This window comes from Streptomyces sp. NPDC104761 (assembly GCF_055583445.1).
In genome coordinates this window covers 197,898-253,329 of the sequence record NZ_JBVJNZ010000007.1, presented here as the reverse complement: position 1 = coordinate 253,329, position 55,432 = coordinate 197,898, and the positions used below count along the sequence as shown (strand labels likewise).

48 protein-coding genes and 1 pseudogene (2 of these 49 only partly in view) are annotated in these 55,432 nt (G+C 72.9%); 24 read left to right on the top strand and 25 right to left on the bottom strand.

Annotation, left to right across the window (positions count from 1 at the left end; all coding sequences use genetic code 11):
• Positions 1-1,279, top strand: the 3' portion of a protein-coding gene (locus ACZ63F_RS21015) for a carboxylesterase/lipase family protein (protein WP_469712831.1). The gene continues 281 nt to the left of window position 1, outside the view; 1,279 of the gene's 1,560 nt are visible here — the last part of the coding sequence; the start codon falls outside the window, past its left edge; it ends in the stop codon at positions 1,277-1,279.
• On the opposite strand, the gene ACZ63F_RS21010 is transcribed toward ACZ63F_RS21015, so the two are convergent.
• Both ACZ63F_RS21010 and mmuM read right to left on the bottom strand, forming a co-directional pair.
• The gene (locus ACZ63F_RS21010; protein ID WP_469712830.1) at positions 1,253-1,573 is read right to left on the bottom strand and encodes a substrate-binding domain-containing protein; all 321 of its coding nucleotides are present in this window, start codon (positions 1,571-1,573) and stop codon (positions 1,253-1,255) included. The two genes, ACZ63F_RS21015 and ACZ63F_RS21010, sit on opposite strands and share 27 nt — an antisense overlap.
• A 151-nt stretch (positions 1,574-1,724) precedes the next feature.
• Positions 1,725-2,642, bottom strand: coding sequence for a homocysteine S-methyltransferase (mmuM, locus tag ACZ63F_RS21005; RefSeq protein WP_469712829.1), 918 nt, complete (start codon positions 2,640-2,642; stop codon positions 1,725-1,727).
• 89 nt (positions 2,643-2,731) lie between these two features.
• Here mmuM and ACZ63F_RS21000 point away from each other — a divergent pair, with 89 nt between their 5' ends.
• Both ACZ63F_RS21000 and ACZ63F_RS20995 read left to right on the top strand, forming a co-directional pair.
• On the top strand, positions 2,732-3,571 hold the full coding sequence (locus ACZ63F_RS21000; protein ID WP_469712828.1) for a PhzF family phenazine biosynthesis protein: 840 nt from the start codon (positions 2,732-2,734) through the stop codon (positions 3,569-3,571).
• Positions 3,572-3,863: 292 nt separating this feature from the next.
• Entirely contained in the window at positions 3,864-5,273 is a 1,410-nt protein-coding gene (locus tag ACZ63F_RS20995; RefSeq protein WP_469712826.1) for an RICIN domain-containing protein, read from the top strand.
• A gap of 12 nt (positions 5,274-5,285) precedes the next feature.
• Here the strand turns inward: ACZ63F_RS20995 and ACZ63F_RS20990 are convergent, their stop codons facing one another.
• Positions 5,286-6,965, bottom strand: coding sequence for a rhamnogalacturonan lyase B N-terminal domain-containing protein (locus tag ACZ63F_RS20990; protein ID WP_469712825.1), 1,680 nt, complete (start codon positions 6,963-6,965; stop codon positions 5,286-5,288).
• A gap of 189 nt (positions 6,966-7,154) precedes the next feature.
• Here ACZ63F_RS20990 and ACZ63F_RS20985 point away from each other — a divergent pair, with 189 nt between their 5' ends.
• Both ACZ63F_RS20985 and ACZ63F_RS20980 read left to right on the top strand, forming a co-directional pair.
• A complete protein-coding gene (locus ACZ63F_RS20985; RefSeq protein WP_469712823.1) occupies positions 7,155-8,213 on the top strand; it encodes a rhamnogalacturonan acetylesterase in 1,059 nt (352 codons plus the stop codon).
• Between the two features lie 96 nt (positions 8,214-8,309).
• A complete protein-coding gene (locus ACZ63F_RS20980) occupies positions 8,310-10,007 on the top strand; it encodes a DUF2264 domain-containing protein (protein ID WP_469712821.1) in 1,698 nt (565 codons plus the stop codon).
• Between the two features lie 150 nt (positions 10,008-10,157).
• Here the strand turns inward: ACZ63F_RS20980 and ACZ63F_RS20975 are convergent.
• The 3 genes and pseudogenes from ACZ63F_RS20975 to ACZ63F_RS20965 form a co-directional block, all read right to left on the bottom strand.
• A pseudogene (locus ACZ63F_RS20975) lies at positions 10,158-10,436 on the bottom strand (alpha/beta hydrolase fold domain-containing protein); the annotation flags it as partial.
• 65 nt (positions 10,437-10,501) lie between these two features.
• Entirely contained in the window at positions 10,502-11,182 is a 681-nt protein-coding gene (locus ACZ63F_RS20970; RefSeq protein ID WP_469712820.1) for an alpha/beta fold hydrolase, read from the bottom strand.
• Entirely contained in the window at positions 11,175-11,765 is a 591-nt protein-coding gene (locus ACZ63F_RS20965; protein ID WP_352366215.1) for a TetR/AcrR family transcriptional regulator, read from the bottom strand. The genes ACZ63F_RS20970 and ACZ63F_RS20965 overlap by 8 nt, the downstream gene beginning before the upstream one ends.
• Before the next feature lie 118 nt (positions 11,766-11,883).
• Between ACZ63F_RS20965 and ACZ63F_RS20960 the strand changes: the two genes are divergently transcribed.
• Complete coding sequence (locus tag ACZ63F_RS20960; RefSeq protein WP_469712818.1) at positions 11,884-13,146, top strand: MFS transporter; 1,263 nt, start codon at positions 11,884-11,886, stop codon at positions 13,144-13,146.
• A gap of 14 nt (positions 13,147-13,160) precedes the next feature.
• On the opposite strand, the gene ACZ63F_RS20955 is transcribed toward ACZ63F_RS20960, so the two are convergent.
• From ACZ63F_RS20955 to ACZ63F_RS20935, 5 genes are all read right to left on the bottom strand, one after another.
• Positions 13,161-13,961, bottom strand: a complete 801-nt coding sequence (locus tag ACZ63F_RS20955; protein ID WP_469712817.1) for an ABC transporter permease — start codon at positions 13,959-13,961, stop codon at positions 13,161-13,163.
• Between the two features lie 5 nt (positions 13,962-13,966).
• On the bottom strand, positions 13,967-14,770 hold the full coding sequence (locus ACZ63F_RS20950; RefSeq protein WP_469712815.1) for an ABC transporter permease: 804 nt from the start codon (positions 14,768-14,770) through the stop codon (positions 13,967-13,969).
• 1 nt (position 14,771) lies between these two features.
• Complete coding sequence (locus ACZ63F_RS20945; protein ID WP_469712813.1) at positions 14,772-15,773, bottom strand: ABC transporter ATP-binding protein; 1,002 nt, start codon at positions 15,771-15,773, stop codon at positions 14,772-14,774.
• Positions 15,774-15,956: 183 nt separating this feature from the next.
• Positions 15,957-17,192 (bottom strand): ROK family transcriptional regulator, encoded by a 1,236-nt coding sequence (locus ACZ63F_RS20940; protein ID WP_469712811.1) that lies wholly within the window; start codon positions 17,190-17,192, stop codon positions 15,957-15,959.
• Between the two features lie 130 nt (positions 17,193-17,322).
• Positions 17,323-18,576 (bottom strand): FAD-binding protein, encoded by a 1,254-nt coding sequence (locus ACZ63F_RS20935; protein WP_469712810.1) that lies wholly within the window; start codon positions 18,574-18,576, stop codon positions 17,323-17,325.
• Positions 18,577-18,739: 163 nt separating this feature from the next.
• Between ACZ63F_RS20935 and ACZ63F_RS20930 the strand changes: the two genes are divergently transcribed.
• The 5 genes from ACZ63F_RS20930 to ACZ63F_RS20910 all read left to right on the top strand — a co-directional run bounded on the left by ACZ63F_RS20930 (position 18,740) and on the right by ACZ63F_RS20910 (position 24,872).
• Entirely contained in the window at positions 18,740-19,747 is a 1,008-nt protein-coding gene (locus tag ACZ63F_RS20930; protein WP_469712809.1) for a hydroxyacid dehydrogenase, read from the top strand.
• Between the two features lie 50 nt (positions 19,748-19,797).
• Positions 19,798-20,886 carry a LacI family DNA-binding transcriptional regulator gene (locus ACZ63F_RS20925; protein ID WP_469712808.1) on the top strand — a complete coding sequence of 363 codons (1,089 nt, stop codon included), beginning with the start codon at positions 19,798-19,800 and terminating at the stop codon, positions 20,884-20,886.
• Between the two features lie 101 nt (positions 20,887-20,987).
• Positions 20,988-21,662 (top strand): pyridoxamine 5'-phosphate oxidase family protein, encoded by a 675-nt coding sequence (locus tag ACZ63F_RS20920; protein ID WP_469712806.1) that lies wholly within the window; start codon positions 20,988-20,990, stop codon positions 21,660-21,662.
• Between the two features lie 58 nt (positions 21,663-21,720).
• Positions 21,721-23,049, top strand: a complete 1,329-nt coding sequence (locus ACZ63F_RS20915; protein WP_469712805.1) for a radical SAM protein — start codon at positions 21,721-21,723, stop codon at positions 23,047-23,049.
• A 314-nt stretch (positions 23,050-23,363) separates the two neighbouring features.
• Positions 23,364-24,872, top strand: coding sequence for a cellulose binding domain-containing protein (locus ACZ63F_RS20910; protein ID WP_469712803.1), 1,509 nt, complete (start codon positions 23,364-23,366; stop codon positions 24,870-24,872).
• 97 nt (positions 24,873-24,969) lie between these two features.
• Here ACZ63F_RS20910 and ACZ63F_RS20905 read toward each other — a convergent pair whose 3' ends face one another.
• The 3 genes from ACZ63F_RS20905 to ACZ63F_RS20895 are packed head-to-tail and all read right to left on the bottom strand — an operon-like array spanning position 24,970 to position 27,847.
• Positions 24,970-26,010, bottom strand: a complete 1,041-nt coding sequence (locus ACZ63F_RS20905) for an ABC transporter substrate-binding protein (RefSeq protein ID WP_469712801.1) — start codon at positions 26,008-26,010, stop codon at positions 24,970-24,972.
• Complete coding sequence (locus ACZ63F_RS20900) at positions 26,007-27,041, bottom strand: ABC transporter permease (RefSeq protein WP_469712800.1); 1,035 nt, start codon at positions 27,039-27,041, stop codon at positions 26,007-26,009. Before ACZ63F_RS20900 ends, ACZ63F_RS20905 begins: the two co-directional genes overlap by 4 nt.
• On the bottom strand, positions 27,038-27,847 hold the full coding sequence (locus tag ACZ63F_RS20895; RefSeq protein WP_469712799.1) for an ATP-binding cassette domain-containing protein: 810 nt from the start codon (positions 27,845-27,847) through the stop codon (positions 27,038-27,040). Before ACZ63F_RS20895 ends, ACZ63F_RS20900 begins: the two co-directional genes overlap by 4 nt.
• Positions 27,848-28,047: 200 nt before the next feature.
• Between ACZ63F_RS20895 and ACZ63F_RS20890 the strand changes: the two genes are divergently transcribed.
• Positions 28,048-29,064: a LacI family DNA-binding transcriptional regulator gene (locus ACZ63F_RS20890; protein WP_469712797.1), complete on the top strand. Its 1,017-nt coding sequence runs from the start codon at positions 28,048-28,050 to the stop codon at positions 29,062-29,064.
• A gap of 377 nt (positions 29,065-29,441) precedes the next feature.
• Here ACZ63F_RS20890 and ACZ63F_RS20885 read toward each other — a convergent pair whose 3' ends face one another.
• The 3 genes from ACZ63F_RS20885 to ACZ63F_RS20875 form a co-directional block, all read right to left on the bottom strand.
• On the bottom strand, positions 29,442-31,085 hold the full coding sequence (locus ACZ63F_RS20885; protein ID WP_469712796.1) for a DEAD/DEAH box helicase: 1,644 nt from the start codon (positions 31,083-31,085) through the stop codon (positions 29,442-29,444).
• Between the two features lie 86 nt (positions 31,086-31,171).
• Positions 31,172-31,375, bottom strand: coding sequence for a cold-shock protein (locus ACZ63F_RS20880; RefSeq protein ID WP_016578941.1), 204 nt, complete (start codon positions 31,373-31,375; stop codon positions 31,172-31,174).
• Between the two features lie 141 nt (positions 31,376-31,516).
• A complete protein-coding gene (locus ACZ63F_RS20875; RefSeq protein WP_469712795.1) occupies positions 31,517-32,836 on the bottom strand; it encodes an acyltransferase family protein in 1,320 nt (439 codons plus the stop codon).
• Positions 32,837-33,219: 383 nt separating this feature from the next.
• Between ACZ63F_RS20875 and rsgA the strand changes: the two genes are divergently transcribed.
• The 3 genes from rsgA to ACZ63F_RS20860 all read left to right on the top strand — a co-directional run bounded on the left by rsgA (position 33,220) and on the right by ACZ63F_RS20860 (position 37,435).
• Positions 33,220-34,314: a ribosome small subunit-dependent GTPase A gene (rsgA, locus tag ACZ63F_RS20870; protein ID WP_352367647.1), complete on the top strand. Its 1,095-nt coding sequence runs from the start codon at positions 33,220-33,222 to the stop codon at positions 34,312-34,314.
• Positions 34,315-34,479: 165 nt separating this feature from the next.
• Entirely contained in the window at positions 34,480-35,871 is a 1,392-nt protein-coding gene (locus ACZ63F_RS20865) for a bifunctional transcriptional activator/DNA repair enzyme AdaA (RefSeq protein ID WP_469713081.1), read from the top strand.
• Positions 35,872-36,253: 382 nt separating this feature from the next.
• Positions 36,254-37,435, top strand: a complete 1,182-nt coding sequence (locus ACZ63F_RS20860) for an SGNH/GDSL hydrolase family protein (protein WP_469712794.1) — start codon at positions 36,254-36,256, stop codon at positions 37,433-37,435.
• Positions 37,436-37,439: 4 nt separating this feature from the next.
• On the opposite strand, the gene ACZ63F_RS20855 is transcribed toward ACZ63F_RS20860, so the two are convergent.
• Positions 37,440-37,925, bottom strand: coding sequence for a DUF456 domain-containing protein (locus tag ACZ63F_RS20855; RefSeq protein WP_469712792.1), 486 nt, complete (start codon positions 37,923-37,925; stop codon positions 37,440-37,442).
• 36 nt (positions 37,926-37,961) lie between these two features.
• Positions 37,962-38,942, bottom strand: coding sequence for a helix-turn-helix domain-containing protein (locus ACZ63F_RS20850; RefSeq protein WP_469712791.1), 981 nt, complete (start codon positions 38,940-38,942; stop codon positions 37,962-37,964).
• Positions 38,943-39,483: 541 nt separating this feature from the next.
• Here ACZ63F_RS20850 and ACZ63F_RS20845 point away from each other — a divergent pair.
• Together ACZ63F_RS20845 and ACZ63F_RS20840 are read left to right on the top strand one after the other, a co-directional pair.
• On the top strand, positions 39,484-40,995 hold the full coding sequence (locus tag ACZ63F_RS20845) for a protein phosphatase 2C domain-containing protein (protein ID WP_469712789.1): 1,512 nt from the start codon (positions 39,484-39,486) through the stop codon (positions 40,993-40,995).
• A 77-nt stretch (positions 40,996-41,072) separates the two neighbouring features.
• The gene (locus ACZ63F_RS20840) at positions 41,073-42,815 is read left to right on the top strand and encodes a pyruvate dehydrogenase (RefSeq protein WP_469712788.1); all 1,743 of its coding nucleotides are present in this window, start codon (positions 41,073-41,075) and stop codon (positions 42,813-42,815) included.
• 1 nt (position 42,816) lies between these two features.
• Here ACZ63F_RS20840 and ACZ63F_RS20835 read toward each other — a convergent pair whose 3' ends face one another.
• On the bottom strand, positions 42,817-44,238 hold the full coding sequence (locus tag ACZ63F_RS20835; RefSeq protein ID WP_469712787.1) for a helix-turn-helix domain-containing protein: 1,422 nt from the start codon (positions 44,236-44,238) through the stop codon (positions 42,817-42,819).
• A gap of 177 nt (positions 44,239-44,415) precedes the next feature.
• Here ACZ63F_RS20835 and ACZ63F_RS20830 point away from each other — a divergent pair, with 177 nt between their 5' ends.
• The 3 genes from ACZ63F_RS20830 to ACZ63F_RS20820 all read left to right on the top strand — a co-directional run bounded on the left by ACZ63F_RS20830 (position 44,416) and on the right by ACZ63F_RS20820 (position 46,410).
• Positions 44,416-45,036, top strand: a complete 621-nt coding sequence (locus tag ACZ63F_RS20830; protein ID WP_469712786.1) for a hypothetical protein — start codon at positions 44,416-44,418, stop codon at positions 45,034-45,036.
• A gap of 148 nt (positions 45,037-45,184) precedes the next feature.
• On the top strand, positions 45,185-45,646 hold the full coding sequence (locus ACZ63F_RS20825) for a hypothetical protein (RefSeq protein WP_469712785.1): 462 nt from the start codon (positions 45,185-45,187) through the stop codon (positions 45,644-45,646).
• A 308-nt stretch (positions 45,647-45,954) separates the two neighbouring features.
• The gene (locus tag ACZ63F_RS20820) at positions 45,955-46,410 is read left to right on the top strand and encodes an ATP-binding protein (RefSeq protein ID WP_469712783.1); all 456 of its coding nucleotides are present in this window, start codon (positions 45,955-45,957) and stop codon (positions 46,408-46,410) included.
• Positions 46,411-46,494: 84 nt separating this feature from the next.
• Here the strand turns inward: ACZ63F_RS20820 and ACZ63F_RS20815 are convergent, their stop codons facing one another.
• Together ACZ63F_RS20815 and ACZ63F_RS20810 are read right to left on the bottom strand one after the other, a co-directional pair.
• The gene (locus ACZ63F_RS20815) at positions 46,495-47,529 is read right to left on the bottom strand and encodes a DUF2637 domain-containing protein (protein WP_352358841.1); all 1,035 of its coding nucleotides are present in this window, start codon (positions 47,527-47,529) and stop codon (positions 46,495-46,497) included.
• A 328-nt stretch (positions 47,530-47,857) separates the two neighbouring features.
• Positions 47,858-48,682: a (2Fe-2S)-binding protein gene (locus ACZ63F_RS20810; protein WP_469712782.1), complete on the bottom strand. Its 825-nt coding sequence runs from the start codon at positions 48,680-48,682 to the stop codon at positions 47,858-47,860.
• A gap of 163 nt (positions 48,683-48,845) precedes the next feature.
• On the opposite strand from ACZ63F_RS20810, the gene ACZ63F_RS20805 reads away from it, so the two are divergent.
• A complete protein-coding gene (locus tag ACZ63F_RS20805; RefSeq protein WP_469712780.1) occupies positions 48,846-49,613 on the top strand; it encodes a GntR family transcriptional regulator in 768 nt (255 codons plus the stop codon).
• Positions 49,614-49,817: 204 nt separating this feature from the next.
• On the opposite strand, the gene ACZ63F_RS20800 is transcribed toward ACZ63F_RS20805, so the two are convergent.
• From ACZ63F_RS20800 to ACZ63F_RS20790, 3 genes are all read right to left on the bottom strand, one after another.
• Positions 49,818-50,318, bottom strand: a complete 501-nt coding sequence (locus ACZ63F_RS20800) for a DUF2231 domain-containing protein (RefSeq protein WP_352358847.1) — start codon at positions 50,316-50,318, stop codon at positions 49,818-49,820.
• 79 nt (positions 50,319-50,397) lie between these two features.
• Complete coding sequence (locus tag ACZ63F_RS20795) at positions 50,398-51,165, bottom strand: hypothetical protein (RefSeq protein WP_352358849.1); 768 nt, start codon at positions 51,163-51,165, stop codon at positions 50,398-50,400.
• A 168-nt stretch (positions 51,166-51,333) separates the two neighbouring features.
• The gene (locus tag ACZ63F_RS20790) at positions 51,334-53,007 is read right to left on the bottom strand and encodes a PucR family transcriptional regulator (RefSeq protein ID WP_469712778.1); all 1,674 of its coding nucleotides are present in this window, start codon (positions 53,005-53,007) and stop codon (positions 51,334-51,336) included.
• 373 nt (positions 53,008-53,380) lie between these two features.
• On the opposite strand from ACZ63F_RS20790, the gene ACZ63F_RS20785 reads away from it, so the two are divergent.
• The 3 genes in view from ACZ63F_RS20785 to ACZ63F_RS20775 are tightly spaced (at most 5 nt apart) and all read left to right on the top strand, a layout consistent with a single transcriptional unit that may run on beyond the window.
• Positions 53,381-54,283, top strand: coding sequence for an FAD binding domain-containing protein (locus ACZ63F_RS20785; protein WP_469712777.1), 903 nt, complete (start codon positions 53,381-53,383; stop codon positions 54,281-54,283).
• On the top strand, positions 54,283-54,873 hold the full coding sequence (locus ACZ63F_RS20780; RefSeq protein ID WP_352358855.1) for a (2Fe-2S)-binding protein: 591 nt from the start codon (positions 54,283-54,285) through the stop codon (positions 54,871-54,873). Before ACZ63F_RS20785 ends, ACZ63F_RS20780 begins: the two co-directional genes overlap by 1 nt.
• Before the next feature lie 5 nt (positions 54,874-54,878).
• Positions 54,879-55,432: the start of a xanthine dehydrogenase family protein molybdopterin-binding subunit gene (locus ACZ63F_RS20775; protein WP_469712776.1), read on the top strand. It continues 1,843 nt past the right edge of the window; the window shows 554 of its 2,397 coding nt (coding positions 1-554); its start codon is at positions 54,879-54,881; its stop codon lies beyond the right edge, outside the window.

The following is a 55,432-nucleotide window of genomic DNA, read 5'->3' as shown; positions in this document are numbered from 1 at the left end:
CAACGTGTGGACCCCGGAGCCGGGCCCCGGCGCCCGGCTCCCGGTCCTCGTCTGGCTGCACGGCGGCGCCCTGACCAGGGGCTCCTCGGCCGTGCCGGTGTACGACGGGCACGCGTTCGCCCGGGACGGGGTCGTCCTCGTCTCGGTGAACTACCGGCTGGGCGTGGAGGGCTACGGCCTGTTCCCCGACACCCCGCCCAACCCCGGGCTGCGCGACCAGCTCGCCGCCCTGCGCTGGGTCCACGACACCATCGCGGCCTTCGGCGGCGACCCGGACCGGATCACCCTCTGCGGCCAGTCCGCCGGCGCCATCAGCACCGGCGCCCTGCTCGCCGCCCCCCAGGCCCAGGGCCTGATCCGCCGGGCCGTCCTGCAGAGCGGGCCACCCGAGGCCTCGCAACGGGACAAGGTACGGCGCATGGTCCGCCGGATGGCCAACCGGCTCAGGATCCCCGCCACCGCCCAGGCCTTCGCCGAGGTGGACCGCGGGCTGCTGCTGCGCACCCAGGCCGAGGTGGGCCGGCTCAGCAGCCCCGTCCTCGGCGGCCCCGCCTTCGGGATCGTCGTCGACGGCGACCTCGTCCCGCGCGACCCGCTCCAGGCGCTCCTCGACGGCGAGGCGGCGCCCGGCGTCGACCTCCTGATGGGCTGGACCCGCGACGAGTACCGGCTCTGGCTGGTACCCGGCGGCCTCGTCGACCACGTCGAGCGGCTCGGCCCGGTCGCCTTCGCCGGCGCCATGGCCCGCTGCCGCGCCGGCCACGAGGTGCCGCGCGGCTACCGCATCCTGCATCCCGAGGCGGGCCCCGCCGAGACCGTCGGCCAGATGGTCACCGACCACCTGCTCCGCCTCCCCCTGCACCGGCTGGCCGAGGCCCGCCCCGGCTCCTCCTACCTCTACGAGTTCGCCTGGCCCTCCAACCGGCCCGGCCTCGGCGCCTGCCACGCCCTGGAACTGGGCTTCGTCTTCGACACCGGGGAGGACCCCGACTCGGTCCGGCTGGCCGGCGAGGGCGCCCCGCAGGAGCTCGCCGACGCGATGCACGGCGCCTGGGTCCGGTTCGCCACCACCGGCGACCCCGGCTGGCAGCCCTGGGACGACACCCACCCGGTCTGCGTCCTCGGCGACGGCGAGCCGCGCACCGTGTCCGGCCCCCGGGACGCGGAGTTCGCCCTCTGGAACTCCGGCGCACCAGCGCCGCACCCCGAGCGAACCGCCGAACTCGCCCTGGCGGTACGCCGGCTGCGCCGTTCAGTCGCCGCCGTACGCCGCCACTGAGTCGCGTACCACCACGTGCGTGCCGAGCAGCAGGTGGTCGCCGGCCGGCTCCCGGCCGGCTTCGAGCGCGGTGCGCACGGCGAGCCGCCCCAGCTCCTCGTAGGGCACGTGCACCGTGGTCAGGGCCGGGTGCAGATCACGGGCGAACGGTATGTCGTCGTACCCGGCCGGCGACACGTCGCCCGGCACCGCCAGACCCGCCTCGTGCAGCGCGGTCAGCGCGCCCGCGGCCACCATGTCGGTGGCGGCGGCCACCGCGCTGAACTCCAGCTCCCGAGCCGGCGCCTGCCGCATCAGGCGGTGCCCGGAGTCCCGGGTGAAGTCGCCGTGCAGCAGGAGCGCGGGATCGGGTTCACCCCCCCCGGGCCCGGTGCGCGGCCAGGTAGCCGTGCTCCCGTCCCATCGTCGTCGTGTGGTCCGGCTTCCCGCCGAGGAACAGCACCCTTCACACCACCCGAGCGATCCCGGCGATCGCCTCCGGCCCCACCCGACAGCACCCCCCGATCAGCCGGGCCCCCGCCTCTCGCCACCCCACCACCTGCTCGGTGTCGAACAACGACCGCCCGGTCCACGCCCGCGCCTGCGCGTCCCACACCTCACCGCTGTTGGGATAGACGACCACAGGCTTCCCCGTCACCCGCGCCGCCACCTCCACCGCACGGTCGGCATCCTGGGGCGCACAGCAGTTCACGCCCACGGCGATCACCTCGTCCACGTCGGCGGCCAGGGCGAACGCCTCCTCCAGCGGCTGCCCCGCCCGCGTGAGCCCACCGGCCACGCTGTACGACAGCCAGGCCGGCACCCCCAGCCCGCGCACCGCCCGCAGCAACGCCGCCGCCTCGTCCGCGTCCGGCACGGTCTCCAGCGCCAGCACGTCCGGCCCCGCCCCGGCCAGCACCTCGAGGCGCGGCCGGTGGAACCGCTCCAGTTCCCCGACGCTCAGCCCGTACCGCCCCCGGTACTCGGAGCCGTCGGCCAGCATCGCCCCGTACGGCCCGAGCGACGCGGCCACCCACAACGGCCTTGCGATCCCCTCCGCCCGCGCCCGCCGTGCCGCGTCGCGACCCAGCTCCACACTCAGCGCGAGCAGCCGGGCGGCCTCCTCGTGCGGGATCCCGCGCTTGCCGAAACCCTCGAACGTGGCCTGGTAGCTGGCGGTGATCGCGACGTCGGCGCCCGCCGCGAAGTACGCGAGGTGGGCGTCGCGGACCGCGTCGGGCCGGTCGGCCAGCAGCCGCGCCGACCACAGCTCGTCGCTCAGGTCGTGCCCGGCGGACGCCAGCTGGTTGGACATGCCACCGTCGAGCACGACCGTCCCGGCGGCGAGTGCGTCGGCGAGGCTGGGGGAGTTGTCGCTGGTCATGCTCCCGACGCTAGTCGACCCGGCACCGGAACCGCCATCACGGCCGTCGCCCCGACCGCGTCCCGGAGCCCTCCGCTACGCTCGCCTCCGTGACCGTCACCCTCGTGCGCGCCTGCCTGCGCGACGGCCGCGGGGGCAGCCCCACCGCGGTCCTGGACGACACACCGCTCACCGACGACGAGCGCCGCGAGGTACCCGTCCGTGCCGGAACGTCCCACGCCGTGTTCCTCTCGGCCGACCGGGACGGCGGCGGGGTCGCGCTGCGCTTCTTCACCGCCGAGGGCGAACTCCCCGGCTGCGGCCACGGCACGATCGCGGCGCTGGCCGTCCTCGCCGAACGCGCCGGCGGCCACGAGGTCACCCTGCGGACCCGGGGCGGCACCCTCGAAGGCCGGGCGATCCGGCACGACGGCAGCGGCGGCCTCGAGGCCTGGTTCGCACCGGGACCGGTCCGCCTGCGCGCCCCCGCGGCCGGCGAACACGACGAAGTCCTGGCCGCCCTGGGCGTCGCCGGGCACCCACCCGGCTGTGTCGTCGCCACCCTGGGACGGCCCCGGCTCCTCGTCCCGCTGCCCACCCGGTCCGCCGTCTCCGCCCTGACCCCGGACCTCGACCGCCTCCGCACCGCCTGCGACCGGCTGGCCCTGCTCGGCTGCTACCTCTACTCGGCCCCGACCACCGAAGGCCGGGTTGCGGCCCGCATGTTCGCCCCGTCGATCGGCGTCCCGGAGGACATCGCCAACGCCAACAGCACGGCCTGCCTGGCCGCCCACCTCGCCCGTGCGGGTCTGCGCAGCGTCACCGCCGACATGGGCGACGCACTCGGCACCCCGGCGGCCGTCCGGGCGGCCGCACGCCAGGGCCCGGACGGCCCGGAGATCCTCGTGGGCGGCACGGCTGAGATCGTCCGCGACCCGGCCCCGAGGTAGGCCGTCAGGCCGCGTGCCGCCTGCCCCTGCGGCGGCTCCCGCACCGGGTGCGCCGGGTCGCCGGGACCATCAGACCGCCGAGGAGGCCGGGGGAGCGGAGGCCGGCAGGGCGGCGAGGGCGCCGACGGCCGCCGCGGATAACAGAAAATCAACCCGGCGGCCCGATCGCGCAGAAATCGCTTTCCCCCGTGTCTTGTCAGATCCGTTGACCTTCTCGTGACGCACCCTTACCTTTTCGCCGATCTCAGAATCCCCCAGAACCCACCAGGAACAATCAAGGAGCGTGTGTGAGATGAGACGTGCGTACGCGATCCTGCTGTCCCTCTGTCTGGCGGTGATCGGCGCCCTGGCCGCCGCGGGGCCGGCCGCGGCCACCGCCCAGACCGTCACCAACGGCACGCAGTTCACCGACACCTCGGGGAACGCCGTCCACGCCCACGGCGGTGGGGTCCTCAAGGTCGGCAGTTACTACTACTGGTTCGGCGAGGACCGCAACTCCGACAACACGTTCAAGTCCGTGGACGCCTACCGCTCCACCGACCTGACGACCTGGGAGTTCCGGGGCCACGTCCTCACCCAGTCCTCCGCCGCCGAGCTCGGCACCGCCTACATCGAGCGCCCGAAGGTCATCTACAACGCGTCCACCGGCAGGTTCGTGATGTGGATGCACAAGGAGAACGGCGTCGACTACAGCCAGGCCCGCGCCGCCGTCGCCGTCTCCGGCACCGTCGACGGCACCTACAGCTACCAGGGCAGCTTCCAGCCGCTCGGCCAGTACATGTCCCGCGACCTCACCACCTTCGTCGACACCGACGGCACCGCCTACATGGTCTCGGCGTCCAACGAGAACGCCGACCTGCACATCTACAAGCTCACCGCCGACTACACCGGCATCGACAGCCTGGTCGCCAACCCCTGGGCCGGCGCCGGCCGCGAGGCCCCGGCCCTCTTCAAGCGGGGCGGCGTCTACTTCATGCTGACCTCGGCCGCCACCGGCTGGAGCCCCAACCAGCAGAAGTACGCCACCGCCACCTCGCTCGCCGGACCCTGGACGTCCTGGACCAACGTCGGCGACTCCACGGCGTACGGCTCCCAGACCGCGTACGTCCTGCCGGTCAGCGGCACTTCGGGCACCTCGTACCTCTACATGGGCGACCGCTGGGGCAACTCCTTCGGCGGCACGGTCAACGACTCCCGTTACGTCTGGCTGCCGTTGACCTTCCCGACCGGCACCTCGATGTCGATGTCCTGGTCCCCGGAGGTCTCCGTCGACACGGCCGCCGGCACGGTCACCGGCACCGGCGCCACCTACAACACGCTGATCGCCCGGCACAGCGGCAAGTGCGCCGACGTGCCGAACCAGTCCCTCTGGGAAGGCATCGCGATCAGCCAGTACACCTGCAACAGCGGTACGAACCAGAAGTGGTGGTTCAAGGACCTGGGCGCCGGCTACTACGAACTGATGGGCCGCGGCAGCTCGCTCTGCCTCCAGGAGAACGCGACCGACGTCACCCAGGAGGACTGCACCGGCGCCACCGCCCAGCAGTGGTCGGTCGTCACCTCCGGGTCGTACGTGAACATCAAGGCCCGTACGTCGGGTGAATGCCTGGACGTGAGCGGCGCGTCCACCGCCAACTCGGCCGCCGTCATCACGTACACGTGCAACGGCGGCACGAACCAGCAGTGGACGCGCGGAACATGACGGGCTCCCGGTTCAGGTCAGCAGGTCGATCGCGTCGATCGACGTGCCGGCGCTGAGGTAGGACGTGGTCCCCGAGCCGCTCGCCACGTAGATCTTCAGCGTGTTGTAGGCGCTGGTGTCCGTCAGCCAGGCGGACGCCGGCACGCTGTAGGTGAACGTGTGGTTGTTGCCCCGGTACGAGCCCACGGTCAGCGACCGGGTGCTCGGCTGGGTGGGCGGCGAGGGGACGGCAGAGGTCCAGGTGTCGTTGACGACGACCTGCGGCCGGCCGTTCGCGTAGGCCGTCGTCACGCCGATCCTGAGGGTGTGGGCGGCGGAGGCCTGGGCGGCCGTGAGCTTGAAGTAGACGATGATCCCGCTGTTGACGTCCTTCCACAGGTAGCAGGGGAAGGACGAGGTCTCGGTGCCGCTGCCGATGACCACGTTGCCGGTCCAGGAGGCCGCCCGCACGTCCGACGGGTGCGCGTACGTCATCAGGTCGGCGTTCTTGAACCCGCCCGGGGTGCCGTCCCAGTTGTTGATACGCCAGATCGCGGAGGCGTTGCTCGGGTCGTTGGAGGATGGGATCGCGATGGTGTTCAGGGTGGTGGTCGAACCCGCCGAGACGTTCACCGAACCGGTGTAGACGGCCAGTTCACCCTTGAAGACGGTGAGGGTGTACGTCCCCGGCAGCACCCCCGCGATCGAGAACCAGCCGTCCGACGAGCGCGCCGAACCCCAGTACTGCGCTGCCGGGTTGGCGAGACCCACGGTGTACGGGTACGCCGTGTCCCGTCCCGTGATGCCGACGCCCGCGACCCGGCCGCGGCCGGCCGCCGCCACGTACCCGGAGATGCCGAGCGAGTCCGCCCACGAGGTGGTCAGGGTGCCCGGGTAGAGCGACGAGGAGGGTGCGCCGCCGTCCGTGAGGGCGATGACGTACGGGCCCTGGAGGCCGTAGCGCTCCGGCTCGGTCTGGTTCTCGCCGTAGTACAGGATCTCGTACAGCCCGCCGCCGTCGGCGCTCTGGTGGCGCAGCAGCGAGCGGTAGAACGGGCCGCCGGAGGCCTTCTCGTGGTTGCTGCGCACGATCCACAGGCCGACGCCGCCGGTCGTCCAGCCGATGCAGTCGTAGTCCGTCACCCGCAGTTTCGAGTAGTGCTTGGCGCGGGTCTGGCCGTCGGACTTCGCGAAGACGTCCGCGGACTCGATGACCGTGGGCGCGTAGGTGTAGGAGTCCGGCTCGTCGTTGAGGAACAGGCCGGCCTTCACGCGCACGATGTACCGGGTGGCCGTGACGGACGAGTCGGCCTTGTTGGTCCAGAGGTAGACGTTGTTCTCGCCGCTGCGGGCGGCGTAGTAGTGCCTGAGCGTGCCGTACGTGACGGAGACGAGGATCGTCGAACCGGACTGGGCGATGGTCACCGTGGACGTACCGAGGCCCGACTCGACGTGCGAGTTCTTGCCGCCGTAGCCCTGGTACTCGGTGCCTTTGTAGACCAGCGAGGTCAGGTCGCCGTTGGTCTTGCTGACCTTGAAGACCAGGCTCGCGCCGGTGTCCACGACGTAGTGGGAGCCGTCGTCCGACCAGCCGAAGCCCGCCGCCGCGGCGGAGCCGGCGAGGGGCCCGGTGAGGGCGGCGGCGCCGGCGGCGGCCGCGCTGCCGACGACGAAGGTGCGGCGTCCGAGCGGTCTCCCGGTGGATCCGGACATGGGGGTGCCTCCTTCGGTGGGGCGGGGGTGCGGGTGAGTGTGAGAGTGACAGTTGAATCGATTTCGCGAAAGGGCTTTCACTGTTATGGAGTTGGCAGTCTGCGGAAATCGGTCCAAGGTCTGGAAAGCGCTTGCCAGCCTGGGGTACGGTCCGCGCCAGGTCATGTCGCCACGACGGAGGAGTTACGGGTGAGACGTTTCAACGGAGTCCGTGCCACCGCGCTCGCCGCGGCCGTCCTCGCCGCCTGCCTGACGGCCGCTCCCGCCGCCCGGGCCCACGACCGGCAGCCGCCCCCCGGCATCGGGAACTGCACCGCGACCGCCTGCCATTTCGACGTCCCGCCGGGCGACTACGACGTGACGGTCCGGCTCGGTGGCGCGGCCGCGTCCGCCACGAGCATCGGCGGCGAGACCCGCCGCTCGCTCCTTCCCGAGACGTCCGTGGCCGCCGGGCGGCAGGTGACCCGCGGCTTCACCGTCAATGTCCGCACCCCCGAAGGCGAGCCGACGGGCCCGGACGGAACGCCCGGACTGGACCTCACCATCGGCGGCCCGGCCCCCGCACTCGTCGGCATCAGCGTCACCCCTTCTTCCCGGCACACCCGGCAGCTCTTCCTCGTCGGCGACTCCACCGTCTGCGACCAGCCCGCCGACCCCTACTCCGGCTGGGGCCAGCAGCTCCCGCAGTACCTGCGCAGGGGCGTCGCCGTCGCCAACTACGCGGACTCCGGCGAAAGTACGGTGACCTACCTCCAGAATCCGCAACTCTGGGGTACCGTCCAGCCGTTGATCCGTCCGGGTGACCTGGTCCTCATCCAGCTGGCGCACAACGACAAGACGACGGACGAGGCGACCTACCGGGCGAATCTGGAGACACTGGTGGCGGGCGTACGGGAGCAGGGCGGGCGGCCGGTGCTGGTCACACCCGTCGTGCGCCGCTGGTTCAATGCCGACGGCACGCTGGACAACGACATCGCGCTTCTGGTCAACGGGCTCGGCGTCAATCATCCTGAGGTGATCCGCTCGGTCGCCGCCGCCGAGGACGTTCCGCTGATCGACCTCACGGCGAGGACCAAGGCGCTGGTGGAGTCCCTCGGCGTGGAGGGCTCCAAGGCGCTGTACCTGTACGACCAGAAGAAGGACAACACGCACACCTCCGCGTACGGAGCCACCGTCTACGCGGGTCTGGTGTGCGACGGACTGCTCGCCCAGCACCTGGTGCCCCGGGGCACCGTGCGGGCGGGATGAGCGCCTGGGGCGTCCCGACCGGAACCGGGGCGCCCCAGGTCTGCACGACGTAGGTCCGGTAGGAACGAGAGCCGGTTCGAACGAGAGAGAGCCCCGATGAAGCTGCCTCCCGAGGACCACGGCCCGAGCCCGCGCACCGGCTTCACCCGCGCCCACTGGGAGGCCGCGGCCGACGCACTGCTCGCCGCCGTCGAGCCGTACGCCACTGCGGACCGTGCCCTCTACCACCTCCCCGGCGACCACCAGAGCTGGTCGGGCCGACTCTCCGACGGCCTGGAGGGCTACGCCCGCACCCTGCTGCTCGCCGCCTTCCGCCGCGACGAGACCGTGCTCCAGCGGTACGCCGACGGCCTCGCGGCCGGCGTGTCGGGCGCCTGGCCGCGCATCGAGGACCGCAGCCAGCCGCTGGTCGAGGCCGCCTCGATCGCCCTCGCCCTGCGCCTGACCCGCCCCCTGCTCTGGGACCGGCTCGACGACGCCGTGCGACAGCGCGCCGCGGCCTGGCTCTCCGACGCGCTGACCGCCGAACCCTGGCCCTGCAACTGGGAGTTGTTCCCGGTGACCGTCGGCGGCTTCCTGGCCGAGGTCGGCCACGGGCCGGAGGCCGCGCACCGGGCGGTCGACCGCGGCCTGGCCCGCATCGAGGACTGGTACGTAGGCGACGGCTGGTACACCGACGGCGACGGCCGCAAGTACGACTACTACAACGGCTGGGCGATGCACCTCTACCCGGTGCTGCACGCCTGGCTCGCCGACGACGAGAAGCTGCTCGACCTGTACGGCGGTCGCCTGGAACGCCATCTCGCCGACTACGCCCGCCTGTTCGGCGGCGACGGCGCCCCCCTGCACCAGGGCCGCTCACTGACGTACCGCTTCGCCACCACCGCCCCGCTGTGGCTGGGCGCGCTCACCGGCCGCACGCCCCTGTCCCCCGGGGAGACCCGGCGGCTGGCCTCCGGAGCGCTGAAGTACTTCCTGGACCGGGGCGCGGTGGACGCCCACGGGCTGCTGACCCTCGGCTGGCACGGCCCCGACACCGCCGTCCTGCAAGGCTATTCGGGCCCGGCCTCCCCGTACTGGGCGAGCAAGGGCTTCCTCGGCCTGCTGCTCCCGCCGGAGCACGAGGTGTGGACGGCGACGGAGGAACCCGGCCCGGCGGAACGCGCCGACGCGGTCACCCCGATCACGCCCGCCAACTGGCTGCTCCAGTCCACGCGTGCGGACGGCGTGGTCCGCCTCCACAACCACGGCAGCGAGGACGTCCGCTACGACCCGTACTACACACGGCTCGGCTACTCGACCGTGACCACGCCCTCGGCGTCGTACGACAACAGCGTGCTCGTCGGCGGCGACCCGAGCCGCACGCGGATCGAGCCGCTGGGCGTGGGGGAGGGCTGGGCGGCCTCCCGGCATGCGGCCGGTGCGGGCGCCCGGGTGACCGCGGTCGTCCTCGTGCGCGGGGCCGTGGAGGTGCGGGCCTTCCTGGTGTCGGGAGCGGAACCCGGGACGTCCGTGCGGGCGACCGGGTGGGCGGCCCCCGAGGGGTTCCGGGCCGAACTGCTGCCGGCCGTGGGCCTCGACGACGCGCTGACCGGGGTCACGGGGGAGGGTCCGGCCCTGTTCGTCGCGCTGAGCCGGCTCACCGGGGCGGTGGACGCCGAGCCGCTGGGAGAGGCGGTGACCGTCCGTGCCGGAGGGGAGCGGGAGCTGACGGTGCGGTGGCGCGGGGGCCCTGCCCTCCGGGTCCGGTGGCACGACTCCGGCGTGGACGTGGAGCACACCGCGCAGGACTGAGCCGCGACGGCCACGACCCCGGTCCGCGGGCGGCGGACGTCTTTGGTCCCGGTCGGTGCCCAGAGCTTTGCGCAGGAACGTGGTGGCCCGGTCGATGGCACCGCGGGCGGCCTCGGACTCGCTGAGCGAGTTGAGCATCATGAAGTCGTGGACCGTGCCGTCGTAGCGCACCGTGGTCACCGGCACGTCGGCCGCCCGGAGCTCGGCGGCGTACGCCTCGCCCTCGTCGCGCAGCACGTCGGCCTCGTCGACGATCAGCAGGGCCGACGGCAGGTCAATCCGAGAACGGCATGGTCGGGAAGTCCGGAAGGGCGTGGCGCCGAGCGCGGAAGGCTGACGAGCATCGCGACCCCCCCCGGGCGCCGGGTGCGGTGGCCGGCGGAGCCGGCGCCCGGGGCAGCCCCTCGGTGAAGGCCTACCGTCCACCATGATCACGGCTGCTCCGCCGCTGCATTCCAGGTGTGCGGCCGGTTGCTCAGCGCGTCCCTGCTGCCTCACCCGCTCTTGAGCAGTGTCTGTGCGATCCGGTCGGCGAACCCGGCCGGGTCTTCCAGGGCGCCGAGGTGGCCGCCGGGGAACTCCGTGAAGGCCGCGCCGGTGTGCGCGGCGACGAACTGTGCCGTGCGGTGCAGGAGTTGGCCCGTCGAGTCGCTTCCGGCCGCGATCGTGAGGCGGGGCAGGACGGCCGGGGGGCGGTAGGCGGTGAAGGGGCGCAGGACGTGGGCGAGGAAGACGGCCATCGGGGTCCCGGGAGCCGGGCGGGAGCCGTCGAGCTCCTCGATGAGCCCGGTGCGCAGCCGCTCGCCGTCCGGCAGCAGGGTGACGCACGGCGGCTCGTGCGCGACGACGTGCCGGAGCCGGTCCGGGTGGCGGGCCAGCAGGTCGAGGGCGGCGATTCCGCCGGCACTGGTGCCGAAGACGTACGCCGGCTCGCCGTCCGCCAGTACCTCGGCCAGCACCCGGTGCGCGCCTTCGCTCCAGTCCCCTACGGTCTGGTCGGCGACCGGGTCCCCGAGGTGGCCGTGGGCGAGGCCCAGCGGGTCGTACGTCGCGACGGTGAAGTGCGGGGCGAGTCGCTCCGTGAGCGGACCCAGGCCCATGGGGTGCCCGGCTCCGCCGGGGAGCACGAGCAGCACGGGGCCGCTGCCGGTGACGTCGTAGTGCAGGTCAGACATGGTGGTCGGGCTCCTCGCGAGGCCAGTTCTCCAGGGCGATGTGCAGGGCGTCGACGGCCCGGTCCCAGGATGCGCGCACGTCGCGCGGCGCGTTGAAGCCGCCCGAGGCCTCCAGGGCGCAGTAGCCGTGGAAGGTGGCGCGCAACAGGCGTACGGCGTCGGTGAGATCGGGCTCGGCCAGGCCGTAGCCGCGCAGCATGCCGTAGGTGATCTCCACGGTGCGGCGCATGGCGGGGTTACCGGGGTCGACGAGCGTGGGGTCGATACGGATCTGGGTCGCCGCGTAGCGCCCGGGGTGGGCGAGCGCGTACGCGCGGTACGCGTCGGCGTAGGCGGCCAGCGCGTCCCGCCCGGACCGGCCGGCCACGGCGACGGCGATCCCGTCGATCATCTCGCCGCCCGCGCGGAGGGCGAGCCGGTGGCGCAGGTCCTGGAGGTTGCGGACGTGCGAGTAGAGGCTCGCGTCCCGTACGCCGAAGCGGCGGGCCAGCGCCGACAGCGAGACCTGCTCGAAGCCGCACTCGTCGGCCAGCTCGGCCGCCGCCGCGACCAGCCGGTCGGCGGTGATCCCGGCACGTGCCATGTGACGCCCTCCGTCCAGGTGAACCAGGCACGAGCCTAGAGGCCCTAGGTTTTGGGGAGCAAGCGATTATGGCGCCTGGCCGGCGGCATAAGGTGGTGCGCGGGCGGAAGGGGGATCCGTGACATACGGTGCGCGGCGGGCGGCGCGGTCGGCGGCGCGGAGGGGTGCGGCGGACGGCCGCCCCCTGTGGAGACAGCGGGACTTCGGGTTCTTCTGGCTCGCCCAGACCCTCTCCGTGCTCGGGGACTCGTTCAGTCTGATCGCACTGCCCCTGCTGGTGCTCCAGGCGACCGGCTCGGTGGCCCGGATGGGTCTGCTCACCGGTGTCGGCGGTGCGGCGATGGTGCTGGCGGCCGTCTTCGCCGGGGTGGTCGTGGACCGGGTCGACCGGCGCAGGCTCCTCATCGCCTGCGACCTGGTCCGGATGGTCCTCTACGGCCTGGTCCCGCTCGTCTGGCTCACCGGGCCGCGGCTGTGGCTCCTGTACGTGGTCCTGCCCCTGTGCGAGGCCGTCGGAATGCTCTTCGCCGTCGGGTACGTCACCGTCGTCCGCGGGCTGGTCGGCACCGGACTGCTCACCGAGGCCAACGGGCGGTTGAACGCCACGGCGGCCGCGGCCGGTGTGCTGGGCCCGCTGGGCGCCGGCCTGGTCGCCGCCTGGACGGGACCGGCCGATGCGGTGGCCGTGGACGCGGCCAGCTACGCGGTGTCGGCGGGCTGCCTGTTCTTCGTACGGCTGCGGGAGCGCGCCGGAGACGACCGCGTGCCCAAGGACACGAGCGTGGGGCGCGACCTGCGCACCGGCGTCGCGTACCTCGTCCGCCATCCCGTGCTGCGCTCGCTCACCGGCCTCCTCTGCCTCTTCAGCTTCCTCACCCTCGGCATCAACGACCTGATGATCTACCACCTGAAGCACGACCTCGGCCACGACGACGGGACGGTCGGCACCGTGCTCGCGGTCGGTGCGGTCGGCACGATCACCGGGGCCCTGCTGGTCGCCCGGCTCCGCCGGCGGCTCGGCTTCGGGCCGACCTGGATCGGCACGACCGCGCTGTGTGGACTGGCCTTCGCCTGCCTCGGCCGACTGCACGCGGTGCCCGCCGTGGCCGTCGTGACCGCGGTCTACCTGGCCTGTGTCGGCATGGCGGGCACCTGCTCCATGTCCCTGCGCCAGGAGATCACCCCTGAACCTCTCCTCGGCCGCGTCACCTCCGCGCACTGGACGCTCCAGTTCTCGACGGCCCCGGTCGGCGCGGCCGTCCTCACCTGGGCCGCCGAGCGCTACGGCACCGCCCCCGTGGCCGCCGTGGCCGGAGTGGGCTGCACCCTGATCGCCCTCGCGGGCCTGGGCACCCCAATCCGTGGCGCGGGCCGCACCTGACACACGCGGGCAGGTCAGCCGTTGACCCCCGTGTAGTGCCCCAGCGACCACCGCCACAGCAACCGGGCGGCCAGGTAGGCGAGCACACCCAGGAGAGGGGAGGCGGCCGCCAGCCAGTAGGGGGCGCCGGTGGAGTGGCCGTGGCCGGTGAGCACGGCCGCCGGGAAGTAGGCGACGAAGGCGAGCGGAAGGCCGTAGGTGAGCAGCCCGCCGACCGCCCGGGGCAGCACGTTCAGCGGGTAGCTGCCGAAGGTGCCGAGGAGTTCCTCCAGCCAGCGGCTCCAGTAGTCGGCGGCCGGGTAGCGCAGGGAGGCGCAGGCGACCACCGTGAACAGGGCCGCCTCCAGCAGCATCCCGCCCAGGACCGCCGCGACCAGGTACGAGACCCGGCCCGCCGTCCAGTCGAGGTGGCTGCGGCCGAGCGCACCCGCCATCAGACCCGCGGCCACGGTCAGATCACCGAGGGCGTTGGTGGGGAAGTACTCCAGCTGCACCTGCCGGTACACGGGCATCGGGCGCAGCAGATAGGCGTCGATCCTGCCTTCCTGGATGTACCGGCCCACCCCGTGCACCCGGCCCAGGACCAGGACGAACAGACCGTGCGCCAGCATCCGTGTCGCCGGGATGAGCAGGACGTCCGAGCTGTCCCAGCCGCCCATCCCGGAGAACCGGGTGAGCAGCACGGTCGCGAACACGATCACCGACACCTGCCAGACGGCGCCGATCGCGATCATCATCAGGAACTCGGTGCGGTACTCCAGCTGCGCACGGAAGTTGAGGCGCGTGATGCGCCAGGCGATCCGGACGGCGTTCAACGGCCTCAGCCTCCCTGGGAGATGACTCGGCGGGCGGCGCGCCGCCACACGAAACGGGTGAAGAGGTACAGCGCCACGGCCCAGCCGGCCTGGACCCCGAGCTGCCGGCCGGCGTCCGACAGCGGGATCCGGCCCACGTACAGCGACAGCGGCACACTCAGCGTCGCCTGGAAGGGCAGGAAGGAGCTGAGCGTGACGAACCAGTGCGGGAAGAACCAGAGCGGCGCGTACACCCCGGACAGCAGGTTCTGCGCGAAGACCAGGATCAGCATCGCCGCGCTGTTGCGCAGCGTCCAGAAGCAGAACTGGTCGATGAGGAGCATGACGTAGTAGAGGACCAGCTGGCCGAGCAGCAGGCTGAGCGCGAACACCGCCGCCGCCGCGGCCGACCGCGGCGGATCCACCACCCCGGCCGCCAGACAGACCGCGTATCCCGCCAACACCCAGGTCAGCCCGTACAGTTGCTCGCCGACCGCGCGCAGCGCGTGATAGCGCTGGGGCGGCAGCGGGCGCAGGTACCAGTAGACGATGGTGCCGAAGTGCATGTGCTGCATCACGGAGTCCCGGCCCGCGTACTGGTCCAGCTCCCGCAGCCGGGAGGCGAGCACGGCCAGCACCGCGTAGGTGACGGCCTGGCCGCGGTCCAGACCCGCGGTCGTACCCGACTGGGCGTACAGGCCCCGCCACAGCGAGGCGACCAGCACCACCTGCACGGTCAGCCGCAGCAGGACCCCGGTCATCCGGGGCGGGGTGTACAGCTCGCCGAGCGGGGTGACCCGGGCGGCGCGCCAGGCGTACAGGAGGGCCATGTCAGACCGCCTCGGCCTTCGCCTGCGCGTAGGCCGCCCGCATCACGTCCTCCAGGTCCGCCTCGTCCACCGCCACACCGGTCACCTCGTGCCGCTCGATGACCAGCTTCAGCGCCTCGTGGACCGTGGGCGCGGCCGGACCGTCCGGGCCGAACACCACCTGCGGGCCCTCCCGGCGCACCAGGGTGATGCCGGGCAGCGGGACGACCGGCGTGTGCGCGTCGGCGAGCGTGGCCCGCACCTGCCAGGTCGAGCCGAACCGGCGCCGCATCTCGTCCAGCGAGCCGTCGAGCACCAGCCGCCCGTGGTTGACCAGCACCACCCGCTCGGCGAGCCGCTCGACCTCGGTCATGTCGTGCGTGGTCAGCAGCACCGTACGGCCGCGCTCGGCCACCTGGTACCGCAGGAACTCGCGGACCTGCTCCTTCACCACCACGTCCATGCCGATGGTCGGCTCGTCCAGGAAGACGACCGGGGGGTCGTGCAGCAGGGCGGCGGCCAGGTCGCAGCGCACCCGCTGGCCGAGCGAGAGGTGCCTGACCCGGGTGTCCCAGAAGGCGGAGAGTTCCAGCAGGTCGTCGAACTCCGCGAGGCGCGCGGCGTGTTCGGCCTTCGGCACCTCGTAGATGTCGCGCAGGATAGCGAACGACTCCCGCACCGGCAGGTCCCACCACAGCTGGGTCCGCTGCCCGAACACCGCGCCGATGTTGCGGGCGTTGCGCTCCCGTTCCCGGTACGGCACCACGCCCGCGACCCGGGCCTCGCCGGCGGTCGGGGTGAGGATCCCGGTGAGCATCTTGATGGTGGTCGACTTGCCCGCGCCGTTCGGGCCGAGCAGGGCGAGGAGTTCGCCCGGGGCGACGTCGAAGGTGATGTCGGAGACCGCCTGCTTCTCCACGCGTTCGGGGTTGACCAGGGATCGCAGGGCGCCCGCGAACCCCGGGCGCCGGACGGTGGTGTGGAAGGTGCGGGACAGACCGCGGACCTCGATGGTTCCGGCCACGCTGGGTACTCCCTCGTTCCGTGCACGACGTACGGCCGGTCGGCTGGGAAGGCCGACCGGCCGCGGATACGCCACGACGGTCGCAGAGCGCCGAGGGGCCCGGCAATGGACTAATCGTGCCGCGATTTGGACTGTTCGATCACGGGCGGGACGGCGGTCCCACGGCCGGGACGTCCGCGTCGGTCAGCGGGAGGCCGGCACGGTGCGGCCCGGCCGTCCCCCGTTGCGCAGGCCCACCGACCGCAGCGCGCCCTCCAGGGCGAACGTGGCCGCGCCCAGGCAGACCGGGTCGGTGGGGATGGGGGACAGGACGATCTCGGTGGCGGTGAACGGCCGCCCGAGCGCGTGCCGCCGGACCGCCTCGCGCACCTCCGCCAGCAGCGGCTCGCCGAGCTTGCGGGCCACCCAGCTGCTGAGCACGACCAGTTCGGGGTTGAGCAGGTTCACCAGGTTGGCGATGCCGGCGCCAATGTAACGGGCCGTGTCCCGTACGACCGCGACCGCCACCGGGTCGCCGTCCGCCAGGCCCCGGGCCAGCGCGCCCACGGTGGCCGTCTGGTCCTCCGGGTGCAGCAGCGGGCTCTGCGGGCTCAGCTCCCGCAGGTTCAGCATGATCCCGGGGGCGCCCACGTACGTCTCGACGCAGCCGCGGTTGCCGCAGTGGCACGGCCGCCCGTCCAGGACGAGCGTCGTGTGGCCCCACTCGCCGGCGCTGTTGCTGACCCCCCGGTGCAGCCCGCCGCCGAGCGCGAGCCCGGCGCCGACCCCGGTCCCGAGGTTCACCACCACGGTGTCCCCGCGGCCCCGCGCCGCCCCGAACCACTGCTCGGCCACCGCACACGCCCGCAGCGGGTTGTCCAGGTGGAGCGGATAGGCGATGTGCTCGGCGAGCAGGCCGAGCAACGGCACGTCGTGCCAGTCCCAGTTGGGCGCGTACTCGGCGATGCCGGTGGCCCGGTCCACCTGCCCCGGCACGCTCACCCCGACGCCCAGCACCCGCGCGCCCTCGATGCCGGCCTGCGCCACCACCGCTCCGACCGCCGCGGCCACCTGACCCACCACCTGCTCCGGCCGGTTCTCACCGGGGCGCATGTCCTCCTCGGCGCGGGCCAGCACGTTCAGGGCGAGGTCGAACAGCTCGACGTGGACGTACGTCTCGGCTATGTCGACGCCGATCAGCGCACCCCCCGAGGCGTTGACGGCGACGAGTCCCCGGGGGCGGCCGCCCGCCGAGTCCTCGAAGCCGACCTCCGTGATCATCCGCAGCTCCAGCAGCTCCCCGACGAGGGTGGCGACCGTGGCCAGGCTGAGCCCGGTGACGGCCGCCAGCTCCTGCCGGGAGGTGGGAGACTCGGCGATGATGTGCCGCAGTACCTCGTAGCGGTTCGCGGTGCGGATGTCACGTGATGTGTGCTTCACGCGGCGCAACGCTATGGCCTGGGAAGCGCTTTCGACAAGGCATTACGCTAAGGGTTTGATTAAGTCTGACCTGCCGTCCTGCCGGGTCCTGCCGGGTCCTGCCGGGTCCTGCCGGGTCCTGTCCGGTCCGTCAGCCGTCCAGGAGATCCGCCACGAAGGGGTTCGTGAACTTCCCGTCGGGGTCCAGCTCCCGGGCCAGCGCGCGGAACTCGCCGAGGCGCGGATACCGTTCGCGCACGTCCGCGGCCGGCACGGCGAAGACCTTGCCCCAGTGCGGCCGCGGACCGAAGGGCTCCAGCGCCTCCTCCAGCCGCCGCACCACGGGCAGTACGGCCGCCAGGTCGTCCACCCACGTGAAGTGCAGGGCGACCGAGTCACGGCCGTGGGCGGGGCTGAGCCACTGCGGATCGGCGGCGATCGTCCGCACCTCGCAGGTCTGCAGGACCGGGGAGACCGTCTGCCGGACGGCGTCCACGGCGTGCAGTGCGTCGAGGGCCGTCGTCCTCGGCAGCAGGTACTCGGACTGGAGCTCGTCCCCGCTGCTCGGCGTGAACTCCGCCCGGAAGTGCGGCAGCCGCTCGTGCCAGGGTCCCGGCACCCCGAACTGCTGGGTGCAGTTGCCGGCCGGCATGCCCGGCACCGGGTGCATCGCCTCGGTCGCGGGCGCGGCCCACTCGAACTCCGTGGCGGGCTGGTCGGTGCGCCGCTTCACCCACACCTGCCGGAAGCCCGGCTCCCGCCAGTCGGTGAACAGGCTGACGCTGTAGCCGGCGCCGGAGACGGCCGGGAAGTCCAGGCCGGCCAGGGGGAGTTCGGTGTATACAGTCTGCGCCATGTCATATGCCGCCTCCAGGTCCAGGGTGAGCGCGGTGACGGCCCCCAGCGCCCCCAGCGAGGTCACCGCCCCCTCGAACCCCGCCTCGCCGCGCGCGATCCTCGCCGTCGAGCCGTCGGCGAGGACCAGCTCCACCTCCCGCACCGGCGCCGCGAGCGACCCGTTGGCCACCCCCGAGCCGTGGGTGCCGGTGGCGACCGAGCCGGCCACCGAGATGTGCGGCAGCGAGGCCATGTTCGGCAGCGCGAGGCCGTGCGCATGGACCGCGCGGGCCAGCTCGGCGTACCGCACCCCGCCCGCGACCCGGACCGTGCGGGCCGCCGTGTCCACCTCGGTCACCGGCGGCAGCCCGGCGAGCGAGACCAGGACGCCCTCCGGGCCCGGGTCGGCGATGCGGTTGAAGGAGTGCCCGCTGCCCAGCACCCGTACCCGCGCACTGCCCGCCACCAGCGACCGCAGCGCGTCGAGCGAGTGCGGGCGGTGGAACTCCTTCGCGGTGTACGTGACGTTGCGCGCCCAGTTGGTGACCGTCTGCGCCGGATCTGTCATCTCTGCCGTCCCATCCCTGTCGTTCGCCGGAGAGTGCCGGCCGTTCCTGTGAGCAGTGTCCGTCCCCGCCGGGCGGTGCCTGTCCATTGACCCTCTCATTCGCCGAGACCTACCGTAGAGACCGGTTGCTACCCGTGCGTCACCGAGCCGGAAGGTCACTTCCTTGCCCGAGCGTCCCCAGGCATTGTTCGCCATGACAGCCCAGAACGTGCCGCACGTCTTCCCGCCGGAGGTGCTCGCGCGCCTGCGCGAGTACGTAGAAATCGATACCACTCTGGTGGCGCACGACTTCACCGACCCCCGGGTACGGGAGACGCTCGCCCGCACCGAGGTCCTGGTCACCGGCTGGGGCTGCCCGGTCCTGGACGCGACCGCCCTGGACGCGGCGCCGAGACTGCGTGCGGTGCTGCACGCGGCCGGGTCCGTCAAGGGCTTCACCACGCCCGAGGTGTGGCGGCGCGGCATCGTCGTCTCCTCGGCCGCCGCCGCCAACGCGCTGCCGGTCGCCGAGTACACCCTGGCGATGATCCTGCTCGCCGGGAAGAACGTCTTCGCCTTCCGTGACCTGCTGCGCACCCGCCGAGCCTTCCCCTACGGCGGCATCGTCCCCGGCATCGGCAACTTCCGCCGCCGGGTCGGCATCGTCGGCGCCTCCCGCATCGGCCGCCGCCTCATCGAACTCCTGCGCCCCCACGACCTGTCGGCCGCCCTCGCCGACCCCTATGTGGACGAGGCGGAGGCCGCCCGGCTCGGCGTTCCCCTGCTGCCCCTCGACGACCTGCTGCGCACCTCGGACGTCGTCACCGTGCACGCCCCCCAGACCCCGGAGACCCGGCATCTCCTCGGCGCCCGCGAACTCGCCCTGATGCCGGCCGGATCGGTCCTGATCAACACCGCGCGCGGCTCCCTCGTCGACCACGACGCCCTGGTCGAGGAGCTGCGCACCGGCCGCCTCACCGCGATCCTCGACGTGACCGACCCCGAGCCGCTGCCCGCCGACTCCCCCCTGTTCGACCTCCCGGGCGCCTTCCTCACCCCGCACCTGGCCGGCTCGCAGGGCAACGAGGTGGCACGGCTCGGCCTCACCGTCGTCGAGGAGGCCGGCCGGCTGCTCGCCGGCGCCGGTCTCCTGCACGCCGTCGACCACTCGGCCCTGGACCGGGCCGCGTGACGGGCCGTCCGCCGGGCGTCCCGGGCCGTCTCGTAGGGTGACCCGAACACATGACGAAGGGGAGCCGAGCGGTGGCGGAGCGGACACAGCCGGCGCCGAACGGCGACGCCTCGACGGTACGGGACGTGGCCGCGCGGGCCGGGGTCTCCGCGTCGACCGTCTCCCGGGTCCTCGGCGGCACCTACCCGGTGGCCGCGGCCACCCGCGACCGGGTCCTGAAGGCCATGCGCGAGCTGGACTACGTGGTCAACGCGCACGCCCGCGCCCTCGGCGGCGCCACCAACAACACGGTCGCGTTCGTCGTCGACGACGTCACCGGCCCCTTCTACGCGCACATCGCCCGCGGGGTCGAGGAGCAGGCCTCGGCCGAGGGCCGGCTGTGCATGCTGTGCACCACGCACGGCGACCCGCGCCGCATCCTCGCCGTCGTGGAGACCATGCGGGAACAGCGCGCCGACGCGGTGATCGTGGTGGGCGGCGCCCTTCAGGACAAGGCCTACCACGACCGGATGACCCATTTCGCGCACGCCCTTGACCGGTCCGGCTCCCGGCTGGTGCTCGTCGGCCGCCCGCCGCTCGGCCCCGGCGTCCCGGCCACGGTCGTCGACTACGACAACGAGGGCGGCGCCTTCGCCCTCACCGGCCACCTGCTCTCCGGCGGCCACCGGCGCATCGCCTACCTCGGCCGGGTCCCCGGCCTGTCCACCAGCGCCCAGCGCATCGCCGGCTTCACCCGAGCCCACGAACTCCTCGGCCTCGCCCCGGACCCCGGCCTCGTCCTCGACGGCGTCTTCTCCCGCGCCTACGGCTACCAGGCGACCCGTGAACTCCTCTCCGCCAGGCGAGACTTCACCGCGATCTTCGCGGCCACCGACATGATCGCCACCGGCGTGATCCAGGCGCTGCGGGAGTCCGGCCGCCGCATCCCCGACGACATCGCCGTGGCCGGCTACGACGACATCCCGGTCGCCCGCGACGTCTACCCGACGCTCACCACGGTCCACGTACCCCAGGAGGAACTCGGCCGCGCCGCCGTCCGCCTCGCCCTGCACCGCGACGAGCTGCCGGACGGACAGCACCTGGTGCTGGGGACACATGTGGTGCTGCGGGAGTCGACGCGGCGGGCTGCCGGTAGCTGACACCTGGCGTACTGACTGCGGATTTCGTTGCGATGCGCACTGTCGTTGTCGTAATCGTCGATTGTGTGGCTATCGGTCTGCGATATCGGTAGCGTGCGAGCATGACGTCCGACCCGCTGCCCCCGCGCCTTCCGGTCACCGACCTCACCCGCCATCGCCGGCTGCGCGAGCAGGGCAGCCTCGACAGGGCCGAGCTGGAGGCGATCCTCGACGCCGGCTTCGTCTGCCATCTGGGGGTGGTGGTCGAGGGGCGGCCGCTGGTCGTGCCCACGGTGTACGGGCGGGACGAGCGGCAGCTGTACCTGCACGGCTCGGTGGCGAGCCGCAGCCTCGAGGGCGGGACCCCGGTGTGCGTCACCGTGACCCATGTCGACGGCCTTGTGCTGGCGCGGTCCGTCTTCGAGCACGGCGTCAACTACCGCAGCGCGGTGATCCACGGCACGGCCCGCGAGGTGACCGACCCGGAGGAGAAGCTGGCGGGGCTGCGCCTGCTCACCGAGCACACGGCCCCGGGCCAGTGGTCGTACGCCCGGCTGCCGAACCGCAGGGAACTCGCCGCCACCACACTCCTCGCCCTCTCCCTGCAGGAGGCCTCCGTCAAGATCCGTACCGGTGCGCCGGAGGACGGCGAAGGACCGGACGCGGAACTGGGGCTGTGGGCCGGCGTCCTGCCGCTGGCCTCGGTCTGGGGTGCGCCCGTGACGGACCCCGCACTCCCCCCGAACAGCCCCGTACCGGGACACATCGCACGCCGAGAGGGGACCCGGCACGGCTGACGGCTGGGCGGGGGCATACCGTGAGGAGCCGAACGCCTGAGCCGGGAGGAGACACGGGATGGGCAGCCGTACCGCACTGGTCGAGGATCTGATGGAGAGGTTCCCGCACGTACCACGGGAAGCCGTCTTCAAGGAGGACCTGCTCCGGGGCGGTGTGGCCTTCGACCCGTCCGCGCTGAGCGACAACGAGAGCGGCGAGGTCAAGCCGAAGTCGTACTTCATCTTCTCCTTCGACCACGGCACCCTGCCCGAACTGGGCGAGGCCGCGCTGCGCCGGCCCCCGGAGGAGATCATCCTCACCGGCGGCCCGTACGACCTGCGGCGGACCGTGGTGTCGGTCCGGGTGAACCCGACCTCGCCGTACCGGGTGGCCGCGGACGAGGAGGGCATGCTCGGGCTCTACCTCGACGGGAAGCGGATCGCCGACGTCGGTGTGCCGCCCATGCCGGAGTACTACCGGCACAAGCTCTCCAACGGGAAGTCCGTGATGGAGGTCGCCCCGACCATCCAGTGGGGCTACCTGATCTACCTCACCGTCTTCCGGGTCTGCCAGTACTTCGGCGCCAAGGAGGAGTGCCAGTACTGCGACATCAACCACAACTGGCGCCAGCACAAGGCGGCCGGGCGGCCGTACACGGGCGTGAAGGACGTCGAGGAGGTCCTCGAGGCCCTGGAGATCATCGACCGGTACGACACCGCCAAGGCGTCCACCGCCTACACGCTGACCGGCGGCGCGATCACCAAGACCGTCTCCGGGCGCGACGAGGCCGACTTCTACGGCCACTACGCCAAGGCCATCGAGGAGCGGTTCCCGGGCCGGTGGATCGGCAAGGTGGTCGCGCAGGCGCTGCCGCGCGACGACGTGCAGCGGTTCAAGGACTACGGCGTGCAGATCTACCACCCCAACTACGAGGTGTGGGACGAGTACCTGTTCAAGATGTACTGCCCGGGCAAGGAGCGGTACGTCGGCCGGGACGAGTGGCACAAGCGGATCCTGGACTCCGCCGAGATCTTCGGCGCGCGGAACGTGATCCCCAACTTCGTGGCCGGCGTGGAGATGGCCGAGCCGTTCGGGTTCAAGACCGTCGACGAGGCGATCGCGTCGACCACCGAGGGGCTCCGCTTCTTCATGTCCCACGGCATCACGCCCCGCTTCACCACCTGGTGCCCGGAGCCGACCACCCCGCTCGGCAAGGCCAACCCGCAGGGCGCCCCGCTGGAGTACCACATCCGGCTGCTGCAGGCCTACCGCCAGACGATGGAGGACTTCGGGCTCTCCTCCCCGCCCGGCTACGGCCCGCCCGGCCCCGGCCGCGCCGTCTTCTCCGTCAGCTCCTTCATGGACAGCCTGCCGGCCAGGGAGACCACGGAGGCCACGGAGGTGTGACATCCGTCGGGCGCAGGCGACTTTCGGGAACGGTGAGTCGAAACGCGGTCGCTGTCCGTACTAGGGGCCGGAGTGGTGGGCCTCGGCGGGCACGAACGCGCTTTCCGGGAGGCCGGCACGGCGGTTGACGTGACACCGGGGACCGGTGGTACGGGTGACGGGCAGAATCCGTGGCACGACCATCGGTAACCGGTTTCTCATATGCTGCTTGTCAGTTGTGCAGGAGACGTGAAAAGCTCTGGCCCTGCCGTGAGGTTCCCCCCAACTCCGTTGCCGATACGGTGAGTTGACCTCGCTTTGGATGCAGGAGACCCATGCCCGACCTGCCGACCCCTCAGGACGCCGCCGAGGCAGCACTGTTCTCGGAATGCTGGGACGCGGTGCTCTCCTATGCCGACCTGTGCACCTCCGGCTCCCTGGCGGCCAATCAGCTGGCCACCGAGGCCTTCACGCTCGGCATGCGCGAGGCCCGGGAATCGGACCTCGCGCCGGTCCGCAGCTCCGGACGGCGCGCCGCCCGGCTCCCGATGATCCCGCTGCTGCTCACCGCCGTGCGCAACACGGCCGCCGGCTGGGAGTCCGGCGGGCTCGGGCACAAGCTCGACCCGGACCTCAGGCTGTGGCTCAACTCCGAGAAGGCCGAACGCTACACGGGTCCGCCGCTGCAGCGGCCCGTCGCGCTGCGCGGCCTGCGCGACATGCAGGAGGCCGACGCCTCGCTGCTGTGGCTGGCCGAGGTGGAAGCGCTGCCGCTGCCCTCCGTGGCGCGCCGGCTCGGCCTCGACCAGACCGCCGTCACCCAGGAGCTGGAGCAGGTGCGCGGGCTCTTCCGTGACCGCTGCCACCGCGCCCATCTCGACACGCCGATGGCCGCCGAGTGCCGCAGCTATGCCCGGCTCCTCGACGCGGTCACCCGGTCCTCGGCCGCCGACACGCCCGAGGACCTCTCCCGGCACCTGGCCACCTGTGTGCAGTGCGCCGAGGCCGCCGCCTGTCTGCGGCTGCACGGCGGCGGACTGCCCGCGGCACTCGCCGGCGGGGTCATCGGCTGGGGCGGCCTCGCCTACCTGGAGCGCCGCCGGCGCGCCGCCGAGGTACGGCTCGGCGCGGGCCGTCCGGCCACCGCCGACAACGACGGCGGCGACCCCAAGGAGAGCGGCGGCCGGGGCAAGGTGCTGCGGCACGGTCTGCTCGGCGCGGCGGTGCTGATCTCGCTGGTGGCGCTCGGCGTGTCGATGATGCCGATGGGCGGCTCCGGTGACGACACGGCCACCGCCTCCCACGACGACCGCCAGCCGGTCGCCGACCCCACCGCCGACGTCCCCTCGGCCGACCCGACCGCCACCCACACCGCGTCCGCCTCGGCGGCCCCCTCCGCCTCGGCCACCACCGGGAAACCGGGCCACAAGAACCCGGACCCGGAGCCCCAGGGCACCGCCTCGGCCACGGCGAGCACCGGCCACCACGGCACCGCCTCCGCCTCCGCCCGCCCCACCACCCCCGCGGCGGCCACCTGCAGGGTCTCCTACGACCTGGTCAACCAGTGGACCGACGGCTTCCAGTCCACCGTCACCGTCACCACCACCCGGGCCCTGACCGGCTGGCGGGTCCAGTGGTCCTTCCGGGACGGCCAGAAGGTCACCCAGATGTGGGACGCGACCGTCAGCCAGGACGGCGGCCGGGTCACCGCCGACGCCGCCGACTACAACCAGTCGGTCGCCGCGAACGGCACCCTGTCCTTCGGCTTCCTCGGCACCTGGAGCGGCAGCAACTCGGCGCCGTACGCCTTCACGCTGAACGGCGACACCTGCTCGGTGAACTGACCGGGGCCGCCCGCACGGCCGGCGGCCGGGCGGACCCGCCCTCCTGGTCCCGCCCGGCCGCCGGCCGTACGTCAGGCCGTTTTCCTCAACGCCGCGCTCAGCACTGCGACTTGTAGAAGTACTTGCTGACCGACGGCTCGTTCATGTTGTCCTTGGTGATCGCCACCATGTTCGTGCCGATCGACTTGCTGACCGACTTGCCCTCGAAGGCGCTGGCGAGCTGGTCCACCGCCTGCCGGCCGATCGCCGCCGGGTCCTGGGCGACCAGCACCTGGAGGGTGCCCGCCTTCAGGGAGGCTATCTCGTCCGGTTCGGCGTCGAACGCGGCCACCTTCACCGCGCCCTCCTTGCCGGCCTGCTTCAGACCGGTGGCGATGCCCTGACCGGTGTTGGTGTTGCCCGCGAACACCCCGCCGAGGTCCGGGTGGGCGGCGAGCGTCGACTGGATCTGGGAGGCCGCGGTGGCCGGCAGGTCGTTGTCGTACAGCGTGGGCAGCACCTTGATGTCCGGGTACTTGCCCATCTCCTCGGTGAAGCCCTTGATCCGCGCGTCGGTCGTCGACACGCCGGGCTTGACGCTGATGACGATGACCGAGCCCTTCTTGTTCATCAGCTTGGCCAGCGCGTCGGCGGCGACGCGGCCGCCCTTCTCGTTGTCCGACGAGATCCGGGTGATGCCGACCGACGTGTCGGTCACCGTGGTGTCCACCAGCGCCACCTTGGTGCCGGCCGACTGTATCTGCTTGAGCGACGGCGTCAGCGCGCTGGTGTCGACCGGCGAGATCAGCAGCCCGTCCGGCCGGGACGCGGCCGTCGAGTCGAGCAGCGGCCGCTGCACCGACACGTCCCACTGCGCGGAACCGTCGGCCGTGAAGTCCATCCCCTTGGCCTTCGCCTCCGCCTGCGCGGCACAGGTCATGGTGATGTAGAACGGGTCGCTCTTCACCCCGGTGATCAGCCGGACCTTCTTGCCCTTGGCGCTGCCCGAACCCCCCGAGCCGCCACCGTCGTTCGACGAACCGCACGCCGAGGCCCCCGCGCCGAGGGCCAGGACCGTGCCCACCGCGACCAGCAACCGACGCCTGCTGCGAATGCTCCCCATCACCGAGTCCTCCTTAGTCACGAGCGATTCCGTCATGCGCGTTCCCGGGTCTTCCTGCGCAGCTGGTCGACGTAGACCGCCACGACCAGCACCACACCCACCGCCACGTCCTGCCAGTACTGCTGGACGCCGATCACGATCAGCCCGGTGGTCAGCACCGCCGGGATGAACACACCGATCACCGTGCCCAGCACCGAACCCCGGCCGCCGAACAGGCTGGTGCCGCCGAGGACCACCGCGGTGATCACCTTGAGGTTGTCGGTGGAGTGCCCGGCGATCGACGTCGTGCCGTACGAGGCCAGCCACATCACCGCGCCGAGCCCGGCCAGCAGCCCCATCAGGCCGTACACCTTGACCAGTTGACGGCCCACCGGAATGCCCGCCCGCCGCACCGCGGTCGGGTTCGAGCCGATCGCGAGGGTGTGCTCGCCGAACCGGGTGCCGGCCAGCACCGCACCGAAGATCGCCGTCACCACGGCCGCCAGGACCACCATCCACGGGATGCCCAGCACCTTGCCGAAACCTAGGCTGTTCTGCAGGTGCGTGGAGGCCGCCCCGGCCGGGTCCTGGCCGCCGGTGGCCAGCTCCGCGATCCCCAGGGCCGCGCCGAGCCCGCCCAGCGTCACGATCAGCGGCGGCACCTTGCCGGTCGCCACCACCGCGCCCTGCAACGCCCCCCACGCCGTGCCCACGGCCAGCGCGATGACCACACAGAACGCGACCGTGCCCCAGCCCGACGTCGCGCCGCCGTGATGGATGTTGTACTCGCCCGCCGCCACCGCGGCCAGCACCAGCACCGAGCCGATCGACAGGTCGATGCCCGCCGTGATGATCACGAACGTCATGCCGACGCCGAGCACCAGGTAGATGGCCGCGTTCACGGCGATCTGGGTGATGTCGTACGTGGTGAAGAACTTGCCAGGCGCCGCGATCGTGAAGAACAGGACCAGCGCCACCAGGATGACGAAGGTCCACAGTTCGTTGAGGGTCGCCGCGCGGCGCACCCAGTCGGGCACCGCGGACCGGCCGCCCACGGCCGCCGGGGCCTTCTCGCTCTGCGCGGTCATCGTGCGCCCTCCGCTTTCCCGGTCCCGTTCTCCCGGGTCCCGTTCGCCCCGTCCAGCGAGCCGGTCATCGCTCCGACCAGCTCCTCGATCGTCGTGTCGGCGGCGGTGTACGACGCGACCCGCCGGCCCAGCCGCAGCACCTCCACCCGGTCCGCGACCGACAGCACCTCGGGCATGTTGTGACTGATCAGCACGACGCAGATGCCCCGGTCGGCGACCCTGCGGACGGTCTCCAGGACTCGGGCGCGCTGGACGACGCCCAGCGCGGCGGTCGGCTCGTCCATGAAGATGACCTTGTGGGCGAAGGCGACGGCACGGGCCACCGCGACGGACTGCCGCTGGCCGCCAGACAACGTTGTCACAGCGGCCGTCACGTCCTTCAGCTCCACACCGAGTTCGGCGAAGGCCTTGACCGCCTCCCGGCGCATCGCGGGCCGGTCGAGCACGCCGAGACGCCCGAGCAGCCCTCCGCGCACGATCTCCCGGCCGAGGTAGAGGTTGGCCGCCGCGTCCAGGTCGGGCGCGAGCGACAGGTCCTGGTAGACGGTCTCCACGCCCTGCCGCTGGGCGTCCATCGGACCGGAGAACCGCACCGGAACGCCGTCCAGGCGGACCTCGCCGGCATCGGGGGCGAGCACGCCCGACAGGACGTTCACCAAAGTGGACTTGCCGGCACCGTTGTCACCGATGAGGGCGACGACCTCGCCGGGGTATGCCGTGAAATCTGCGCCCGAGAGCGCCTGGACGTGGCCGAAACGCTTGACCACCCCATGTGCCGTGAGCAGTGGTTCCCTTGCAGAGGCCATGTTGTGCCTTCTGGTTGGTATCGTTAACAGCTTGGCTGATTCTTGGGGTGCCCACAGCGGGGTGTCAAGGGTGGTGCAGCCGGTTGCCGGTCGCACGGGTCGCGGCTCATCTCCCGCTGTTCGCAAGGCCGTTGATACGCGTGCGAGTTGGTAACGTTAACGAGTCGACGCTCAAACGTGACGCAGCTGGAGGACGTGGCGTGGCAGCCACCCGGCCGACCATGAAGGACGTTGCCGCGGAAGCGGGCGTCAGCACGATGACGGTGTCCCGCGTCGTCAACGGCGATTCGGCCGTCGCCCCGCGGACCGCCGCGCGGGTGGAGGCGGCGGTCCGCAAGCTCGGCTACCAACGCGACGACGTGGCACGGCAGTTGCGGCGCACCCATGAACTCAGCCAGATCATCGGCCTGTTGGTCGACGACGTGACCGACCCTTTCATGGCCGCGGTCGCCTCCGCCGCCGAGGACGTCGCACGGCAGCGCGGCAGCATCATGCTCATCGGGTCCAGCCGCGCCGACCTGCGCCGCGAGCGCGAGGTGATCGCCGCGTTCACCGCCCGCCGCGTCGACGGCCTGATCCTCACCCCGGCCGCCGGCAGCCACCGCTTCCTGCGGCCCGCGCAGGCGCAGGGCACGAAGATCGTCTGCGTCGACCGGGCGGCGACCGGTCTGGACGTGGACGCCGTGGTGGTCGACAACTTCGGCGCGGTGCGCGGGGCCGTGGAGCAGTTACTGGCGCACGGCCACCGCAGGATCGGCTACGTGGGCGACACGCCGAGGATCTGGACGTTCGGCGAACGCCGGCGGGGCTACCTCGCGGCGCTGGCGGCCGCGGGCGTCACGGTCGACCCCGCGCTGGTCAGGGACGGCGTGCGGACCGGCCCGGAGGCGGCCGCGGCGGTCACCGCGATGCTGGCGCTGCCGGACCCCCCGACGGCGCTCCTCGCCGGCAACGAACTGCTCGCCTTCGGCGCTCTGACCGCGGCCCCCGGCGACCTCGCCTTCGTCGCCTTCGACGACTTCGCCCTCGCTGCCCGGCTGACCCCACCCGTCACGGTCATCGCCCAGGACCCGGTCGCCCTCGCGACCAGCGCGGCCCACCTCCTCTTCGCCCGCATCCACGGCGACATCTCACCCCCACGCACGGTGGTCATGCCGACCCGACTGATCCGACGGGGCTCGGGGGAGATACCCGGCCCCTTCGCCGGGGGCCGATAGACACCGACGCAAGGAGACCCGACTGCGGGCCGGCTGCGGGCCGGTGGGGGCTGGCCGCGCAGTTCCCCGCGCCCCTTGTGGGGTGCGATGTGTGTGCTGCGTGGTTGGTGGGTGCGGGCTGGTGGGGGCTGGTCGCGCAGTTTACCACGCCTCCTGACGGGGCACGACGAGGTGCCCTGAAGGGGCGCGGGGAACTGCGCGAGCGGCCACGACGGTGCTGCAGTTGGGGGACGGCCTGTTTGGGGGTTGTGTGCGGGGCGCGCTTGATGGGGCGGTGTGTTGTTGCGCCCCTGAAGGGGCGCGGGGAACTGCGCGGCCGGCCACGACGGTGGCGCGGTCATGGGACGGCGGTGTGTCGCGGTGCTTTCGGTGGGGGCTCAGTTGGCCGGGGTGCGGCGGCCGCCCCGGCGGCCGGAGCCGTGGGGGTTCTTGCCGGACGCGTTGCCGGTGGTGCCGCCGGGCGGCGTGCGTCGCCGGGACCCGCGGTCGTCCTTGCCGGACGCGGTGCCGGCGGTCGTACCGGCCGCGGCTCTGCGCTCGGCACCACGGCCACTCGCACCGGTGGCGGTCCCCTGGCGGCCGCCCTCCGCCCCGGCGGCCCGGCGGCCCGAGCCGCGACCGGTCGCCGTTGCGGCGGCGCCGCCAGAACGACGGCGTCGGCTGCCGGACTTGTCCGGGCGGGTCGTCGCGGGCGGTGTCGGCTGGGGGACCTCGATGACGACGGGCACGCCGGAGGGCTCGCGGGCGCCGGTGAGGGTGGCCAGTTCGGCGTCGCCCGACGCGATGCGGGCCGTGCGGGGGCGGATGCCCGCGTCCGACATGAGCCGGGTGACGTCCCGCTTCTGCTCGGGCAGCACCAGGGTGACCACGCTGCCCGACCCCCCGGCGCGGGCCGTACGGCCGCCCCGGTGGACGTAGTCCTTGTGGTCGGTCGGCGGATCGACGTTCACGACCAGGTCGAGGTCGTCGATGTGTATGCCCCGGGCCGCGACGTTCGTCGCCACCAGCGCGGTGACCTCGCCGCTCCTGAACTGCTCCAGGGTGCGGTTGCGCTGCGGCTGGGAGCGGCCGCCGTGCAGTGCCGCGGCGCGGACACCGACGGCGAGGAGCCGCTTGGCGAGCCGGTCGGCGGACCTCTTGGTGTCGAGGAAGAGGATGACCCGGCCGTCACGGGCCGCGATGCGCGTGGTGACGGCCTTCTTGTCGGTCTCGTCCTGGACGTGGAGGACGTGGTGCTCCATGGTGGTGACCGCCCCCGCGGACGGGTCCACGGAGTGCACCACCGGGTCGGTCAGGAACCGCTGCACCAGCCGGTCGATGTTGCGGTCGAGGGTGGCCGAGAAGAGCAGCCGCTGTCCGTCGGGCCGTACCTGCTGGATCAGCTTGGTGATCTGCGGCAGGAAGCCCATGTCGGTCATCTGGTCGGCCTCGTCCAGCACCGTGATGCGGACGTCGCCGAGCACGCAGTCCCCGCGTTCCACCAGGTCGTTGAGCCGGCCGGGACTCGCCACGACCACCTCGGCACCTCGCCGGAGGGTGGCGGCCTGCTTGGTGATCGACAGCCCGCCGACGACCGTGGCCACCCGGAGGTTCACCGCCGTCGCGTAGGGGGTCAGCGCGTCCGTGACCTGCTGGGCGAGTTCACGGGTGGGCACCAGCACGAGCGCGAGGGGCGCCTTGGGCCGCGCACGCAGCCCTGCCGTACGGGCCAGGAGCGCCAGCCCGAACGCGAGGGTCTTGCCGGAGCCGGTGCGCCCCCGTCCCAGCAGGTCCCGGCCGGCCAGCGAGTTGGGCAGCGTGGCGGCCTGGATCGGGAACGGGGTGGTCACGCCCTGCGCGGTCAGGGTCTTCAGCAGCGCCGCGGGCATGTCCAGGGCGGCGAAGTCGTCGACGGCGGGGAGTCCGGGCGTCGTGTTCTCCGGCAGCCGGAACTCACGCGCCGCCGCCCCGGGCGGTGGGGACGCCGCGGCGGACGTGGACGACGAGGTGCGCCTGTTCGGCTTCTGGGGCCTGCGGGACATGCGGCTGTCTGCCTTCCTGGAACAGCACAAACCGGGGTCCGCACCATGACGATACGGACCCCGGCGGGTGGATGAGCGTCCGGCGATCAGGCGGGGACGATGTTCTCCGCCTGCGGGCCCTTCTGGCCCTGCGTGACGTCGAAGGAGACCCGCTGGCCCTCCTGGAGCTCACGGAAGCCCTGGGACTGGATGTTCGAGTAGTGGGCGAACACGTCCGGGCCGCCGCCGTCCTGCTGGATGAAGCCGAAACCCTTTTCGGCGTTGAACCACTTCACGGTTCCCTGTGCCATGACCTTCTCCGATCTGTAGGCAGAGGCCCCATCCGGAGATGCCGGTAAAACAACTAATGCGCCTGCAGGAGAAACATTCCCGTCAGGCGCACATAGGTTCATGGGTACCACAACTGCAACTCCGCAACCGTAGCACAGTCCTCAGACCCGGTCCGGAGCGCGCGCCGCCTCCGGCCCTTCGAGGCGCTCCGCGGCCGTCCACCGCGGAAGCGTCACCAGCACCGTGCCCAGCGCCAGGCCCACGGCGGGCAGTACGGGGAACCGCCCGTCGGGCGCGAAGCCCCGCACGGCGAAGCGGGCCAGGGCGGTGACGGCCAGGGCCAGCCCGGCCCACAGCGGCCAGGCACCGCGCAGACCGGCGTCCGGGACGGTCCGCTCGTACAGCACACCCAGCCCGCGCTCCAGCGGCCGGAGCGCGCGGACGACACCGGCCAGGACGGCGCCGAGCACCAGCAGCCAGGGCACGCGCAGCGCCCACCAGGCCGCGGACCCGAGCGCCGGCTCGGGCGCGAGTCCGGTCAGGTAGAACGCGGCGGCGGCGACCAGGACCGGCAGCATGTGCCACAGGTACAGCGTCATGCTGGCCGCGCCCACGGGGCGGACCGCACGCCACACCCGCTCGCGGTCCAGCAGCCGGCGCAGCGGTGGCGCGGCGAGGAGGCTCACGCCGACCTGGGCGACCAGCCACGCCAGCATCGCGGCCGACGGCGGATCGGTGTTGCTCGGACTCTGCCCGGTCACCAGGATCAGGCTGACCGGGAACGGCCCGAGGGCCACGAGCGCGGCGAAGGCCAGGGCGCCGCCCGCCGCCATCGCGAGCGGCACGCGCCGGCGGCCGGTCAGCAGCCCGTCCCGCCAGCAGAACCCCAACTGGTAGGCGACACCCCACACGAGCACGTAGTTCAGCAGTCCGACCCAGGGCGTGTGCACGGCCACCACGAGCCCGTCGGCCACCAGGGCGACCGCCCCCAGCACCGGCGGGACCCGCGCCCCCCACCGCAGGTGCGCCGCGTACAGGACTGGGGTGAGGGCGCTGAGCAGCAGATACACCGGAAGGAACCAGAACTGCATTCCCATCGCCCAGCCCACCAGCGCCAGCGTGTCCGCGTCCACACCGGCCGCCGCGCAGATGCCGACGGCGAGCAGCACCGCACCGCTGTAGACGGCCACCGGCAGCAGCAGCCGCAGCGCCCGCCGCCCCAGCCACCCCGCGGGCGTCCCCCCGGCTGCCCGGGCCCGCGCCCAGGAACCGCCCGCGGCGTGGCCCCCGGCCAGGAAGAACAGCGGCATGATCTGGAACCCGAGGGTCAGCCACTGGGTCCAGTGCACGGTCGCCAGCAGCTCCGGGGCGTCGATCCGCCCGTCGGGCTCCCGGACCAGCGCGGTGATCAGCCAGTGGCCCAGCACCACCAGCACGATCGCCCACGCGCGCAGGAATTCGACGTACCGGTCTCTGGTCATGGCCCTCATGATCCCCGGGCCCGTCGCCCGGCGCGGCGAAAAGCCCCGGCCGCAACCGATCCGTGCCCGGTACGACACCGTCCGCGGGCCCCGGTCGCCCAGAAAGTCGCCGTGCCGCGAGCCGTAATTCGGTGGCGGCGCGGTGCGGGCGGCCTCTAAGGTCGGTGACGTCGGAGCGGCTGCCCCTCGGGGTGCCGCAGGTGACCGGGGCCGACCGGGCCCGACCAGGTTCGATCAGGTTCGATCAGGTTCGATCAGGGAGGTGTTGACCGATGACTGTCGTTGCGATGGGCGCTGCCCGCGACCAGAAGTTCATCCACTCCACCTCCGCGGCCACCGGCTGACCTCTCGACATCCCGGGGCCGCCCTGTGAAGGGTCACCCTTGACTTCCAGCTCCGCTGTTTTCTCCGCGCTCGCTCCCTACGGCTGGGACGAGACCTGGGCGAAGGAGTTCGCCCCCTACGACGCCGAAGGCCTGCTCGCCGGGCGCGTCGTCCGCGTCGACCGCGGGCAGTGCGACGTCGTCACCGCCGGCGGGCCGCTGCGCGCCGACACCGCGTTCGTCACCCCGCACGATCCGATGCGCGTCGTGTGCACCGGCGACTGGGTCGCCGTGGAACCCGGCGGCAACCCCCGCTACGTACGCGCGTATCTGCCGCGCCGTACCGCCTTCGTGCGCTCCACCTCCTCCAAGCGGTCCGAGGGGCAGATCCTCGCCGCCAACGTCGACCACGCGATCGTCGCGGTGTCCCTCGCCGTCGAACTCGACCTCGGCCGCATCGAACGGTTCCTGGCGCTGGCCTGGGAGTCCGGGGCGCAGCCGGTCGTGGTCCTCACCAAGGCCGACCTGGTCCCGGACCCCGTCACTCTCGCGCACCTCGTGCAGGATGTGGAGACGGCCGCTCCGGGCGTACCGGTCCTGACGGTCAGCGCGCACGCCGGCGACGGCCTGGACCTGCTCGTCGCCCTCGTCGGCTCCGGCACGTCCGTCCTGCTCGGCCAGTCCGGCGCCGGCAAGTCCACCCTCGCCAACGCGCTCCTCGGGGAGGACGTGATGGACGTCCGAGCCGCCCGGGACGTCGACGGCAAGGGCCGCCACACCACCACCACCCGCAACCTCCTCGCACTCCCGGCCGGGGGCGTGCTGATCGACACGCCCGGACTGCGGGGCGTGGGGCTGTTCGACGCCGAGACCGGGGTCGGGCAGGTGTTCGCCGAGATCGAGGAACTGGCGGAGGACTGCCGGTTCTCCGACTGCGGACACGAGAGCGAACCGGGCTGCGCGGTGCGCCTCGCGGTGGAGACCGGAGAACTGCCCGTCCGCCGGCTGGAGAGCTACCGCAAGCTGATGCGGGAGAACCAGTGGATCGTCGCGAAGACGGACGCCCGGCTCAGGTCCGAGATGAAGAAGGACTGGAAGAAGCGGGGCGCGGAGGGGAAGGCGGCGATGGAGGCGAAGCGGGGGCGGTGGCGGTAGCAGGCCCGTTGCGGGGGGCGTGGGGTGAGCGCGCACGTGCGGCGGCAGCCGGCCGTCGGCCCAGCCCCCGCCCCTGACGGGGAGCTCCGCTTCCGGGCGGGGCACCGGCGTCGTGTCCGATTCCCGCCAGAGCTCCTTCCTCCGGTCGCCCACACTTGAACCGTGATGGACGAGGACACCAGGTACGAGGCGGTCCGCAGCCGGGACGCCCGGTTCGACGGCGCGTTCTTCTTCGCCGTCGAGACCACCGGCATCTACTGCCGTCCCAGCTGCCCCGCCGTCCCCCCGAAGCGGCGCAACGTCCGCTTCTTCCCCACCGCGGCCGCCGCGCAGGGCTCCGGGTTCCGGGCCTGCCGCCGGTGCCGCCCGGACGCGGTTCCCGGTTCCGCCGAGTGGAACGTCCGGGCCGATGTCGTCGGCCGGGCCGTACGGCTGATCGGCGACGGAGTGGTGGACCGGGAGGGCGTCGGCGGGCTCGCCGACCGGCTCGGCTACAGCGCACGCCAGGTGCAGCGGCAGCTCACCGCGGAACTGGGCGCCGGCCCCGTCGCCCTCGCCCGCGCCCAGCGGGCGCACACCGCGCGCACGCTGCTGCAGACCACCGAACTGCCCATCACGGAGATCGCGTTCGCGAGCGGGTTCGCCAGCGTGCGGCAGTTCAACGACACCGTCCGCGCCGTCTACGCCACCACCCCGAGCGGGCTGCGCGAGGTCGCGCCCGGCGGTCGCGGCGCCCGGCGCGGCTCCCCGGCCGCCGGTATCCCGCTGCGGCTCGCCCACCGCGGCCCGTACCGGGCCGGCCCCGTCTTCGACCTCCTTGCACACGAGGCCGTTCCCGGCGTGGAGGAAGTGACGGGCGCCCCCGGCACGCGCACCTACCGCCGCACCCTGCGACTGCCGTACGGCCATGCGGTCGTCGCCGTCGACGAACGGACCGGCACGACGCGCGCGTCCGGTACGGGCCTCGGCGCCCACCCCGGCGGCTGGCTCGAAGCCCGGCTGCGCCTCACCGATCCACGCGACCTGACCACGGCCGTACAGCGGCTGCGCCGGCTGTTCGACCTCGACGCCGATCCGTACGCCGTCGACGAGCGGCTCTCCGCGGACCCGCGGCTCGCCCCGCTGGTCGCCGCCCGGCCCGGGCTGCGGTCACCCGGCGCCGCCGACCCGGCCGAGGCCGCCGTACGGGCCCTCGTCGGCACCGCGGGCGCCGAGCGGCTGGTCCGGCGGTACGGCAAGGCACTGGACGCGCTGTCCGGCGGCCCCGCGCACCTGTTCCCCGAGCCCGATGTGCTCGCCGCGGCGGAGCCCGACGGCAGCCTCGGCGCGCTCGCCGCGGCGCTGGCCGACGGGACGCTGCGGCTGGATCCGGGCGCCGACCGGGACGAGGCGGAGGCGGCGCTGCGGGCCCTGCCCGGGATGGACCCGGCGACCGTCGCCACCATCCGCGTCCGCGCCCTCGCCGACCCCGACGTAGCCCCGCCCGGCCTCGACGCCCCGGACGAGTGGCGCCCCTGGCGCTCGTACGCCGCCCGGCACCTGCTGGCAGCTGGGTAGCTGGAAGCTGACGCGACCGCGGCGCCCCGTCAGGGGCGCGGGGAACTGCGCGACCAGCCCAGGCGTCCCCCAGTCTTCGGCCGGGGGACCCCCGGCGCCCATCAGCTGGGTAGCTGGAAAGCTGACGCGACTGCAGCGCCCCGTCAGGGGGCGCGGGGAACTGCGCGACCAGCCCCCACGCGCCCGCACCCCGGAACGCGCCGTCACCACCCCTCCGCTCCCACTCACCCACCCGGACAGACGACGAACAGGCACCGTCCCCACCTCCGTCGGCCCCCTCCCCACGCTCCGCCACCCGGGTGGTCTCCTGGTCGAGTCGCTGTTCAGGGCACCGCCCGTATGTCACCTTCCCCTCCAGTAGGCCTCGGAAGGGCAGGTGTGGATGGGCAAGGTCGGGCGCGTGCTCGTCGTGGCGTTGTTGTCGGTGATGGGGGTGGGCGGGCGGGCCGGGGCCGACCCCGAGCCCCCGCTGTGGGCCGGGAGCTGGGAGGCCGCGCCCTCCGGTACCGAACCTGCGGTGCCCGGCGCCGCGTACCGCAACGTCGTTCACCTGAGCGTCGGCGGCGGCGAGGTGCGGGTGCGGGTCAGCAACCGGCTGGGCGGCGCCCCGCTCCGGCTCGGTGCCGTCACCGTCGCCCTGCGGCAGGGCAGCGGCCCGGCCGCCGTACCCGGCTCGATGCGCGCCGCCACCTTCGCCGGCGCCGGCACCGCCGTCGTACCCGCCGGACGGGACCTGGTCAGCGACCCGGTGCCGCTCGCCGTGCAGGCCGGCGCCGACCTGCTGGTCAGCGTCGAGACCCCCGGCGACTCCGGTCCCGCCACCTACCACCGGGTCGCCCTGCAGACCAGCTACCTCGCCGAGGACGGCACCGGGCGGGCCGACGACGAGGACGGGGGCGCCTACACCCGCACCACCGGCCACTGGTACTACGTCACCGGCGTCGACGTGCGGGCCGTGACCCGCGGCACCGTGGTCGCCTTCGGCGACTCCCTCACCGACGGCAACGGCACCAGCATGGACGCCAACCACCGCTGGCCCGACCGCCTCGCGGAGCGGCTGCGGTCCCTCCGGGTCGGCGTCCTCAACGCCGGCATCTCCGGCAACCGGCTCCTGCTCGACAGCACCGGGGGACCGGCGGCCCTGAACCGCCTGGACGCCGACGGGCTCGACCGGAGCGGGGTCCGCACCCTGGTCCTCCTCGAAGGCATCAACGACATCAAGGGCACCCCGGAGGTCACGGACCCCGCCGACCTCGTGCAGGCCTACCGGGCCATCGTGGCCCGCGCCCACGAGCGGGGGATCCGGGTGGTCGGCGCGACCCTCACCCCGTACGAGGGGTACAGCGCCTACACCGCGGCCCGGGAGGCCGTGCGCCTGCAGGTGAACACGCTGATCCGCACCGGACACGTCTTCGACGCGTACGTCGACTTCGACGCCGTCGTACGGGATCCGCAGCAGCCAGGGCGTATCCGGCCCGCCTACGACCCCGGCGACCACCTGCACTTCAACGACACCGGCACCCGCGCCCTCGCCGACGCCGTCCGCCTCGCCGACCTGCTCTGACCGCTCAGCCGGCCCAGACCACCGCGGTCAGCCAGCCGGCCGCGACGAGCAGGCAGGCGAACAGCTCGGCCAGCACGCTGGAGCCGCCCGCGTCCATCGCGGTGCGCAGGGCGGCCCGCGCCTCGGCACGGCGGCCGAGCCGGAGGCGTTCGTGCAGGTAGATCCCGGCCATGAAACCGGGGATCGCACCGAGCACGGGGACGAGGACGAAACCGAGGACGGCGCCGGTACCGGCGTACACGCCCATCCGGGGAGTGGCACCGCTCGCCCGGAGCCGGCGCGGCGGCAGGACCCAGCGGACCACCAGCGCCAGCAGCAGCACCAGGGTCGCCCCGACCAGGACCGTCCAGGCCACCGGGCGCGGGTCGTACAGCGCCCACCACAGCACCGCGGCCCACACCAGCCCCGTCCCCGGCACCCCGGGCACCAGCACCCCGCACAGGCCGAGCGCCAGCACCAGGCCGACCAGCAGGAGTTCCCCTGCTCCCATCTGCCCAGAGTGCCGGACGGCGGGCGGACGCGCAGGTCAGTTCCGGGTCACCCAGCCCCGCTCGTACGCGTGCCAGCCCAGTTGCATGCGGGTCGACACGCCGGCCAGCTCCATCAGCCGCCGCACCCGGCGCTGCACGGTCCGCAGGCCCACGTCCAGCTGCTTGGCGACGCTGGCGTCGGTGAGGCCCGCCAGCAGGAGCGACAGCACCTCCAGGTCGGTGGCGTCGGGACCGTCCGGCTCCTCCTCGACCACTCCGGTCACGCCGAGCCGCAGCGGCAGCGCCTGCCGCCACACCGACTCGAACAGGCCGCACAGAAGTTCCAGCAGCCCGCTGGCGTGCACCACCAGGGCGGCGGGCTCCGCGGCCTGCGAGGTGAGCGGGACCAGCGCCAGCGCGCGGTCGGCGACGACCAGTTTCGTCGGTACCCGCGCCGTCACCCGCACCTGCTCGTCCCGGCCGAGCGCGGCCTTCAGTTCCGGGACCGCGTCCGGCAGGCCGAGCGCCGACCGCTCCACCACCACCCGGTAGCGCACGCCCCGGCGGGCGGCCTGTTCCTCCGCCTCGTTCTCCGTCCCGGTGACGGCCACCGGCGTGTCCGTGACCAGCGCGCACACCTCGTCCAGGGCGCCCAGCTGGAGCTGGCGGAACCGCCGGGCGACGGCCGGGGCGCCGGTCACCACCTCCACCAGGTCGTGCACCGCGGGCTCGGCGGCCGCCGCCCGGTACTCCTCCGCGAGCAGCGCCGCCGTCAGCTCCGCCTTCTCCAGCTCGTGCCGCTGCTGGGTGAGCAGGGCGCCCAGCGCGACCCCGGGCGGCGCCGCCACCCAGCGGTCCGGCCGGCCGGGGGACCGGGCCGCAAGCCCGTGCCGCTCCAGCCGGCGCAGCGCGCGCTCGGTGTCCTGCTCCGCCAGCGCCAGACGCCGTGCCAGGCCCGGTACGTCGGCGGCGCCCGCGGACACCAGCGCCCGGTACGCCGACTCGTCCCGTTCGTCCAGCCCGAGCGCTGCCAGCATCGGCCCGTGTCCCTCCCTCGAAGTCCGGTGGCATGGCGGGAACCGGCCACGGCGCAAACCCGCCGCGACACATCATCGCCGTACCGCGGGTCACTCTGCCAAGATCACGTCACCGCAGCAGCTTCGCACGGGAAACCGGTGCGCCCTTCACAGCTGACCACCAGGAAGACCCGTCACAATCTGGCCTTCCGGCCGGCGCCGTGGCGTTCGGCCGTGCGAACGGTGACCGGCCCCACGACGCGCGTACGCGTAGGGGATCCGGGGCCGGTCACTCCGGTGTCGCCGGGTGGTTCTCCCGTGGGGGGTGGGACCACCCGGCGACTCACACGTGTCAGCTCCGGCACCCTCGCCACTCCGGCCACCCCTGTCCGGCAGGCCTCTTCCGTGCCCTCCGTGCCCTGCGCCCCGCGCGTGTCGGCGATTCCCTTTCCTGGCACGGGTGTTCGGGATGTCCCTCGCCGCGCCCTTCGAGAGGGGGTCGGGTGCGGGATTTTCCTGGTGCCCCGTTTTCATCCGGCCCCCGCGGTGGACAATTAGGGGCATGAGCCAGCCAGGGGGTAGGCCCACCCGTCACGACGACGACTGGTGGGGGCAGTTGTACGACGACTCCACCGAGGACACCGGACCCACGGCCGCACCCGATTCCCTGGACGACCGCTTCGCCTCGGCGAAGAAGACGGTAGGGGGACGGCGGGGCGTCACCGCGGAACCGGGCGACGAGCCGCCGGCGCCGACGGTGCCGGCCCAGCGGGCGCCCGCCGCCCCCGCCGAGAGCACCGGGGCCGCCGCGCCGGCCTGGCCCTGGGACATGGAGGACCCGGAGCCGCCCGCGGCGGACGACGGCCCGTCGGACCTCCACCCCGCCACCAGGACCGACCTGTCCGGCCCGCCCGCGGATGCGGCCCAGGAGACTCCGCCTGCGTATGCGGCCCAGGAGACCCCGGCCGCGTATCCGGCTCAGGACACCCCGGCCGCCTACGCCGCCCCGGCCGCCTACGCCGCCCCGGACACCCCGGCCGCCCATGCCGTAGAGGAGACCCCGGACGCTTGGGCCGCCCTGGCCGTCCCGGCCGCCGCCTCGGCCTCCTCCGTGGACTACGTCGGCTCCGGACCGCCCACCTACGACGCCGAGCCCACCGCCCTGCCCGCCGCCGACCCCGACGAACTCGACGACCTGGTCTCCGACACCGTCCTGGACGGCGCCCGGTACGGCGCCTGCACCCTGCGGGCCGTCTCGCAGCGCGGCGACTCCGCCCGGTACCGGGGCGAACCGCGCCGCGACGCCCTGCTCACCGCCCGGTTCGGGGCCGGCGAACAGGCCCTGGTCCTGGTCGCGATGGCCACCGGCGCCCGTGCCACCCCCGGCGCCCACCGGGCCGCGGCCGAGCTGTGCGAGTGGATCGCCCGGGCCGTCGGCCGCAGCCACCAGCGGCTCACCGACGACATCCACGCGGCCCGGCGCGGCGACCTCAAGTCCGGCCTGCACCGGCTCACCGACCGCAGTCTCGGCAAGCTCCGCGCCAGCGCCGCCGAACAGGGCATCGCCGCCGAGGAGTACGCGGCCAGCCTGCGCTGCCTCCTGCTGCCCGCCCACCCCCAGTGCCGTACCCGCGTCTTCTTCGGGGTCGGCGAGGGCGGCCTGTTCCGGCTGCGGGGCGGTGAGTGGCAGGACATCGAACCGCGCGTCGAGGTGGACAGCGCCGGTGAACCCGTGCTCGGCTTCGGCTCGCTGCCCTCCGAGACCCCGGCCGGCGACCGGCTCACGATGGACCTCGGCATCCCGACCCCGCCGAGCCCCTACGAGCCGGCCCCCGAACCGCCCCGCGACCCGTTCCTGTTCCGGGCCTCGGTAGCCCGCCCGGGTGACGCCCTCGTGATGTGCACGGGCGGCCTCGCCGACCCGCTGCGCGGCGAGCCCGCACTCTGCGCCTACCTGGCCCGACGCTGGTCAGGCCGCACCCCTCCGGGTCTCGCCGCGTTCCTCGCGGACGTCCAGGTCCGGGTCAAGGGGTACGCCGACGACCGAACGGCGGCGGCCGTCTGGGAGGCGTGAGCGCGGCCTGTGTGGATACATGGAAGGGCATCGCGGGGGAGCCGGAGATCCGTGCAGCCGAAGGGTGCCCGACCGTCATGGCCAAGCAGAACGTCGCCGAGCAGTTCGTCGACATCCTCGTCCGCGCCGGGGTGCGCCGCCTCTACGGCGTCGTCGGCGACAGCCTCAACCCGGTCGTGGACGCCGTCCGCCGCAACGCAGCCATCGACTGGATCCACGTCCGCCACGAGGAGACCGCCGCCTTCGCGGCCGGCGCCGAGGCCCAGATCACCGGCACCCTGGCGGCCTGCGCCGGCTCCTGCGGCCCGGGCAACCTGCACCTCATCAACGGCCTCTACGACGCCCACCGCTCGATGGCCCCGGTCCTCGCCCTCGCCTCCCACATCCCGTCCAGCGAGATCGGCCTCGGCTACTTCCAGGAGACCCACCCCGACCGGCTCTTCCAGGAGTGCAGCCACTACAGCGAACTGATCTCCAGCCCGAAGCAGATGCCCCGGCTGCTCCAGACCGCCATCCAGCACGCGGTCGGCCGCAGCGGGGTCAGCGTGGTGAGCCTGCCCGGTGACATCGCCGACCAGCCCGCCCCGGAGCAGTCCGCCTCGGCGGCCATCGTCACCTCCCGCCCCACCGTCCGCCCGGGCGACGCCGAACTCGACAAACTGGTCGCGATGATCGACGCGGCGGACAAGGTGACCCTGTTCTGCGGCAGCGGCACGGCGGGCGCCCACGCGGAGGTCATGGAGCTGGCGGAGAAGATCAAGTCCCCGGTCGGGCACGCCCTGCGGGGCAAGGAGTGGATCCAGTACGACAACCCGTACGACGTCGGCATGAGCGGGCTGCTCGGCTACGGCGCCGCCTACGAGGCCACCCACGAGTGCGACCTGCTGATCCTGCTCGGCACCGACTTCCCGTACAACGCCTTCCTCCCCGACGACGTGCAGATCGTCCAGGTCGACGTGCGCCCCGAGGTGCTGGGCCGCCGCTCCCGCCTGGACCTCGCGGTGTGGGGCGACGTGCGCGAGACCCTGCGCTGTCTCGTGCCGCGGGTGCGGGCCAAGGAGAACCGGCGGTTCCTCGACCGGATGCTGAAGAAGCACGCGGACGCGCTGGAGGGGGTGGTGAAGGCGTACACGCGCAAGGTCGAGAAGCACGTCCCGATCCACCCGGAGTACGTGGCCTCGGTCCTCGACGAACTCGCCGACGACGACGCGGTGTTCACCGTCGACACCGGCATGTGCAACGTGTGGGCGGCTCGCTACCTCTCGCCCAACGGCCGCCGCCGGGTCATCGGTTCCTTCTCGCACGGCTCGATGGCCAACGCGCTGCCGATGGCGATCGGCGCCCAGTTCACCGACCGGCGGCGGCAGGTCGTGTCGATGTCCGGGGACGGCGGATTCGCCATGCTGATGGGCGACTTCCTCACTCTGGTCCAGTACGACCTGCCGGTGAAGGTGGTCCTGTTCAACAACTCCGCGCTGAGCATGGTCGAGCTGGAGATGCTGGTCGCGGGGCTGCCCGCGTACGGCACCGGCAACACCAACCCCGACTTCGCGGCCGTCGCTCTGGCCTGCGGCGCCTACGGGGTGCGGGTCGAGAAGCCCAAGCAGCTCGCGGGCGCGCTGAAGGCCGCCTTCAAGCACAAGGGCCCGGCCCTGGTCGACGTGGTCACCGATCCCAACGCGCTGTCCATCCCGCCGAAGATCAAGGCCGAGATGGTCACCGGGTTCGCGCTCTCCGCGTCCAAGATGGTCCTCGACGGCGGCGTGGGCCGGATGGTCCAGATGGCCCGCTCGAACCTGCGCAACGTGCCGCGGCCGTGAGTCAGCCGGTGGTCGGCACCCACTGGCGGACGCCGTCCACGAAGCCGTACCAGTAGTGCGGCAGACCCTTGATGGAGCTGGTGCGGAACGGCCGGCCGTGGTCGTCGATCCGGACCGTGCCGCTGCGGCCCTGTGACGACCAGTCCAGTTCGAGGTACCAGCGGCAGTCGCAGCCCGCGGTGCTCGCCTTGACGCGCAGCACCTCGGGGTCGGTCGCGGAGACCCGGTAGGGCAGGTGCATGGTCGAGACGGTCTTCCCGTCGGGACCCTCACCGGCCACCGGGCGGGCGATGGGGCGGTCCTTGTCCAGGTTCACGTCGAAGTACCGCGGGGTGAGCCCGCCGCCGCAGCCGTCGGCCATGGAGTAGGCGATGCCGGGCGCGGGAGCCGTACGGCCGACGACGCGCACCCGCAGCGCCTCCAGGACGACCGCGGTGGACGAACGGCCCTGCACGGAGACGTCCACGATCGTGTTGCCGCCGTGCACCGCGTTCTGGGTGGCCGCCCAGGTGCCGGCGTCCTGCGGGGCGGGCGGCGGCGGGACCTGGGACGGCTGCTTGTCGATGACGTAGTCGTGGTCGCAGCCCAGCTCCCACAGCTGCGAGTTCGCGGTCCAGGTGAGGGGGGTGCCGGCCGGGGCAGGGGTGACGGGCGCGCCGCCGGCGGGGGAGGAGGCCTTCGCACCGCCCGACGCGGACGGCGAAGCCGAGGAGGACGAGGACGGGGACGAGGGTGACGGGGTGGCGGAGTGCGGCGCCGGGCCGGTGGTGCCGCTGCCGCGGCGCTCGGCGTCACCGGCGGCGGTCGTGCCGGCGGAGCCGGGGCCCCGGGCCGCGGCGCCTGCGGCCTGCCGGTCGTCCGGGAGGGCGGCCAGGGTGCCCAGCGTCGCCAGCACCACGGTGGCCACGGCCGCGGCGACCAGCGGGCGACGCCGTCGGTACCAGGGCCGGGCAACAAGGGCCGACTCCGCTGCCGGGGTCACTTCCGGGGCCGCTTCCGGCAAGGGTTCCGCGGCGGCTTGCGGGGGCTGCACGGATGCGGAGGTGCGGGTGTCCGTCGGCCCGGACTCCGCGCTTTCTGCGCTCTCCGTGCTCTCCGCGGGCTCCGCCGGCTCCATTGGCTCCGCGCCGCGTGGTCGCTGGCGGGCCGCCACCGCGCGCAGCCAGCGCTCGTGGAGTTCGAGCCGTTCCCGCGGTGTCGCCCCGCAGAACGCGGCCAGGCGTTCCACCGGCGCGAAGTCCAGCGGGACCGCCTCGCCCGCGCAGTAGCGATGCAGGGTGGAGGTGTTCATGTTCAGGCGGCGGGCCAGCGAGCCGTAGCTCCGGTCCGTACGGTCCTTCAACTGCCGCAGCAGTGCCGCGAACTCCTCGACGTCGTCGCCCACCGGCACCTTCCCCCGCTCGTCCGTATCCCAGGCACTCATATACCTGCACGTCAGCAGGGCTGGGATGGTTCCAGGCCGGCGAAACCGGCGGTGGCCGTTGCGGTTCGCCGAGGTGACGGCCGATGCTTCTGGTGTCGCACCGACCAGGGCCGGACCGACCATCCGGCGCCGTCGGCGGCATCCCACACCCATGCACCGACCCACGGGGGAACACCCATGCCCAAGCGCACCCGAGCAGGCGCGCTCACCGCAGTCGCCGGCGCCGCACTCGTCGCCGGCACCGCGCTCGCCGCTCCCGCGGCGGCCGCACCCAAGGCGCCCGGCTTCCTCACGGCGGCCGACCTGCCGCCGCGGGCCGGCACGTCCTGGACGGCCGGCAAGGTCACCGCCGGCATTCCGGAGGAGGCCAGGCAGGACATCTGCATCGGCGTCGGGCTCGGCGGCGGCCAGGACTCCTGGTACCGGAAGTTCCGGACCGACCTCGACACGAGCGCCCGTCAGGTCAGCGCCGAACTGCCCAGCGTCCGCCTGGCGAAGGGCCGGTTCGCGAAGCTCGACGAGGACATCGTGTCCTGCGCGGACCGGATCGAGATGGCGGACCCGCAGATCCGGGCCACGTTCCAGGACCACGGCACCCTCCCGGTCGGGGACGGCGCCCACGTCTACGCCCTGCGCACCGTGAGCGCCTGGGGCACCAGTGACATCCGGCTGATCTCCATCGGCCGGGAGGGGCGCACCGTCACCGTCGTGGACTGGGGGCAGCTCGGCGGCTTCGTGGACGCGCCCGTGAAGGCCTTCAAGAAGACCACCACCACGGCCGTGAACAAGCTGCACTGACGCCCGGTCACCAGGACCGGGGCCGCCCTCTCCCTCGGGGGAGGGGAGGGCGGCCCCAGACGCAGGACGCAAGACGCAAGACGCAAGACGCAAGACGCCAAGCCACTAAGACACTAAGACACGAAGACACAGAAAACGGGGAACAGACATGAGCAGCAAGAGCCGCGCCGTCCTCACCGCCGGCGTCCTCGCCGTGGCCCTCGGGCTCGGCGCCACCGCTCAGGCCTCGGCCGGCGCACCGCGTAGCGTCAGTGGCAACCCGGCCGACAACATCACCCGCATCGCCGACTTCTACGGCGCCTACATCGACGCGGAGAGCGACCTGGACGGCAGCGGCAACCTGCCCACCGCGCTGCGTGCCTACTACATCGCCCCGACCTACCTGAAGAAGCTGAAGGCCTGGGAGAACCGCGAGCACGCGGACGGGGTGCTCCGGGCCCAGAACACCCCGCTCAAGTGGAAGGTCACGGACAACGGCACCGGAAAGTACACGGAGGCCGTCATCACGCTCACCTGGAGCCGCAACACCACCTCGAAGCTGGTCGTCGACATGACCCGTGACACCCACAAGATCGTCAACATCGGCACCAAGGGCCTCGGCAGCAAGTAGCCGGAAGGACAGGTTTCGGCCAGGTTCGCCGGTGCCGCGGACCGCGTGAAACAGCCCGGGGGGTTGCGTACGGGGCTGAATCACGCCGGGTCCGCGGCACCCTTGGCGCGTACGGGACGGTCCTGGCGGCGACGTACCGGCCGGAGCGGGCGCGGGACATGGCCGAACACCCGGTCGTCATCGGCGTGACATGACTGGCCCGTGCCCGAGCGGGCATGGATCCCCGTGAACGTGTTCGATCAGGAGGGGAACCGGCAGACAGCGTGCGGGCGGGGGTCATGAACAGTCAGGCACGAGGGGGCGGTCCCGTGGCCATCGGGGCCTCCTCGGCGCAGACGGCGGGGGAAGAGACCGACACGACGGAACGGGGGAACCCGTCGCAGTTCAGGCGCCATCTGGGACGGTCGGACCTGCGGGCGGTGCCCGAGGCGCGCAGGGAACTGCGCGAACTGCTGCGGCACTGGGGGCGGCCCGGCCGCTCCGAGATAGCGGAACTGCTCACCAGCGAACTCGTCACCAACGCGCTCGTCCACACGGACCGGGAGGCAGTGCTGACGGCCGTCGTGGAACCGGGCCAACTAAGGGTGGAGGTACGGGACTTCGTGGCCCGCAGGCCGCGGATGTGCGCCCCGGGCACCGACTCCGACGACGGCACGCACGGCCGGGGCCTCGTACTGGTCGACGCCTTCGCCGACGCATGGGGCGTCCAGGCGCACGAGATCGGCAAGTCCGTCTGGTTCGAACTGGACGCGGAGGCCGCCTAGCCGGCGCCCGACACCGACGGGACGGGGGCGTGACCGTCATGGTCACGCCCCCGTCCCGAGGTGCTGTGCGGCAGCGGCAGGCGGTCAGCCGAACTGCTGCTCGAGGTCCTTGAGCTTGCGCTCCAGGGAGTCGAGGCGCGGCAGCGCCATCGTGTCGTCCTCCGCGGTCAGGTCGACCGTGATCGGGTCAGACCCTTTGCGGACGGGCTGAAGGGAGGGCCGCTGGCGTACGGGCAGCTGCTCCGGCGCCGCTATGGCAGGCTCCGCAGTGGGCTGGGAGGCGCGCTCCACCTGGTGCACCTCGTCCTGCCTGCCGACGCGTCCGACGAATCCCCGGTGGCCCCGGCTTATGGCCTTGAGCTGAGCCTTCTCCAGACGGTGCTGCTCGCGGCGGCGCAGTCGGTTCTCCTCCTTCTGCCGCTTGTCGTCGCGCACCTCCTCGACCGCCTCGTCCAGGCTGCGCACACCCTCCAGGAGCATCAGCGACCAGGCCCGGTAGGTCTCGACGGGAGCGCGCAGCCAGCGCACGATACGGATCTGGGGGAGCGGACGCGGCACCAGACCCTGCTCGCGCAGCGCGGCCCGGCGGGTCTGCTTCAGCGCGCGGTCGAAGAGCACGGCCGCCGAGAGCGACATGCCGGAGAAGAACTGCGGAGCGCCGTCGTGGCCGCCGCCCCTCGGCGCGTGCACCCAGTTGAACCAGGCAGAGGCGCCCGCGAACGTCCACACCAGAATCCGGGAACCGAGCGCCGCGTCACCGTGGCTGGCCTCACGCACCGCGAGGACGGAGCAGAACATCGCCGCGCCGTCCAGGCCGAACGGCACCAGGTACTCCCAGCCGCCGGACAGGTTGAGGTTCTGCTGGCCGAAGCCGACCAGCCCGTGGAAGGAGAGCGCGGCGGCGACCGCCGCACAGCAGAACAGCAGGACGTAGGAGGCGGTGGCGTATATGGCCTCCTTGCGCCGGCGGCGCTCCTCGCTGCGCTCCCACGAGTCGTCCTTCGCGTGCTCCCCGCCGGACCGCTTGGAGCGCGCAAGCACCGCCACCGCGACCAGCATGCCCAGGAGCAGTACGGCGCCGGGAAGCAGCCAGTTCAGCGATATGTCGGTCAGTCTCATCTAGGGGTCCCTTGCATTGGGATAGGGCGTATCGCCCGCCATAGTGGCCCAATCCCACGGGCCCTCAGGGGGTTTCGGGGCAAGAGGCCGCCAAGGAAGTGCAAGGGGATGCCCCAGGACGGCATTCTGCTCGAACTGCCGCATGAGGGGCGGGAGTTGAGTTCGAGTAAGACTACCCATACGGGTGGTTCCTCGGAAAGTTCCTGCGGCAAGTGGGGAAGTTGTGAATTTCCTGTCCGCGCAGGGGGGATCTTGCCACCGGCGATCTTAGTGGATGCCGGCGCGTGCCGAGTACCGGGGGGTGCGCCCTGCGGAGCCTGAGGGGCCCTCAGGCCGCCGCGGACGCAGCGAGTTTGGCGATCCGTTCGTCGTCGCAGGTGCGCGGGCAGGTGGCGCAGGTGTCCTCGGGGCGCAGCGTGTAGTACATGCAGCAGCTCGCCCGGTCCCGGGTCGGCAACGGCTCCCCGGCAGGTCCCGACAGCACCCGGAAGGCGGCCGCGCCGACGTACGGCCTGGTCGCACCCGGGAGCAGCCGTTCGAGTTCGCGTACCGCCCGTTCCTGCTCCCCGAGCAGTCCGGCGACGTACCAGAGCCCCTCTACGACCTCGTCCGTCGCCATCCCCCACAGCGCGCGCCCGCGCCGCCGCATCCGCGGCCCGAAGCCGGCGAGGACCGGCTCCAGGTGCTCGGCGACGGCCGCCCGCACCTCGGCCCGCAGCGCCTCCTCGCCGGCCACCACGACCGCGCCGGGCAGCGCCGCCGCCGGGTCGCCCGGGAGGCAGGCGAAGGAGTCGACCCGTACGGCCATCCGGCCCGCCGTGCGGTCGTACGACACCGCGGTCGCGGGCAGGCGGGGGACCCGGCGCTCCAGGAACCAGGGGAGGGTGATCAGGAGGCAGGCGGCCCAGCCGTAGCGGTGCAGACCGAAGGTGGCGACCACGTCGGGGCGGGCCGGCTTCCCCTCGTCCCGCAGGATCTGGTCCTCGTCCCAGGCCAGGAAGGTGTCCAGGCCGGGGCCGCCGGCCGCCAGCTCGGCGGCGCCGACCCGGCCGCCGCCCCGGGGTGCCGGTTCGCCGGGACCCAGCTCCGTGACCGCCAGGTCCGGGCAGACCTCGGTGAGGCGCGCGTAGGCGGCGGAGACGGGGGAGGACATGGGCTACCACCGATCGGGTGCGGGTCGACAGCCGGATAAGTAAGCCTTACCTTACCCGCCGGTTCGGAAATTTGAACCAGCGCCTTGTGCGCCTAAGGTGCTTGACGGACAAGTAACAACCCGCCGTTAATGACCCGAGTGCCGACGAGCCGGAGGAGGACCTGTGAACCAGCGCGCGCACCCGGCTCCCGCCGGGACGGCCAGGGTGCCGGCGCAGTTGCGGTCCGAGGAGTCGGCACGGGAGGCGCCGGATTTCCCCGTCGGCCGGCCGGCCGCCCGGGGTGAGCACACCCACAGCGAGCCGCCGCTCCCACAGCCCAGGCCCGCCGTGCAGCGCGCGTCCGTGCGCGGGCAGATCCTCGACGCGCTGCGTACCGCACTGGTCAGCGGCGAGCTTGCGTCGGGCGAGGTGTACTCGGCACCGGCGCTGGGGGAGCGGTTCGGGGTCTCCGCGACACCGGTCCGCGAGGCGATGCAGCAGCTGGCGCAGGAGGGCGCGGTCGAGGTCGTGCCCAACCGCGGGTTCCGCGTCGTCGAGCGGGGCGCCCGCGAGCTCGCGGAACTGGCCGAGGTACGGGCGCTGATCGAGGTACCGGTGCTGCTGCGGCTGGCGCGCAGCGTACCCGCCGAGCGGTGGGCCGCGTTGCGGCCGCTCGCCGAGGAGTCGGTGCGGGCCGCGACGACCGGCTGCCGGGCGACCTACGCCGAGGCCGACCGGGCCTTCCACCGGGCGGTGCTGGCCCTTGCGGGCAACGAGCAGCTGGTCCAGGTCGCCGAGGACCTGCACCGGAGGGCTCTGCCGTTGCGCGGGGCCCGGGCGGAGCTGATGGCGGACGCCGCGGAGCACGCCGCGTTGCTGGAGGCGTTGATCGCGGGGGAGCTGGATGCGGTGCGCAGGCTGGTGGCCGGGCATTTCGCCGCCGCGCGCTGACAGGGGAGGGCGTTTGCGCGGCCTCCCGCCGTGGGGGTGGCAGCGGGGGCCGGGTGCGGGTGCGTCGTGGCTGGTCGCGCAGTTCCCCGCGCCCTTTACGGGGCGCTGCAGTCGCGTCAGCTCCGTAGCTGCGGGCAGGCTGGGGGAGGAACCCTGCAAGCGCCGGTGAGCGTCCCCACCCCCGGGCCCCATCCCCCGCCCAGTTCAGTTGCCCTGCGCCGTCTTCTGGTACGCGTCGTGCCAGGCCGCCTTGGCGCCCGAGTCGCCTATGCGGTAGACGTCGACGACCGCGCCGGCCGCCACGGCCACCGACAGCACGCCCACCACGATCCGCACCGGGAGGGCCGACCAGCGGGCGCCCTTCCCGGGAGCCTGCTCCTGACCGGTGCGTCGCGTTGCCCACCACACCACCGTGGCCAGTACGAACAGACCCAGGGCCCACGGCAGCAGACCGTCGCCCAGTTCGGTGTGCCGGCGGACCAGGGTGTCCTCGGTCACGTGCCGCTCCAGCCACTCGCCGGCCTGGGTCGTCAGCGGCACGCTGACCAGCGCGACCAGGGCGAGCCCCGGCAGCAGTACGCCCAGCCGCCGGGCGGCCCGCGGCCACAGCGCGGCGGCCACCAGGGCGAGGGCGGTCAGCGGGACCAGGACGACGACGATGTGGACCAGCAGGACATGGGCCGGCAGCCCGTTGACGGTGCTCATGGCGAAGCGCTCCTGAGGGGGGTGGGTCGGGGCGCGTCAGCCTGGCACAGCAGATTCTCAGTTTCCTCTGAGCCGGGTCTCAGGCGGTCGCCGCCCCCGGTGCGGGCGGAGACAGCTGCCTCGCCAGCCAGGTCGGGACGCCGCCCAGGAGGCGGAACAGGCGTCCGGCCTCCTCGCGCAGGCGGGACGCCTCGGGCTCGGACTCCGTGTCGGCCAGGGACGCGAGCGCCGGCGCCGTGCCCACCAGGTAGCCCAGTTCCTCCCTGATCCGCAGCGACTCCGCGAAACCGTGCCGTGCCTCCGCCAACTCCCCCTCCCGCAGCGCCAGTCCGGCAAGGTGACGCCAGGTGAAGGAGAGCAGGAGCGGGTCGGCGTGGGCGGTGGCGGCCGCGTGCGCACGGCGGTAGGCGGCGCGGGCCGCCTGCGGGGAGCCGGTGAGGTTCTCCGCCAGCAGACCCCGGCGGAAGTCGAGGAGGGCCCGGCCCGGCGCCCCCGGCGGGATCAGTGCCGCCGCCCTGCCGAGCGCGGCCCGCGCCTCGTCCGCCCGGTCGCGGACCCCGTGCAGGGTCGCGGCGTAGGCGAGTTGGCCGCGTTCACAGGCCGCGGCACCCCGCTCCTCGTCGGTCCTGGCCACCGCCTCCGCCGTCCGCAGCGCGTCCTCGGCCTCCTCCCAGCCCCCCTCGGTGTACAGACACCGCTCGACCATCAGCCCTGCCCGCTGCAGGGTGTACGACGCCGTGTCCGAGGGCAGCAGAGCCGCCGCGTCGGCCCAGCAGGCCCGCGAGCGCAGCCGCCACACCGCGGTCTGGAGCGGATCGTCACCAGCGGTCGTTCCGTTCCCAGACATGGCGGAGTACGCCACGTTGCCCTCCCCTAGCGCGCCGTCGAGCAGTGAAGTGGTGGCCGCATTCCAGCACCGATCGCCGCGCGGGGCCAAGAGGGTGGGTGAATAATTTCACAAAGTCGTGGGACGGTGGCGCCACTTGGCACGAGCCCGCCGCACGCCCGCGTGACCTCAGCTCATCCGCAACGCCAAGAAGAAATCGAGCTTGTCCTCCAGCCGGGACAGGTCCCGGCCCGTCAACTGCTCGATCCTCCCCACGCGATAGCGCAGCGTGTTGACGTGCAGGTGGAGACGGGTCGCACAACGGGTCCAGGAGCCGTCGCAGTCGAGGAACGCCTCCAGGGTGGGGATCAGTTCGGCGCGATGGCGGCGGTCGTAGTCCCGCAGCGGGTCCAGGAGGCGGGCGGTGAAGGCACGGCGGACGTCGTCCGGGACGAAGGGGAGCAGCAGGACGTGCGAGGCCAGTTCCTGGTGACCGGCCGCGCAGACCCGGCCCGGCCGGGCCGCGGCCACCCGGCGGGCGTGCCGGGCCTCCTCCAGGGCACCGCGCAGCCCCTCCGCCGAGTGCACGGCCGCGCTCACGCCGAGAGTGACCCGGCCGTCGTCGTCGAGACCCGCCGCCAGCGGAGCCCGGACGGCCTCCAGGAGAGCGTCGGCGTGGATGCCGGACTCGGAACCGCCGTGCTCGGCGGTGACGGCCGGCAGCGGGACGAGGGCGATCGCCTCGTCGCCGGTGTGGGCCACCGCTATCCGGTCGGAGGGCTCAGGGCCGGTCGCCAGGGGGTCGACCAGGATCTCCTCCAGCAGGGACTGCGCGACCGGGCCGCCCTGGACCTCCCCGCCGTCCCACTCGACCCGGGCCACGACCACCTGCCAGTGCGGGGCCGCGCCCAGCCCGGGCAGCAGGACCGGGGCGGCCACCCGCAGCCGGGCCGCGATCTCGGCCGGGGCCGCGCCCGTCTGCACCAGCTCCAGGACCTCCTGTGCGAGCCTGCGCCGCACCGTACGCGCCGCGTCACGCCGGTCGCGCTCCACGGCGATCAGCTGGGTCACGCCCTGGAGCAGGTCGAGCCGCTCCTCCGGCCAGTCACCCGCGTCCGCCTCCACCGCGAGCAGCCAGTCCGACAGCACGGTCTCGCGCACGTCCCGCGCGCCCTGCGGGGAACGGCTGCTGGAGCGGATCGGGAAGAGGGAGTACGTGGTCCCGCCGAGCAGCACGCGGTGCGGGCCGCGGCGGCCGGTACGAGTCGCGGCCAGGTGCTCGGCGGCCAGCCCGGCACAGGCGTCGGCGGGCAGCGCAGGCCCGGACACCTTGGAACCGGCGATCAGGCGGCCCGCGGGGGAGAGCACCCACGCGCGCAGGTCCAGGTCGGAGCCGAGCAGATCGAGGACCACGTCCGGGCCGCCGCCCGCCGGACCCGACGTCATCATCCGTCGGTGCCGGTCCACCACCGCCGCCAGATCCCCGGCGCGCTCGCCGCTGACCTGCCGTACGACATGCTCGGTGATCGTCGCGAAGGCCACCGACTCGTGCACCGCGAAGAGCGGCAGACGATGGCGCGCGCAGGCCGCGGCCAGGTCGTCCGGGATGTCGCCCAGCTCCGCCTCGCCGGCCGCCAGCGCGACCACCCCGGCCTGCACCAGCAGTCGTACGAACGGCTCGGAGTCCGCCGCGTCCCGGCGCCAGGCCAGGCCCGTCAGCACCAGCTCGCCGCCGGAGAGGTAGCGGCTCGGGTCGCGCAGGTCGGTGGTCATCACCCCGCGCACGGTGCGGTCCAGCTCGTCCTCGCCGCCGAGCAGCCGCAGGCCCAGCGCATCGGTGTCCAGCAGTGCGCGCAGCCGCATCTCGTCGCCGCCGTTCTGTGTCTCGAAATCTACGATGAATCTTGAAGGGTCACGGGGGAGGTCCCCGGCGGGCGCCTCCGCGGGCCGTCACCAAGGGCTGCCGGGCCGTCACCGGTGGTCGCCAGGACGTTTCCTGCGTTTCCACAGGAAAACCAAGAGGTTACTGATGACCTCCGTTCATACGAATCTACAAGATGCCCGTGCTGGCCAGCCAACTCCTTCATGGTTTCGGTGACTGACCCCGCTGGAGTAAGGGGCGGTGTACTGGCGTCATTCCGCGTTAACAGGACATGAACGAGCCGCGCCCGCCGCACACGGATTGGCTCAATCCACACGACTCACGAGACTCACGAGACGGAGAAGAGAGCCGGTCATGGACTTCCTTCGCCCCGCCAGCTGGGAGGAGGCGCTCGCCGCGAAGGCCGAGCACCCCACCGCAGTGCCGATCGCGGGTGGCACCGATGTGATGGTCGAGATCAACTTCGACCACCGCCGGCCCGAGTACCTCCTCGATCTCAACCGCATCGGCGATCTCTACGAATGGGAGGTCGGCGAGGAGAGCGTACGGCTCGGCGCCTCCGTCCCGTACACCCGGATCATGGAGAACCTCCGCGCCGAACTCCCCGGTCTCGCCCTCGCCTCGCACACCGTCGCCTCCCCGCAGATCCGCAACCGCGGCGGCGTCGGCGGCAACCTCGGCACCGCGTCCCCGGCCGGCGACGCCCACCCCGCGCTGCTCGCGGCGGGCGCCGAGGTCGAGGCGGAGTCGGTGCGCGGCACCCGGCTCATCCCCATCGACGAGTTCTACACCGGCGTCAAGCGCAACGCCCTCGCGCCGGACGAACTGATCCGCGCGGTGCACGTGAAGAAGGCCGACGGACCGCAGCAGTACTCGAAGGTCGGTACCCGCAACGCCATGGTGATCGCCGTGTGCGCCTTCGGGCTCGCCCTGCACCCCCGGACGCGGACCGTGCGGACCGGGATCGGCTCGGCGGCCCCGACGCCCGTGCGGGCGAAGACCGCCGAGGAGTTCCTGAACGCGGCGCTCGACGAGGGCGGCTTCTGGGACAACGGAAAGATCATCACCCCGTCGGTCGCCAAGCAGTTCGCGGACCTGTGCGCCGCCGCCTGCAACCCGATCGACGACGTCCGGGGCACCGCGAGCTACCGCCGCCACGCGGTCGGCGTGATGGCCCGCCGGACCCTGACCTGGACCTGGGAGTCGTACCGCGGCACTACCGGGCAGAACCCTGAGCAGAAGGGGAGTGTCGCCTGATGCGCGTCAACTTCACCGTCAACGGACGTCCGCAGGAAGCCGACGACGTGTGGGAGGGCGAGTCCCTGCTGTACGTGCTGCGGGAGCGGCTCGGCCTGCCCGGTTCCAAGAACGCCTGCGAGCAGGGCGAGTGCGGGTCCTGCACCGTCCGGCTGGACGGCGTGCCCGTGTGCTCGTGCCTGGTGGCGGCGGGGCAGGTGGAGGGGCGGGAGGTCGTCACCGTGGAGGGGCTGGCGGAGTTCGCGGAGCGGCGGGCCTGCGGCGGCGGGACGTGCGACAGTGCTATGTCACATGTCACGCGTGACACCTCACAGAACTGGCAGCCCAAGCCCCCCACCGACTCCCAGACCGGCGAACGAACCCAACTCTCCCCCATCCAGCAGGCCTTCATCGACGCCGGCGCCGTCCAGTGCGGCTTCTGCACCCCCGGCCTCCTCGTCGCCGCCGACGAGATGCTGGAGCGCAACCCCAACCCGAGCGACGCGGACATCCGCGAGGCGCTCTCGGGCAACCTGTGCCGCTGCACGGGCTACGAGAAGATCATGGACGCGGTCCGCCTCGCGGCCGCACGGCAGGGAGAGGCGGTCTGAACCGGATGCCCACCAACGGCGCCCCCCTCGGCACGCCCACCAAGGTCACCCAGGGCTCCCAGACCAAGGGCGGCATCGGCGAGTCCACGCTCCGCCCGGACGGCACCCTCAAGGTCACCGGCGAGTTCGCGTACTCGTCCGACATGTGGCACGAGGACATGCTCTGGGGCCAGATCCTCCGCTCCACGGTCGCGCACGCCGAGATCGTGTCGATCGACACCAGCGAGGCCCTCGCCCAGCCCGGCGTCTACGCCGTCATGACCTACGACGACCTGCCCACCGAGGTGAAGAACTACGGCCTGGAGATCCAGGACACCCCGGTCCTCGCGCACGGCAAGGTCCGCCACCACGGCGAGCCGGTCGCGATCGTCGCCGCGGACCACCCGGAGACCGCCCGCCGCGCGGCCGCCAAGATCAAGGTCGAGTACCGCGAGCTGCCCGTCATCACCGACGAGGCCTCGGCCACCGCGCCCGACGCGGTCCTGGTCCACGAGGGCCGCGACGACCACCACATCGGCCACGTCCCGCACCCCAACATCGTGCACCGCCAGCCGATCAT

What these genes read in the sequence shown, in the direction of transcription:
- ACZ63F_RS20965 (WP_352366215.1), bottom strand. Translation starts at nt 11,765, where the DNA reads ATGGCACGTGCCGGGATCACCGCCGACCGGCTGGTCGCGGCGGCGGCC.
- ACZ63F_RS20910 (WP_469712803.1), top strand. Translation starts at nt 23,364, where the DNA reads ATGCCCGACCTGCCGACCCCTCAGGACGCCGCCGAGGCAGCACTGTTC.
- ACZ63F_RS20815 (WP_352358841.1), bottom strand. Translation starts at nt 47,529, where the DNA reads ATGAGACTGACCGACATATCGCTGAACTGGCTGCTTCCCGGCGCCGTA.
- ACZ63F_RS20900 (WP_469712800.1), bottom strand. Translation starts at nt 27,041, where the DNA reads ATGACCGCGCAGAGCGAGAAGGCCCCGGCGGCCGTGGGCGGCCGGTCC.
- ACZ63F_RS20920 (WP_469712806.1), top strand. Translation starts at nt 20,988, where the DNA reads ATGACGTCCGACCCGCTGCCCCCGCGCCTTCCGGTCACCGACCTCACC.
- ACZ63F_RS20850 (WP_469712791.1), bottom strand. Translation starts at nt 38,942, where the DNA reads ATGCTGGCAGCGCTCGGGCTGGACGAACGGGACGAGTCGGCGTACCGG.
- ACZ63F_RS20895 (WP_469712799.1), bottom strand. Translation starts at nt 27,847, where the DNA reads ATGGCCTCTGCAAGGGAACCACTGCTCACGGCACATGGGGTGGTCAAG.
- ACZ63F_RS20840 (WP_469712788.1), top strand. Translation starts at nt 41,073, where the DNA reads ATGGCCAAGCAGAACGTCGCCGAGCAGTTCGTCGACATCCTCGTCCGC.
- ACZ63F_RS20810 (WP_469712782.1), bottom strand. Translation starts at nt 48,682, where the DNA reads ATGTCCTCCCCCGTCTCCGCCGCCTACGCGCGCCTCACCGAGGTCTGC.
- ACZ63F_RS20845 (WP_469712789.1), top strand. Translation starts at nt 39,484, where the DNA reads ATGAGCCAGCCAGGGGGTAGGCCCACCCGTCACGACGACGACTGGTGG.
- ACZ63F_RS20990 (WP_469712825.1), bottom strand. Translation starts at nt 6,965, where the DNA reads ATGTCCGGATCCACCGGGAGACCGCTCGGACGCCGCACCTTCGTCGTC.
- ACZ63F_RS20800 (WP_352358847.1), bottom strand. Translation starts at nt 50,318, where the DNA reads ATGAGCACCGTCAACGGGCTGCCGGCCCATGTCCTGCTGGTCCACATC.
- ACZ63F_RS20875 (WP_469712795.1), bottom strand. Translation starts at nt 32,836, where the DNA reads ATGACCAGAGACCGGTACGTCGAATTCCTGCGCGCGTGGGCGATCGTG.
- ACZ63F_RS20860 (WP_469712794.1), top strand. Translation starts at nt 36,254, where the DNA reads ATGGGCAAGGTCGGGCGCGTGCTCGTCGTGGCGTTGTTGTCGGTGATG.
- ACZ63F_RS20950 (WP_469712815.1), bottom strand. Translation starts at nt 14,770, where the DNA reads ATGGCCCTCCTGTACGCCTGGCGCGCCGCCCGGGTCACCCCGCTCGGC.
- ACZ63F_RS20865 (WP_469713081.1), top strand. Translation starts at nt 34,480, where the DNA reads ATGGACGAGGACACCAGGTACGAGGCGGTCCGCAGCCGGGACGCCCGG.
- ACZ63F_RS20825 (WP_469712785.1), top strand. Translation starts at nt 45,185, where the DNA reads ATGAGCAGCAAGAGCCGCGCCGTCCTCACCGCCGGCGTCCTCGCCGTG.
- ACZ63F_RS20970 (WP_469712820.1), bottom strand. Translation starts at nt 11,182, where the DNA reads ATGTCTGACCTGCACTACGACGTCACCGGCAGCGGCCCCGTGCTGCTC.
- ACZ63F_RS20830 (WP_469712786.1), top strand. Translation starts at nt 44,416, where the DNA reads ATGCCCAAGCGCACCCGAGCAGGCGCGCTCACCGCAGTCGCCGGCGCC.
- ACZ63F_RS20785 (WP_469712777.1), top strand. Translation starts at nt 53,381, where the DNA reads ATGGACTTCCTTCGCCCCGCCAGCTGGGAGGAGGCGCTCGCCGCGAAG.
- mmuM (WP_469712829.1), bottom strand. Translation starts at nt 2,642, where the DNA reads ATGACCAGCGACAACTCCCCCAGCCTCGCCGACGCACTCGCCGCCGGG.
- ACZ63F_RS20980 (WP_469712821.1), top strand. Translation starts at nt 8,310, where the DNA reads ATGAAGCTGCCTCCCGAGGACCACGGCCCGAGCCCGCGCACCGGCTTC.
- ACZ63F_RS20905 (WP_469712801.1), bottom strand. Translation starts at nt 26,010, where the DNA reads ATGACGGAATCGCTCGTGACTAAGGAGGACTCGGTGATGGGGAGCATT.
- ACZ63F_RS20935 (WP_469712810.1), bottom strand. Translation starts at nt 18,576, where the DNA reads ATGACAGATCCGGCGCAGACGGTCACCAACTGGGCGCGCAACGTCACG.
- ACZ63F_RS21010 (WP_469712830.1), bottom strand. Translation starts at nt 1,573, where the DNA reads ATGCGGCAGGCGCCGGCTCGGGAGCTGGAGTTCAGCGCGGTGGCCGCC.
- ACZ63F_RS20995 (WP_469712826.1), top strand. Translation starts at nt 3,864, where the DNA reads ATGAGACGTGCGTACGCGATCCTGCTGTCCCTCTGTCTGGCGGTGATC.
- ACZ63F_RS20790 (WP_469712778.1), bottom strand. Translation starts at nt 53,007, where the DNA reads ATGCGGCTGCGCGCACTGCTGGACACCGATGCGCTGGGCCTGCGGCTG.
- ACZ63F_RS20835 (WP_469712787.1), bottom strand. Translation starts at nt 44,238, where the DNA reads ATGAGTGCCTGGGATACGGACGAGCGGGGGAAGGTGCCGGTGGGCGAC.
- ACZ63F_RS20795 (WP_352358849.1), bottom strand. Translation starts at nt 51,165, where the DNA reads ATGTCTGGGAACGGAACGACCGCTGGTGACGATCCGCTCCAGACCGCG.
- ACZ63F_RS20880 (WP_016578941.1), bottom strand. Translation starts at nt 31,375, where the DNA reads ATGGCACAGGGAACCGTGAAGTGGTTCAACGCCGAAAAGGGTTTCGGC.
- ACZ63F_RS20885 (WP_469712796.1), bottom strand. Translation starts at nt 31,085, where the DNA reads ATGTCCCGCAGGCCCCAGAAGCCGAACAGGCGCACCTCGTCGTCCACG.
- ACZ63F_RS20915 (WP_469712805.1), top strand. Translation starts at nt 21,721, where the DNA reads ATGGGCAGCCGTACCGCACTGGTCGAGGATCTGATGGAGAGGTTCCCG.
- ACZ63F_RS20780 (WP_352358855.1), top strand. Translation starts at nt 54,283, where the DNA reads ATGCGCGTCAACTTCACCGTCAACGGACGTCCGCAGGAAGCCGACGAC.
- ACZ63F_RS20855 (WP_469712792.1), bottom strand. Translation starts at nt 37,925, where the DNA reads ATGGGAGCAGGGGAACTCCTGCTGGTCGGCCTGGTGCTGGCGCTCGGC.
- ACZ63F_RS20925 (WP_469712808.1), top strand. Translation starts at nt 19,798, where the DNA reads ATGACGAAGGGGAGCCGAGCGGTGGCGGAGCGGACACAGCCGGCGCCG.